Source organism: Sphingomonas nostoxanthinifaciens (assembly GCF_019930585.1).
Taxonomy (GTDB): Bacteria; Pseudomonadota; Alphaproteobacteria; order Sphingomonadales; family Sphingomonadaceae; genus Sphingomonas_I; species Sphingomonas_I nostoxanthinifaciens.
This window is the reverse complement of sequence record NZ_CP082839.1, coordinates 1808235-1864556: the sequence shown is the minus strand read 5'-3', so window position 1 is coordinate 1864556 and position 56322 is coordinate 1808235. Positions and strand designations below refer to the sequence as shown.

Here is a 56322-nt window from a genome sequence, read left to right as displayed (position 1 = left end):
CGCAGAGCGCCGCGCTCACCGCGATGGTGTCGCAGGGACGCGCCTCGCTCGGTGCAGCCGGCGACGATGCGGTCAAGGCGCTGTCGGCGCGGCTCGACGAATTGGTATCGCGCGTGGAGGGGATCGGCGCCGGGCTGCGTGGGCAGGAATTGCAGGCACGCGGGCTGCTCGGCCAGCTCGAACAGGCGGTCGAGGCGGTCGAGGCCCGCTTCGCCAGCCTCGGCGACAAGGGCGCCGAACATACCGCCGATCTCGCCGAGGCGATCGTCGCGCTCGCCGAACATAGCGACGCGATCGGCCGTACTTTGGGCAATAGCAGCCAGAGCGCCGAGACTTTGCTTGGCCGCGTCACCAACCTCCGCCAGCAGAGCGAGGCGAGCGTCGCCACCTTGGCCGACGCCATTCCGGCGGCGCTGGCGCGGGTCAAGATCCACGCCGAGCAAAGCCTCAACGCCATCGCCGCCGCGCATGAGCGGACCGACGGGCTGGAGGCGACCGCGAGCGCCGTCGCGGCACGGCTCGCCGACAGCACCACTTTGCTCGAACGACAGCGGATCGCGTTGCAGGATGCGGGCACGGTCGGCGAGGAGCGGCTGGCGGCGCTGCATGCCCAGGCCGAGGCGCTCGATACGTTGCTTCATCAGGCCGCCGACGAAGCCCGCAGCCTGAGCGAGGGCGCAACCGGCCAGCTGGTCGACGCGCTGCTCCGCGTTCGCGACACCGCGACGCAGGCGTCCGAACATGCCCGCGACGCGCTCTCGGCAGCGATCCCGCGCGTGGCGCAGCGGCTCGGCGAATCCGCCGCGCGCGCGCTCACCACGGCGATGAGCGACGTCGGCCGCGACGAGGTAGCAGCAGTCGCTGCCGCCTCCGAACAGGCGGTCGAGGCCGCACGCTCGGCGGCCGAGCGGCTCAGCCGCCAGCTCGTCACGATCGCCGAGACGGCGACTGCGATCGAGGCGCGGATCGAGGAAAATCGCACCGAAACCGAGGCGCACGACGATGCCAGCTTCGCGCGCAGCGTCAGCCTGCTGATCGAGGCGCTCAACTCCGCCTCGATCGACGTCGCCCGCCTGTTCGCGACCGAGACGAGCGACGAGGATTGGAAGACCTATCTGCGCGGCGATCGCGGCGTCTTCACCCGCCGCACGCTGCGGCTGGTCGAGCGCGCCGAGGCGCAGACGATCGCGACCCGCTATAATGACGAGCCCGACTTCCGCGAGCTCACCAACCGTTACCTTCACGATTTCGAGGCGCTGCTCCGCCGTGTGATGGCCACGCGCGACGGCAATGCCATCGCTACGACGATGCTGTCATCCGACGCGGGCAAGCTCTACGTCGTGCTGGCGCAGGCAATCGAGCGGCTGCGGCGCTAGTCGCAGCCGTTCAAGCGGGCCCGGTCAGGCGACCAGGGCTTCCGGAGCGGTGCTCACCGCGCGGATATCGCGCGCGAGTTCGTCGACGCGCGCCAGCTGGGCATCCCACGCGAACATGAAGCGGGCGCCGCCGCCGATGAAGGTATAGAAGCGCCAGCCGCGCGCACGCAGCCCCTCCAGCACCGGCTGCGGCGCATCGAGGAATACCGCATTGGCCCCGACCGGAAAGATCAGCTCGATTCCGGGCAGGCCACGCACCTGATCGGCGAGGCGCGCGGCGCAGGCATTGCCATGCTCGGCATTGCGCAGCCACGCGCCGCTTTCCATCAGGCCGACCCACGGCGCCGACAGGAAGCGCATCTTCGACGCGAGCTGCCCCGCCTGCTTGCAGCGATAGCCGAAATCCTCCGCCAGTGCGCGATCGAAGAAGATCACCGCATCGCCCACCGCCATGCCGTTCTTGGTGCCGCCGAAGCACAATACGTCGACGCCCGCCTGCCAGCTGATCTCCGCCGGGGTGCAGCCGAGGGTCGCGCAGGCGTGGGCGAAGCGCGCCCCATCCATATGCAATTTCAGATCGAGCTCGCGGCAAACGGCGGCGATCGCCCTCACCTCCTCGATCGAATAGACGAGGCCGGTCTCGGTCGGCTGGGTGATGGTGACGACGCGCGGCTTGGGGAAATGGATGTCCGATCGGCTCGTCGCGAGCGCGCGGATCGCCTCGGGCGTCAGCTTGGCATCGTCCGACTGCACGGTCAGCAGCTTGGATCCGTTCGAGAAGAATTCGGGCGCGCCGCATTCGTCGGTCACGACGTGCGCCGACGCCGCACAGATCACGCTGTGGTAGGATTGGCAGAGCGCCGCCAGCGCGAGCGAGTTGGCCGCGGTGCCGTTGAAAACGAAGAACACCTCGCAGTCGCTGTCGAACAGCTTCCGGAAGGAATCGGCAGCGCGCTGCGTCCACACATCCTCGCCATAAGCGGTTGCAGAGCCGTCATTGGCGCGCAGCATGGCGTCGAGCGCCTCGGGGCACATGCCCGCATAATTGTCGCTGGCGAATTGTTGGGGCTGGTTCGTCACGGCATGATCCCGTCGTTGGACTCTCGCCCAAGGGTCGGATCGACGTCGATGTGGCGTAAGTCCCGTGGTTGCCGGTCCGGCCACATCCCCCCGCTCGCAGGAGGCACCACCTTGCCAGGAGCAGGTTGGTGTCGGACGTCGGCCCGACTCTTGATGCTGGGCAGGCAATTAGTCGTGGTGCCGAAGAGGGTCAAGAAGCCGCGACGCGCCGGACGCCGGGCGTCGACGATTGCACCGCCCGCAGGCGTTCGGCCACGATCGGCATCCACGGCAACAACATCTTGCGGAACGGACATGGCCGCGGTCGGGCCCAGCAACATCGGGGTGAGGAAAGATTGCCGTGCCAATTCCGACGGTTGCGGTCGTGCTGCACCGCACCCACGCTTGCAGCACGCCAACGACGATGGAGCGCATTTCATGTATGACGACGTCATGCATCCCCACCCCGCACCGCTGAGCTGGCGGGACATCGAGGCCCTGCCGTTCATCATGCTGGGCATGCTGGCGCTCGGCGCGGTCGCCTATGCGCTGACCTATGCCGGCCCGGCGCTGCAGGCCGACACGATCAAGGTCGCGTCGATCGCGGCCTTGCTCGGCCTGCGCCACGCCGTGCTCGGCCGCGTCGCGAGCGCGCCCGAATGATCGTCGGCCGCGAACCGCGCGTCCGCCAGACGCTCCACACGGCCTGGCGCCTGCTCGCCATGCTGTTCGTGTGGGACGTGGCGGTGACGCTCTTCTGTTATTTCTCGCCGTTCGCGGCGCCCGCACTGCCGCTCACCCTGTTCGGCACGGTGCTGGCCGCCTTCCTCGGCTTCCGCACCAACTCGGCCTATCAGCGCTGGTGGGAGGGGCGGACCTTGTGGGGGGCGATGATCAACGCGTCGCGCAGCCTGGCGCGCGCGGTCGGCGCATTCCTGCCTGACGACCATCCCTCCGCGCTGGCGATCCGGCGGATCGTGGTCCTGCGCCAGATCGCCTACGTCCATTCGCTGCGCCACCAGCTCCGCCGGCACGATCCGGCACCCGATATCGAGCGGCTGATCGGCGCCGATGCGGCTGTGGCGCCGCTGGCACGCACCAATCCGGCAAACGGGCTGCTCGACGGCACCGGCAGACTGATCGGCGATGCACGCGCCGACGGGCTGATCGACAGCATTCAGCAGGCGCAGATCGAACGCGTGCTGGTCGATATCGCCAATGCGCAGGGCGGGATGGAGCGGCTGAAGAACACGCCGCTGCCGGCACAATATCGCAGTCTGCCCGCCTTCTTCACGCGGCTCTTCTGCCTGCTGCTGCCGATCGGACTGGTGCAGACGCTGGAATGGGCGACGCCGATCGGATCGTCGGTCGCAGGATTCATGTTCCTCGCCGGCCTGTCGATCGGCGACGATCTGGTCGATCCCTTTTCGGATACGGTGCACGACGTACCGCTGGAGGCGATGTGCCGCACGATCGAGATCGACCTGCTGCAGTCGATCGGGGACGATGCGCCGCCGCCGCTGCGGCCAATCGACGGCGTGCTGTGGTGATCCCGGTGACGCTTAAGCCCCATTTCCCTCGATCAGGCGATCGGGGACGAGGTTCAGCATGTCGGGCATGATCCAGCCGTTGACGTAGTTGGCGTAGAACAGGCCGAACAGCCCGAGCGCCACGATCGTCGTCCAGAATGCCGTGCGGCCGAAGCTGAAATGCGGCGGCGCGCTCTCGGCCTGGCCGGCTATCGGGCGATCCCGATCGTGGCGGCGCGGCTGCAGGCGGAAGGGGAGGACGAGGAAGAAGCTCATCGCCCAGAACAGCATGAAGATCGCGCTGATCGAGGCCGGCCGCATCCTTGGCCTTCCCTGCCCGTCAGATCCGGATCAGCGAGACGTCGACGACCGGCTTCTTGCCGGTCCACGCGACGGCGCGGCGCCGGACGGCAAGGCGCACCGCCTCGCGCAGGGCCTTGTCGTCGCGGCCACGCTTGCCGCCGAGCGCCTCGACCGCGGCATCGCGTGCTTCCTCGATGAAGTCGTCGCGATCCTCCTCGACCGGGATGCCCTGCATCGCGATCGCCGGCTCGCCGCGCAGCCGGCCGCGCTCGTCGAGCGCCACCGCGACCGTGATGACGCCGTAAGCGGAAATCCGCCGGCGCTCATTGATGGTCGAGCCGTCGGCCGGCAGGATCACGTCGCCGTCGAGGATCAGCCGCCCGCTCTGCTCTTCGCCCAGCTTGACCGGGCCGTTGGGAGCCAGGCGGATGAGATCGCCATTGGTCTGCACGATCCCGCGCGGTACGCCCTGCGCCAGCGCGAAGCGCGCCTGCTCGGCCATGTGGCGCATCTCGCCATGGACCGGCAGGATGATCTCGGGGCGAATCCACTTGTACATCGCCGCCAGCTCGGGGCGACCGGGATGGCCGGAGACGTGGACGTGCGCCTGGCGATCGGTGATCATGATGACGCCTTTGGTCGCCAGCGCATTCTGGATGCGACCGATCGCCATCTCGTTGCCGGGAATCTGCTTGGACGAGAAGACGACCGTGTCGCCCTCCGAGAGCTTGATCTGGTGGCTGTCGAACGCGATGCGGGCGAGCGCGGCGCGGCTCTCGCCCTGCCCGCCGGTGGCGACGATCATCACGTCGCGCGGGGGCAGCCGCATCGCCGCGTCGAAATCGATGACGCTCGGGAAATCGGTCAGGTAGCCGACGCTCTTGGCGACGCGGATGATGCGGTCGAGCGAGCGGCCCGCGACGCACAATTGGCGGCCGGTGTCGCGCGCGACCTCGCCCAAGGTCTGCAGCCGTGCGGCATTGGAGGCGAAGGTGGTGACGACGACGCGGCCCTTGGCGGCGCGGATGACCTGATCCAACCCCTCGCGCACGTCCGCTTCGGAGCCCGAGGCGGCATCGTTGAACACGTTGGTGGAATCGCAGACGAGCGCCAGCACGCCCTTGTCGCCGATCGCGGTCAGATCCTCGCTCGTCGCAGGCACGCCGAGCAGCGGCTGCTCGTCCAGCTTCCAGTCACCGGTGTGGAAGATGCGACCGTAAGGCGTATCGATCAGCAGGCCGTTGCCCTCGGGAATCGAATGGGCGAGTGGCACATAGGTGAAGCCGAACGGCCCGACCTTGAATGATGCCTCGCGCTCGACCACGATCAACTCGACCTGATCGGTGATCCCCTCTTCCTCCAGCTTGCCCTTGATAAGGCCGGCGGTGAACGGCGTCGCGTAGAGCGGCACGCCCAGATCGCCCGCGAGATACGGGATGGCGCCGATATGATCCTCGTGCCCGTGGGTCAGCACGATGCCGACCAGATCCTTGGCGTGACGCTCGATGAAGTCGAGATCCGGCAATACGAGGTCGATGCCCGGATAGCCCGGATCGCCGAACGTCATGCCCAGGTCCACCATCACCCATTTGCCCTGGGTGCCGTAGAGGTTGACGTTCATTCCGATCTCCCCCGACCCACCAAGGGCCAGGAAAAGCAGTTCGTTGCCGGGTGTGGTCATCGGGTCTCGATCTTGGGGCGGCTCGCCCGGAAGGATGCAGCGGCAATCGAGCCGCCAGTAGCATCCGCATGTAGAGGCTGACGCGTGTGTCGCAAGTGCGAAGGCGGTTGCCACGGGTGGCGATCGTCTCCACGCACGGCGCGCAGCGTTCCCGAACGGAGCCACAATGCCACGCCGCCGGTGCGCGCCAGCGCCGCCCGATCGAGCTTGAGCCAGCGGGGCGTGCAGGCGCGTGGCAGCCGCCGGTCGCTGACGACGATATCCGCCCAGCCGCACGCACGCGTGAGCGCGACCCAGTCGACCGCATAGGCGCTGCGGCTGGCGAGCAGGTGCCAACGCCTGCCACCGCCGGGCACGATCGCGGCGCACATGTCGTCGTTGCAGCGCGCGCCCGGCAGCGCGTCGAGATCGAGCGCCTCCGCCTGCACCCCCGACGCTTCGGATAGCTGACCCCGCACATAATCGCCGGCGCGCGGCCGCAGCAGGTGGAGCGCGCCGTCGGGCGTGCGGACCGCGAGGTGCCGGCCATCGCCGGTCACCAACAGATCGGGCGCGGGCGTCGCGATGGCCCAGGCCGCCCCCAGTATGATTGGTAGCGCCCCCAGCCGCCGCACATGCGTGCGCCACAATGCGAGCCAGAGGCCGCCCGCCGCCATCAGCGCGAAGGCACCGTTCGGCATGCCCGGCAGCGCCGCGACCGCCCCCGGCAGCGCCGCGACCGTCCGCGCGATCCACAGCAGCAGATGGAGCGCCTGTCCCGCGAGCCACCAGAATGGTGATCCGAGCCCGATCATATCGAACAGCAAAGCCGCCGCCTCGGCCGGCATGATGACGAAGGTCGAAAGCGGAATCGCGACGATGTTGGCGAGCGCACCATAGAAGCCGGCACGATGGAAGTGCCACGCCGCGATCGGCGCGAGCGCCGCCTCGACCAGCAATCCGGTCACCAGCAGCACCACGAACTCGCGCAGCAGGCGACGCGGCCAGCTTTCCTCGCGCTTCAGCGCGGCGGCGCGGATCGCGGGATGCTCGTGGAAGGCGACGATCGCGGTGACCGCGGCGAAACTCAGCTGGAAGCTGGGGCCGACCAAAGCCTCCGGCCGGATCAGCAGCACGACCAATGCGCCAGTCGCGACCAGCCGCAGCGTCAGCGCCTCGCGCCCCAGCGCGATGCCGCCCAGCACCAGCAGCGCCGCGACGCACGATCGCACCGTCGGCACCTGCGCGCCCGAGAGCAAAGTGTAGCCGATCCCAGCAGCGGCGCCCGCGGCCGCTGCGATCAGCGGCAATGGCGCGCGCAATGCCAGCCACGGCCACAGCGCCAGCGATCGCAAGGTGAGCAGCATCGTCGCCGCGATCACCGCCGTCACGTGCAGACCGCTGATCGAAAGCAGATGCGCGAGCCCCGAGCGGCGGAATGCCTCATTATCCTCGTCCGCGATCGCGCCGACGTCGCCCGTCACGAACGCCGCCGCGACGCCGCCCGTGCTGCCGCGCAATTGCTGCTGGATATGATCGGTGAGCCGCAGCCGCTGCCGATCGAGCCAGCGCATCGGGCCGCCCTCGGCCCGCGCGGGTGCGGTCACGGTGACCGGCCCGAGCGTCTTGCCGGTGGCGCCAAGCCGCTGGAACCACGCGACCCGCGCGAAATCATAGGCGCCGGGCAGGATCGGACCGGCCGGCGGCTCCAGCCGCACGCGCGCGGCGATGCGTGCGCCGGGCGCGAGGCCATTGGGCGTACCGTCCTGATCGACGTTGATCCGCACGCGCGGCGGCAGGCCCGGCATGGCGTCCGGATCGACCACCAGCCGCACCTTGCCGCGCGCCGGCAGCGGATCGACCTCGACGATACGCCCTGAAATCGTCGTGACCATCGGGCGGTCGAGGCGCGGCGAAGCAACCTCGGTACTGCGCGCCCAGGCGAGCAGGCAGCCGAGCGACGCTGCGATCAGGAAGATCGCGATGGCGCGGCCCAGCCGCCCCCCTCGTCCAACAGCCCATGCGAGCAGCGCGGTCGCCGCCGCCACGCCCACGAACCACAGCCACGACCGCTCGTCGGGCAGGCCGAACCATGCGGTGATGCCCGCGCCCAGCCCGACCGGCAGCCACAGGCCGAGCTGGTCGCGCTCCGCCTCCAGCCAGCGCTCGATCGTGGCGCCCACGCGCCAACCGCCGGCGGCCGGCTTGCGGCCCCGGACCTTTGTGCTAGGGGCGCGCATCACCGTTACGGCCATCAGGTCTCAGCTTGGGAGAGAGGCGCCGTGGGCGCAAGCACCACCACGGGCAGCACTGCCCCCCGCGAGGTCGTCACCCGCTTCGCGCCCTCGCCGACCGGTTTTCTTCACATCGGCGGCGCGCGCACCGCGTTGTTCAACTGGCTCTACGCGCGCCACCATGGCGGCCGCTATCTGCTGCGGATCGAGGATACCGATCGCGCGCGCTCGACCCAGCCGGCGATCGAGGCGATCATCGACGGGCTGAAGTGGCTGGAGTTGGATTGGGACGGCGAGGTCGTCTTCCAGTTTGCCCGCGCCGCGCGCCATGCCGAGGTCGCACAACAGATGGTGGCCAGCGGCCACGCTTATCGCTGCTATGCGACGGCGGCGGAACTGGAGGCGATGCGCGCCGAGCAGAAGGCCAAGGGCCTGCCGCTCCGCTATGATGGCCGCTGGCGTGACCGCGTGCCCGGCCCGGAGCAGGAGGGGGAGCCCTTCGTCGTCCGCCTGCGCGCCGAGCGCGAGGGCGCGACGACCATCGTCGATCAGGTGCAGGGATCGGTCACCGTCCAGAATGTCGAATTGGACGACATGGTGCTGCTGCGCTCGGACGGCACGCCCACCTACATGCTCGCGGTCGTGGTGGACGATCACGACATGGGCGTCACCCACGTCATCCGCGGCGACGATCATCTCAACAACGCCTTCCGCCAGCTCGGCATCATCCGCGCGATGGGCTGGCCCGAGCCGACCTACGCGCACATCCCGCTGATCCACGGCGCCGATGGAGCGAAACTGTCGAAGCGCCACGGCGCGCTCGGCGTCGATGCCTATCGCGACGAGCTTGGCTTCCTGCCTGAGGCGGTCGACAATTATCTGCTGCGGCTCGGCTGGGGCCATGGCGATGCCGAGATCATCGGCCGCGAGCAGGCGATCGAGTGGTTCGATCTCGCCGATGTCGGCCGCTCGCCGTCGCGCTTCGACATCAAGAAGCTCGAGAATTTGAATGGTCACTATCTGCGCGAGGCGGACGATGCCCGACTGGCCGGCCTGATCGGCGCACGGCTCGGCGTTTCGGACGACTCGAACGCCGTCGATCTGCTGCGCCGCGCCATGCCGGTCGCGAAAGTAAGAGCCAAGACAATCAATGAGTTAGCCGATGGCTTGGGCTTCCTGTTTCGCACCCGCCCGATCGACATGGACGAGGGCGCGGCGAAGCTGCTAGACGATTCCGCGCGCCAGCTTCTGGCGCGTGCCCGGGACGTGCTGGACGACATCGGCGAGTGGAGCGCGGAGGCGCTCGAGGCCGCCGTCCGTCAGGTGGCGGAGGAGCATTCGATCGGCCTGGGCAAGGTCGCGCAGCCACTGCGCGCCGCGCTCACCGGACGGACGACCTCGCCGGGCATCTTCGATGTGCTGGCTCTTCTCGGCCGCGAGGAGAGTTTGGCGCGTTTGTCCGATCAGCTCGCCTGAGCGGACGCGTACGAGATTATTGAAGGAGAACGGCGCATGGCCGGTAACAGCACGATCAGCATCGACGGCAAGGACTTCCCCTATCCGACGCTGTCCGGCACCACCGGCCCCGACGTCATCGACATCCGCAAGTTCTACGGCCAGACCGGTCTCTTCACCTACGATCCCGGCTTCACCTCGACCGCGAGCTGCGAAAGCGGCCTGACCTATATCGACGGCGATGCCGGCGTGCTGCTGCACCGTGGCTATCCGATCGACCAGTTGGCCGAGAAGTCGAGCTTCATGGAGGTCGCCTACCTCCTGCTCAACGGCGAGCTGCCGGTGAAGGACGAGCTCGACGCGTTCGTCACCACGATCACGCGTCATACGATGGTGCACGAACAGCTCGCGACCTTCTATCGCGGCTTCCGCCGCGATGCGCACCCGATGGCGATCCTGTGCGGCGTCGTCGGCGCGCTGTCGGCCTTCTATCCGGACTCGACCAATGTCGGCGATCCGCAGGAACGCACCATCTCGATGCATCGGCTGATCGCGAAGATGCCGACGATCGCGGCGATGGCGTACAAATATTCGGTCGGCCAGCCGTTCGTCTATCCGAAGAACGATCTGTCCTACACCGCCAACTTCCTGCGCATGACCTTCTCGGTTCCGGCCGAGGAGTATGAGCCCGATCCGATCATTGTCGATGCGATGGACAAGATCTTCATCCTCCACGCCGACCACGAGCAGAATGCGTCGACCTCGACCGTCCGCCTCGCCGGATCGTCGGGTGCGAACCCGTTCGCATGCGTGGCCGCCGGCATCGCCACCCTGTGGGGCCCGGCGCATGGCGGCGCCAACGAAGCGGCGCTCAACATGCTGCGCGAGATCGGCACGCCCGACCGCATCCCCGAGTACATCGCGCGCGCCAAGAACAAGGACGATCCGTTCCGGCTGATGGGCTTCGGCCACCGCGTCTACAAGAATTTCGATCCGCGCGCGAAGGTGCTGTCGAAGGCGGCGAGCGAAGTGCTCGACAAGCTCAACATCAGCGATCCGGTGCTGGATACCGCGCGCGAGCTGGAGCAGATCGCGCTCAAGGACCAGTATTTCGTCGATCGCAAGCTGTACCCGAACGTCGATTTCTATTCGGGCGTGATCCTGTCGGCGATCGGTTTCCCGACGACGATGTTCACGGTGCTGTTCGCACTCGCCCGCACGGTCGGCTGGGTGGCGCAGTGGAACGAGATGATCTCGGATCCCGAGCAGAAGATCGGCCGCCCGCGCCAGCTCTACACCGGGCCGACCCAGCGCGATTACATCCCCGTCGAAACGCGCTGAGCGATACGTGCGTCACCCCGGAGCGATCCGGGGTGGCGTTCAGCTGATCTGGTCGAACAACGTCGATTGCGACGCCTGGTTGATGAAGCTCTGGTTGCTCGCGCGGAATGAATCCGTCCAGCCGCGCGCCTGACGCTCCTCGGGGCTCATCGAATCATATTCGCTGACGAGCTGCTGGCTGTAGGTCGCCAGTCCGGTCAGCGTGACGCCGCTGCTGCCGATCGCGCCGGTCAGGCTGGTACGCATATCCTGCTGCAGCGCCTGCTTGGCGGCATGCACTTCGGTCGACGAGAACGTCTTGTCCTGGTTGAGCGCGATCGCAGCGAGTGCACGTCCGCTCAGGCCGGTGAGGTTGGGCGTGGCCGTGCTCGTGTCGGTCGTGCCGGCGGCGGCATATTGCGCGTCGAGCGTCGCGCGCGTGTCCTTGCCGAGCTGGGTGAAATCCTTGGCATTGTCGGCCGCTTCCTGTGCCGCGCTGGAGATCGAGACGTCGCTACTGCTCGTCGTGGTGGTGGCCGGTGTAGCGGACGCGGTCGAGGCGCTCTCGGCCGCAAGCAGTTTCTGGATGGCGGCGGAGGTCGTCGCGCTGCTGCCACTATAGCTGAGCGACTGGCTGGTGGTGGCGGTGGACGAGTTCAGCAGCGAGAAGAGCGACATCGACGCACCCGGTTGCGACCGGACGCACCTGCGCGCCCGATCGCATTCTCGCGGATTGTGGTTAACGATTGGCTAAGATGAGGGAACGAGCCTATTCCCGTTCGTCATCCCAGCGAAGGCTGGGATCCCGCGGTGGAGCGGTCCGCTTATCCAACGGAGATCCCAGCCTTCGCTGGGATGACGGTATCGTATGCGGCGGCCCTACTGCCCGTTGGCCAGCGTGATGATCGTCGCCAGATCGACCTGCAGCTCGCGCAGCGTGCCCGCCTTCTCGACCTGGACCCATTCGTCGAGCGCGTGATTGCCGCCGGTCGGGAAACCCGATCCCAACGTCACCGCGGGGATGCCGAGGCTCATCGGGATGTTCGAGTCGCTCGATCCGGCGCCGTAGCGCGGCGTCACGCCGACAACGTTCTGCGCAGCCGTCGCCACGCGCACGATGTTGCTGTCCTCAGGTGTCTGTCCGACGGGGCGCTCGCCGATCTGCTGCAGCGTATAGGTGATCGATCCACGGCTGGTGGACCGCGCCTTGTTCTCCATGTCGACCGCCGGCTGCAGGATCGACTTGAGATACGCATCCTCCTTGTCGAGCTCGGCCTTGCTTTCGGAGCGCATGTCGATCGTCATCGCGACGTCGTGCGGGACCGAATTGACCGAGGTGCCGCCCTCGACGATGCCGACGTTGAAGGTCGTCTTGGGCGTCGCCGGCACCTGCATCTTGCTGAAGGCGGTGATCGCATTGGCCATGGCATAGGCCGGATTGACGATGCCGAAATTGCCATAGCTGTGGCCGCCGGGGCCGTGGAAGATCACCTTGTAGCGCTTCGAGCCGACGCCGCCGGTCGTCACGCTCTCGCGGCTCGGCTCGATCGAGATGAACTGCTTGATGCGGTCCTTATATTTCGACTTCTGGAAGAAATAGCGCGTGCCGCGCAGGTCGCCCGGCCCCTCCTCGCCCACGTTGCCGGCGAACACTATGTCCTGCTTGGTCTTGAAGCCGGCGCGATCGAGCGCGCGCACCAGCGCCAGCAGCACGGCCAGCCCGGTCGTGTCGTCGCCAATGCCGGGCGCGCGCAGCTTGTCGCCCTCATGCTTGACGTGCGTGTCGGTGCCCTCGGGGAACACCGTATCGAGGTGCGCCTGCACCAGCAGCAGCGGCGCGCCGCCGCCCGTGCCCTTGCGGATGCCGCTGGCATTGCCCTCGGCATCGATCTCGACGTCGGTCAGGCCGGCCTCCGTCAGCATCGCGGCATAGGCCTTGGCGCGCGTGGCTTCCTTGAACGGCGGCGCGGGAATCTCGGTCAGCGTGACGAGATCCTTGACGATGCGATCCCAATCGCTGTCGAGGCTGGTCTTGGCTTTGGCGAAAGCTGGGCTGGCCATCAGCGCCTTCATCTTCGCCACCATCGGCGCGGGCGCGGTCTGCGCGGACACGGGCTGAACGAGCATCGGCAGGGCAAAACCGGCGACCAGCGCCAACCGCTTCGACATCAAGAGCTATCCTTCGGGCCAGGGATGAAACGTATACGAAACAAGCCGGGCTGAGTGATGTTGTCAATGGCGAAGGATCAGCGCACCCGCCACCAGCGGCGGAACGCGAAGGCGAGGCCGCCGAGCGCGCCGAGGCCGAGCAGCCCCGCGCCGACCAGTCCGCCGCCGACCCACAGGGCCGAGCTGATGAGGATCAGCATGAAATCCCCGATCGCGGCGGTGGCGTGGACCATCAATCGGGCCGTTCGAATTCGGCGACGACCCGGCCGCCCCCCGGCAGCAGCGTGCCGCCGGCATGATCGCGGCACGCCTGTTCGGCATCGTCGACCGTGTTGAAACGCTCGATCGTGCGCCAGCCCCACCAATGGCCCGATTGCGCGACGTAGCAGTCGCGCGTCGGCCGCCCCTGCGCGATCGCCTTGAGGAGCGACAGCCGCTCGTGGATCACCCGATAGCGCCGCGCCATGCCCCTACTCCGCTGCCAGCAGGCGCTCGGCACCGCCGAGATCGACCGAGACGAGCCGACTCACGCCGCGCTCGATCATGGTGACGCCGAACAGGCGGTGCATTCGGCTCATCGTCACGGCATTGTGGGTGACCGTCAGATAGCGCGTGTCGGTCTCGCGCGTCATCGCGGCAAGCAGGTCGCAGAAGCGTTCGATATTGGCATCGTCCAACGGCGCATCGACCTCGTCCAGCACGCAGATGGGCGCCGGGTTTGTCAGGAACAAGGCGAAGATCAATGCGACTGCAGTCAGCGCCTGCTCGCCGCCCGACAGCAAGGTAAGGCTGCCGAGCCGCTTGCCCGGCGGCTGCGCCATGATCTCCAGCCCCGCCTCAAGCGGATCGTCCGAATCGATCAGCGCGAGGTGGGCCTCGCCGCCGGCGAAGAGCGTGGTGAACAGGCGGCGGAAATGGCCGTCGACCGCCTCGAACGCGGCGAGCAGCCGCTGGCGCCCTTCGCGGTTGAGGCTGCCGATCGATCCGCGCAGGCGGTTGACCGCCTCGCCCAGCTCGTCGCGTTCGGCCGCCGTTATACCCCGCGCCGCCTCGACCTCGGCCAGTTCGCTTTCGGCGACGAGGTTGACGGGGCCGAGCCGGTCGCGATCGGCGGTCAGCCGGTCGTGGCGCGTGCTTTCGTCCGCCGCCGGCTGGAGCGTGGCGGGATCGAAGCCCAGCCGCTCGGCGAGCACGGGCGCCGGACAGGCGAAGCGCTCGCCCGAGACCTGGCTCAGCTCGATGCGGCGTGCCTCGGCATGATCGGCGCGGGCAAGCGCCCCGGCCCGCGCCTCGCGCGCCTGCGCCAGCGCCTCGCCCGCCTGCGCAGTCGCTGCCTCGATCCGGCGCAGTTCGGCATCGGCGGTGGCTTCGGTCGTCCGCGCGGCTTGCGCGCTCGCCTCGGCGGCCTGTGCCTCGGCGGCGAGCGCGTCGATCGCCCCGTCGAGCTCGGCGGGGCGCGTGGCCAACGCGTCGCGTTCGGCGATCACCGCTTCCTCGCGGCGCGCCATCTCGGCGATGCGGCGCGCGGCGTCACCGGCGCGCGAGCGCCAGCCCTTGGCCTCGGCACGCACCGCCTGCAGCCGGCGGCCGTCCGCGTCGATCGACTGGCCGAGCGCCATCGCACGGCCGCGCGCCTCCGCCAGCCGGGCACGCGCCGCATCTGCGCGCGCATTCGCCTCGGCCACCGCGATGCGAGTGGCGGCACCGTCGGGCAGCGCGGCAACGGCGGCGGCGGCCCCATCCTCGGCGGCGCGCGCCTCGGCCAGTTCGCGATCCGCCGTCTCGCGGCGACCATCGAGCGCGGTGACGGCAGCGGTGCGCCGGTCGATCGCGGCCGCGGCGCTATCCTCGTCGCGCCGCGCGTTGCGCAGCGCCTGCTCGGCGCGAGCGATATCGCCGCGCGCCTGATCGATCGCGCCGCGCGCAGCAGCCTGCGCCGCCGCGGCCGCATTCTGCGCATCGGCGGCCGCATTCGCCGCTTCGCGCGCCGGTGGAAGCTGCGCGCGCAATTCGGTGTGGCGGTTCGCGCGGATCAGCCGTTCGGCGGCGGCAGCACCGACGTTGCTGGCGAAATAGCCGTCCCAGCGCCGCATGCGGCCATCGCGCGTGACGAGCCGCTGGCCCACCGCCAACGCAACGCCATCGTCCTGCTCGACGACGCCGACCTGCGCCAGCCGACGGGCGAGAACGTCGCTGCCGGCGACCTGCGCCGCGAGCGATGCGACGCCGGCCGGAAGCGGCGGATCGGCCGGATCCGTGGCCGCACCGCTCCAGCCGCGCGCGCCGTCGCTCGCCGCGGGCGCATCGAGATCGTCGCCCAGCGCCGCTGCCAGCGCGCGTTCAAAACCGGGGGCGACGGTGAGCGCGGGCAGGATGCCGCGCCCCGGCGCATTGGCGAGCGCAGCGGCGAGCGCCCGCTCCTCGCTTTCCAGCGCGGCGAGCGCAGCGCGCGCGGCGGCACCGGCGCTCTCGGCCGCATCGCGTGCGGCGGCGGCGGCATCGCGGCGCGCCTCCGCTGCGGCGAGCGTCTCGGACAGGCCGGCGAGTTGCACCTCCGCCGCGCTGCGTGCAGCGCGCGCCTGCTCCGCCTTCGCGACGAGCGGAGCCTCGTCTCCAAGCGCCGCCAGCTCGCGGTCGAGCCTTGACCGCTCGGCATCGGCCCGCGCCAGCCGCTGGCGCGCTGCAGCGAGCGCGCTTTCGGCAATGCGCGCGTCGGCCTGCTCGGCGGCTGCCCGCGCCAGCGCCTGCGCAGCGGCGACCTCCGCGTCGCGGGCACCACGCTCCGCCTCGACCACGTCGGCATCGAGCGCAGCGCGCTGTCCCTCGCCCGTCATCACGGCGGCGGTGAGCGTTTTGTCCTCGTCGCCCAGCCGTTCGAGCGCGGCGGCGGCGTCGATCGCGAGCTGGTCCTCGCGTCCGCGATCGCGCGCGAGCGTGTCGGCCTGTCCGCGAAGCTCGGCCAGCCGCCGTTCGACCGCCGCACGCTCGCCCCGGAGCGTCTCGAGCCGGTGGCGCAAATTGGCGTTCGCCTCGCGCGCCGCCTCGGCCGCGACGCGCGCCTCGGCGAGCCGGGTCGTCGCCTGGCCGAGATGCGCCGCCGCCGCGCGCTGTGCCTCGGCCGCGTCGGACACCGCTTTCTCGGCGGCGTTCGCCTCGGCGCGCGCACGCTCGGCCGCCGCCGCCGCCTCGCGCCAGCGCGCGAACAGAGTGCGCGCCTCGGCCAGCCGGATCTCGGTCGAGAGCGTGCGATAGCGCTCCGCGGCGCGCGCCTGCCGCCGCAGCACGCCGGTGCGTGCATCCATTTCCGTCATCAGCTCGTCGAGCTTCTGGAGGTTGGCCTCGGTGCCGCGCAGCTTGATCTCGGCCTCGCGCCGACGGACGTGGAGCCCGGCGATGCCTGCAGCCTCCTCCAGCATCTGGCGCCGCTCGACCGGCTTGGCGGCGATCACCGCGGCGATGCGCCCCTGGCTGACGAGCGCGGGCGAATGCGCACCGGTGGCGGCGTCGGCGAACAGCAAGGCAACGTCGCGCTGGCGCACGTCGCGACCGTTGATGCGATAGGCGGAGCCGGCGCCGCGCTCGATCCGGCGCACCACCTCCTGCTCGCCCGCCTCGGTCTCGGCGAGCAGTGACACCTCGGCGAAGGCGCGCGCGGGCCGGCTGGCGGTGCCGGCGAAAATCACGTCCTCCATGCCGCCGCCGCGCAGCGACTTGGCGCTGCCCTCGCCCATCACCCACCGGATCGCCTCCAGCAGGTTGGACTTGCCGCAACCGTTGGGGCCGACGATCCCGGTCAGACCGGGCTCGATCAGCAGTTCGGCGGGCTCGACGAAGCTTTTGAACCCGGCGAGGCGGAGCTTGCGGATACGCATGAGCGGGCCCCCCGGCCGCCTATGCCCTACGGATCAGCCCGCCGTCTGGGCGAGCTTGGCGTCGAGCTGCGGCCAGGTGGCGACATTCTCCTGCCGCTCGCCATTGATGACGAACGTGGGCGTCGAGTTCACATTGTCCTGATTGGCGTAGCGATCCTGCGTCGCGGTGAGCGCGTCGATCGCCTTCTGGTCGGACAGGCACGCTTCGGCCTGCGCCCGCGGCAGGCCGCGCGCGGCGAGCCAGCCGAACAGGCCGCTCTTGTCCGCCATCAACTTGAACTGCGCGACCGGCGGCAACGCCTGCATCTGCTGCTGCTCGGCGGGCGTCATCGCCACGATCTTGCCAAGCCACTCGTCCTGCGCGGCGTAGAGCTGTTGCGACAGCGCGAAAAATGGCTCAGCGCCGCGGCAGTTCATCAGCAAAGTCACCGGCGCATCCGGCCCGTGGATCAGAAACGAGCGGAACTCCCAGCTCACCTTGCCGGTCGAGATGTACTTTTGCTGCAGCGGCTCGGCACCCTCGGTCTCGAACAGCTTGCAGTGCGGGCAGGTGAAGGAGGCATATTCGACGATCTTCACCGGCGCGTCGGGATTGCCCATGCGCATGCCGCCCTCGGGCGTCGCGCTGACGATGTCGGTCCAGCTTTTGCCGGCCGGCGCCGGCACGGCCGCGATCGGCCCGTGCGGCGCGCCCGTCGCCGCGGAGGTGGCATCGCCCGCTTTCTTCGAGCAGCCGGCCAGTGCCAGCGCGGCGGCGAATGCGATCACGATCGGGCGACGGGTCATACGGTCATCCATGCTTGCGGGTTTACTTGCGGAGCGCCGCGGCAAGGCGCTTGTCGAGATCGGGCCACGTCGCCACCCCATCGGCGGCGACGCCGTTGATCAGGAAAGCCGGCGTGCCGGGGAAATTGGGCCGATGCCACGCCTCGTTCGCCATCGCCGAGAGCGTGTCGCGCTCATGCGGGTCGGTCAGGCAGGCCTGCGCCTTGGCCGGGGCGACGCCGTGCGCGGCGAACAAGGCGTCGAGCCCGGCACCGCTGGCCGCCAGCGGCAGCAGCTTCTCCGGCGCCATCTCGTCCTTGGGCGCCGACGTGGTCGACCATTGGCTGGCGCGCTCGGCCCATTGCGGCTGCTGGGCGTAGACGATCGGCATCACGACGAAGAACTGCTCGGGCCCGTTGCATCGCGCCAGCAGCGAGGCGGCGAAGTCGAACGGATCGCGCAGGGCGTGGCGCACCTCGTAGCTGACCAAGCCGGTGCGGACATATTTGGCGGTGAGCGGTGCGATCGCCTCACCCTCGAACTTCGCGCAATGCGGGCAGGTCAGCGAGAGATATTCAACCAACTTCACCTTCGCGTCGGGATTGCCCTCGACGAAGCTACCGTTGGGCGTGCGGCTGGCGACCTTCGACCAGTCGCGCGTCGCGACATGCGCAGGGGCGGCAATGGCGGACGGCACGGCAAGGAGCAGCAGCGCAAGCGCAAGACGGCGCATCAACGGACCTTCCCCATTACAGGAATTTCGGTGCTGGCGGCCAGCGCGTTCGCCAGCGCGCCGAGGCATTCGCGCAGCTCGGGATCGGCGACATCGCGCAGCGAATCGCCCAGCGCCGCCGGCAGCGGGCGGAGCGACGGCGGCGCGCGGCGCGGTGCGGGCGGCGACATCGTACCTTGGCGGATCACCACCTTGGCCACCGCCGGATAGCCGAAGAAGCGATTGACCCGCTCGACGATCGCCGGGCCGACATGCTGCATCATCGGCCCGTGTGCGGCGGCGACCGCGAGTGACAGCGTGCCCCCGCTCTTCTTGCCCGCCGGGAAGCGGATCGATTCGGGCGCGGACACGTCGGCATAGCGTTCGCCGACGATCTCGGCCCAACGGCTCACCACCGCCGACTGGACGAAACCGAAGCGACGGAAGGCCGCGCCCCCCACCTGCGGCAGCATATCCGCGATCGCGCGAGGGCCGCGACCGCGCGGTGGCTCGGGAGCCCGACTCTTTCGTTCCGTCATCCGCTTGCCCATGCCATAGGGCGGGCATGTCCGTCGATAGCGGCGCAGGCGCCGCCGCAATCCTGCTCGCCTGGTATGATCGGCACGCCCGCACTTTGCCGTGGCGCGCGGCGCCGGGCAGCACCGCCGATCCCTATGCCGTGTGGCTTTCGGAGATCATGTTGCAACAGACGACGGTGGCGGCAGTGACGCCGTATTTCCAAGCTTTCCTGCGGCGCTGGCCGACGATCGACGCGCTGGCCGCGGCCGACGATGCCGATGTGATGGCCGCGTGGGCGGGGCTCGGCTATTATGCACGCGCTCGCAATCTGCTCGCCTGCGCCCGAGCGGTAGCGGCGGCGGGCGGCGCCTTCCCCGACGAGGAGACCGGCCTGCGCGCGCTGCCCGGCATCGGCGCCTATACGGCGGCGGCAGTGGCGGCGATCGCGTTCGGGCGGCGCGCGGTGGTGATCGACGGCAATGTCGAGCGGGTCGTGTCGCGACTGTTCGCGGTCGAGACGCCGCTGCCCGCCGCCCGCCCTGAAATTGCACGCCTCGCCGACCGCATCACGCCGACCGCCCGGACCGGCGACTTCGCGCAGGCGATGATGGATCTGGGCGCCACGATCTGTACGCCCCGCTCGCCCGCCTGCGGTGTCTGCCCGCTGATCGGCGAGTGCGCCGCGCGCGCCGGCGGCGCGCCCGAAACCTATCCGCGCAAGGCGGCGAAGACGGCTCGGCCGGTGCGGCAGGGGACGATGTTCTGGCTCGAGCGGAACGACCGAGTATTGCTGGTGCGACGGCCGTCGAGCGGCCTGCTCGGCGGCATGCGCGCGCTGCCGACCGGCCCGTGGCTCGCCGAGCCGCCCGGCCTTGCCGACGCACCCGCCGCCGCCGACTGGCGGGAGGTCGGCGGGGGCCGCCACGTCTTCACCCATTTCGCGCTCGATTATCGCGTGGTCGCCGCGCACGGTGCCGATGCCGACGGCGAATGGTGGCCGATCGACGCGATCGAGGATGCCGGCCTGCCCACCCTGTTCGCGCGCGCCGCCGCGATCGGCCGCGCGGCGATGGTGGCGGCATGAGCGGCGCGCCCGGCTTCACCGGATCGCCGTTGGTGCGGCTGGAGGCGCCGCGTCACGATGCGGCGACGCTGGCATGCCACGTCGCCGATCCGCGCGCATTGCTGCTCGACCTGGCCGAAGATCATGCGCCGATCGTAGCCTGCGGCATGCTCGGCTGGCAGCCATTGCCGTCGCTGCCGCCCGAAGAGCTGGTGATGCTGGGGCTGGTCGACGGCGTGCCGCGCTTCGCGCATGTCGCGCCGGGCTCGGAGCCCGCACGGCGCACGCCGCCGCTGATGACATTGCTCGCCACCCTGCCCGATGGCGAGGCCGCGACCTATGCCGCCGCGCGCAGCCTGATCGACTGGCATGCGCGCCATCGTTTCTGCGCCTTCTGCGGCCACGCCTCGCATCTGTCGCGCGCGGGCTGGGGACGGCTCTGCCCGAATTGCGGGACCGAACATTTCCCGCGCACCGATCCGGTCGTCATCATGCTCGCCCAGCATAGCGTCGGCGCGGCGGCGCGCGTGCTGGTGGGCCGCCAGCCGAGCTTCCCGCCCGGCCGGTATTCGGCGCTGGCCGGCTTCGTCGAGGTCGGCGAGTCGATCGAGGAAGCGGTCGCCCGCGAATTGGGCGAGGAAGCGGGCGTGGTCGCGCGCGACGTGCGCTATCTCGCCAGCCAGCCGTGGCCGTTCCCGTCGCAGTTGATGATCGCCTGCGTGGCGATGGTCGACGACGACGCGCTCGCGATCGACCGGCAGGAACTGGAGGATGCCCGCTGGGTCGGGCGCGATGCGGTGGCCGCCGCGCTGGCCGGGGCCGACGACGCGCCGTTCCTGCCGCCGCCGCCCTATGCGATCGCCCACACATTGTTCCGGCGCTGGCTGAACGAGGGCGAGTAGAGCGCCCGCTATTCTGGACTCCCTGCTCGACAAAGCGCAGTATCGCGAGAGCAACGGAGGGAGGATCCAATGCCGCAATTCGTCATCGAGCGCGACATGCCGGGCGTGGGCAAGCTCGGGGCCGACGATCTTAAGGGAGCGTCGCAGACCTCATGCAGCGTGCTGCGCCAGCTCGGCCCGGAAATACAGTGGGTTCACAGCTACGTGACCGACGACAAGATCTATTGCATCTATCGCGCGCCGAGCGAAGACTTGCTGCGCGAACATGCCACCACCGCCGGCTTTCCCGCCAACAGCATCGCCGAGGTCCGCGCGACGATCGATCCGACCACGGCCGAATAACCGGCCGCGGCCGCGCGCTCAGCCGACGAAGGCGCGCTCGATCACATAGTCGCCGGGGTGGGCGTTAGAGCCTTCGGTGAAGCCCTTCGCCTCGAGATGCTCGGCGGTTTCCTTGATCATCGCCATGCTGCCGCACAGCATCACGCGATCATGCTCGGGATCGAAGCGCGGCGGCTCGGCGGCCGAGCCGGCGAACAGGCGCCCGTCCTCGATCAGCACGGTGATCCGATCGGTGGTGTGGAACGGCTCGCGTGTGACGGTCGGCACGTAATTGAGCTGCGCGGCGGCCATGTCGGCGACGAGCGGATCGTCGGCCAGCTTGCTCTCGAGCAGGTCGCGATAGGCCAGATCGCTCACCTTGCGCACCGAATGGACCACGACGACCTGATCGAACAGGTCGTACACGTCGGGATCGCGGATGATCGACATCCACGGCGCGAGGCCGGTGCCGGTGCCGAGCAGGAACAGCCGCCGCCCCGGCTTGAGCGCATCCGTCACGAGCGTGCCGGTCGGCTTGCGGCCGAGATAGATGTCGTCGCCTTCCTTGATCTGCTGCAGCTTCGACGTCAGCGGGCCGTCGGGCACCTTGATCGACAGGAATTCAAGTTCTTCGGCATAGGCCGGGGACGCGACCGAATAAGCGCGCAGCAGCGGCTTGCCGTTGTCGCCCTGCAGCCCGATCATCACGAACTCGCCAGAGCGGAAGCGGAAGCTCGCCGGCCGCGAGATGGTGAAGCTGAACAGATGCTCGTCCCAATGATGGACCGACAAGACCTTCTCGACCGACAGGCTCGCGGACGGTTCGAGCGAGGCGAGGACGGCGTGGGCGGCAGTCATGGCTTGGGGACGGGCTTTCGGCTGTGATGGGAAGAGCGAGCACTTAGGCAGCAAGGCCAGCACGTGCAACCATCGCTCGCTTGAGCGGCGGCTAGATTAGCTTGGGCGCACGAAACGCCCGCCGCACCGCCCTCAGATCTCGACCTGGCTGCCGAGCTCGACCACGCGATTGTGCGGCAGGCGGAAGAATTCCATCGCGCTTTCGGCGTTGCGCAGCATCCACGCGAACAGTTTCTCGCGCCAGATCGCCATGCCCGGCCGCGACGATGCGATCAGCGTCTGGCGGGCGAGGAAGAAGCTGGTGTCCATCATCTTGAACTGCGGCCCGCACTCGGTGGTGCGCGCCAGCGCGGCAGGCACGTCGGCATCCTCCATGAAGCCGTAATGCAGGATGAAGCGGTAGAAACCCTGCCCCAGATCCTCGGATTCGACCCGCTTGACGTTGCGGACGTATGGGACGTCCTCGATCTTCACCGTCAGGAGCACCACCCGCTCGTGCAGCACCTTGTTGTGTTTGAGGTTGTGGAGCAGCGCGTGCGGCACGCCGCCGGTGGTCGAGGTCATGAACACCGCGGTGCCGGGCACGCGCGTCGCCGAATTGACGGCGGAGCGCACGAACACCTGCACCGGCATCGCCGCCTCCTGCATCCGCGCGATCATCAGCTGGCGTCCGCGCGCCCAGGTGGTGAGCAACGTGAAGGCGATGATGCCGATCAGCAGCGGGAACCAGCCGCCATCAGGGATCTTGGTGAGGTTCGAGGCGAAATAGGCGCCGTCGACCAGCATGAACAATGCGCCGATGCTGGCGGTGGCCCAGATCGGCCATTTCCACACGCTGCGCGTCAGCACCACCAGCATGCACGACGTGATGAACATCGTGCCGGTCACCGCGATGCCGTATGCGGCCGCGAGGTTGGTCGAGTTGCGGAAGCCCAGCACCAGCAGGATCACCAACACCATCAGCAACCAGTTGATGAGTGGGACGTAGATCTGCCCGGCCGCCGACGCGCTGGTATGCTCGATGCGCAGGCGCGGCATCAGGCCGAGCTGCACGCCCTGCTGCACCACCGAATAAGCGCCGGTGATGACCGCCTGGCTGGCGATGACCGTGGCGCAGGTCGCGAGGATGACGAGCGGCAGGCGCAGCCGCTCGGGCGCCATCAGGAAAAAAGGATCGTTGGCCGCGCCCGGATGGCCGAGCAGGAAGGCCGACTGACCGAGATAGTTGAGCATCAGCGCCGGAAACACGATCCACACCCAGGCGAGGCTGATTGGCCGCCGCCCGAAATGGCCCATGTCGGCATAGAGCGCCTCCGCCCCGGTCACCGCTAGCACGACCGAGCCCAGCGCCAGGAAGGCCAGCCGGAAGTCGTCGGCGAAGAAGCGCGCGGCCCACAGCGGGTTGAGCGCCAGCAGGATGTCGGGATGATCGAAGATATGCCACGCACCCAGAGCGGCGACGCATACAAAATAGAGGGCCATCAGCGGGCCGAATAGCTTGCCGACCGCATCGGTGCCGCGCGACTGGAACAGGAACAGGCCGATCAGGATCACGATCGCGATCGGCAGCACGAGCGGGGCGAAGCCCGGCTCGACCGAGGTCAGGCCCTCGACCGCCGACAGCACCGAGATGGCGGGCGTGATGATGCAGTCGCCGAAGAACAAAGCGGTCGCCAGCACCGCCAGCATCACGAGCGGCCCGGTCCAGCGCTTGCTGCCGCTCATCCGCGTGATGAGCGCGAGCAGAGCGAGGCTCCCGCCCTCGCCCTTATTGTCCGCGCGCATGATGAGGACGACATATTTGATCGAGACGACCAGGACGAGCGTCCAGAAGATCAGGCTGAGCACGCCGAACAGATGCAGCCGGTCCACCGCGAGCGGATGGTGACCGACGAACACCTCCTTCAGCGAATAAAGCGGGCTCGTGCCGATATCGCCGAACACCACGCCGATGGCACCGACCGCCAGCCGGGTGGTCGTGTTCTTGCCGTGGCCGTGCGCTTCGGCACCCGGAGCGGGTTCGAGCGGGTCGGCACTCTCATTGACGACAAGGCCGCTGGTGGCCATCGAAACGCTGTTCCTGATGCTGCTGAGGGTAGGAGGCTGCTCTATTCTCGCCCGGCCTCCACGTCCGGCGGCAGCGGCGCGCGATTAGCACGCGCTGAACACGCCCGCAACACGCCACCCACGCAATGCCCTTTGGAACACAAAGTGAACGAGGGGCGTTGGGCCGGGAAAGGAGCGTTACGATGTCCGACAACCCCAAGACCCATCCCGCATCCAATGCCGAAAAGGATCCGGACGACTGGACCACCGGCGGCGAACCGATGACGGGTGCGCAAGCCTCCTACCTCAAGACGCTGAGCGAAGAGGCACACGAGCCGTTCCCCGACGAGCTTACCAAAGCAGAGGCCTCGAAGCGGATCGACGCGCTTCAGGAGGAGACTGGACGCGGCCGCTGAAGCGCGGCACGCGGGCCGGATGACCGCCCATGCCCGCCTGCGCGCCGCAACCGCCGACGACCATGTCCGTACCGATACCGCATTCGGGGCATTCGATCTGGCGGATGCGGGATCCTATGCGGCATTCCTGCGCGCGCACGCCCGGGCACTCCCACCGATCGAGGCGTTGCTGACGCCAGGCGAGCCGGGCTGGACGTTCCGCCCGCGCACGCCCGATCTGCGGGCGGATCTCGCCGCGCTGGACGAAGCATGGCCCGCTCCCCTTTCGGTCGCGATTCCGACCGAGGCGGCGGGCCGGTTGGGCATGCTCTATGTCATCGAAGGCTCCCGGCTGGGCGGCGGCATGCTGGCAGCACGCGTCGCGGACGGACTGCCGCGCGCCTATCTTTCGGCCGTGCACGAGCGTGGCGCGTGGCGCGCTTTCTGCCAGGCACTCGATGCAGCCTATACCGGCGAAGCGTGGTTCGCGTCGTTGCTCGCCGGCGCACGCGCGGCCTTCAGCCTTTATGCGGCGGCCGCCCGCGTGGAACCGGCCGGAGCTTGAACACTGGCGACTTCGCGCGAAGTCAGCGTGCCTCTACCGGCGCAGTGATGATCACGCGCATGCCGGGCAGATTGTCGGCCCGCTCGACCGTGCCCCCCAGCGTTTGCACCATCGCCGCGATCATGCGCGTGCCGAAGCCCGTGCGCAGCTGCGGCGGCGCTTGCCCCGAATCCGCGACCTCCAGCCTGAACGTGCCACGATGCTGTTCCAGCAGGATCTCGATCGGGCCGCTGCCGCCGCCATAGGCATATTTGTTGGCGTTGATGACGAGTTCGGTCAGGATCAGCCCGACATTGACCGCGCGATCTGCCTGAATCAGCATCGGTGCGAGGTCGAGCGAGATTTGGTCCTGCCATTCCGGCCCCATGCTCGTCAGCATGTCGCGGACCAGATCCTCGAGATAGCGGCCGAGATCCGTCGTATCGACCTGCTCGGCCTGATAGAGCCGCCGGTGGACGAGCGCGACCGCCGACAGCCGCCGCTGCGCCTCGGCCAGATGCACCTGCAGACGCTCGTCGGGCTCGGCACGCTCCTGCAGCGCAAGGAACGCCTGGACGAGCTGCAGGCTGTTCTGCACGCGATGATTGACCTCGCGCAGCAGATGCTCCTTCTCCACGATCAGCGCGTCTTTCTCCGCGATCGTGGCGCTCAGTTCACGGTTGAGTTCGCGCAACCGGCGCGATTGGCGCAGTTCGTAGAGCGTACGCCTTAACCGCACGGCCGCATCCAGCTCGCCACGGGTCCAGCGCCGCGCGCGGCCGTGCACCATCTCCTTCCACGCCTCGAACGAGCTGCGCGGTGTCAGCTGGCCGCCTTCCCCGGGCGCATCCTTGTGCGGATTGCCGGCCCAGTTGACGGTCTCCAGTTGCTCGGCGCGAAACCACAGGAGCAAGGCCGGTGGTTCGGCCGCGATCGCCATCGCCAGCAGGCCGCTCGCCGCCTCGCGATACTCCTCGGCTGCCGGAAAATCGCGCGCCAGGTGAAAGGTTGCGAAGGGCTCGACCGTGGCACGTGGCGCGATCCCCGCAGCCAGCGCCGGCAACAGATGCTCGGGCGGACAGGTGCCGGTCTGCGTGCGCCGGTTGCCCTGAACGATGGCGAAGCCATCGGCGTCGAACATGCGCCGCAAATCCTCCGCCGTCTCCTCGATCGCGCGATCGACCGAGATGTCGTCCGCAAAGCGCCCGATCACCGCGTCCTCGCACGCCCGCAGCCGGATGCGCTCGCGATAGGTCTCGCCATCCTCCTTGGCGCGAATCTGGCGGGCAAGACTGCCGGCGAGCGCCGCGCAAGCCACGCGTTGCTCATGCGCGATGCGCAGCGGCGAATGATTGTGGCACGCGACGAGGCCCCACAATGCGCCGTTGCGCACGATCGACACCGATGCCGATGCCGCCACGCCCATGTTGCGCAGATATTGGAGGTGGATGGGCGAAACACTGCGCAACGCCGCATCGCTGAAGTCGAGCATGCCGAGCCCCATGCCCTCCGGGCGCAACGGAGCAGGCTCGTAGGTCACGTCCGGAATGACTCGCACGCGATTGCGCACATAAAGCGCGCGCGCCTGTCGCGGAATGTCGCTCGCCGGAAAATGGTGGTGAAGGAACGACGCCAAGGTCCGATCGCGATCCTCGGCGATCACCATGCCGGCGCCGTCGTCGAGGAAGCGGTAGATCATCACGCGATCGAAGCCGGTCATCTCGCGAAACGCGACCGCCGCGCGCTCGCACAGCGACTGCAGGTCCGTCGCCCGCTCGAACGCCGCGCTGATCGCATCCAGGCGGCCCAGCAACGTCGCCGCCGTCATCGCGGTTTCTGGCTTCGGCTCGAGTTCGACCAGCAGATGCGCTTCGGAACGATGGATGATCGCGTCGAACGCCTCGCGCCGCCCCGGCACTGCCGCCAGCGGCATGACGGTGCCGATCGCGCCATCGAGCTGCATGCGGACGCGGCCGAGATCCTGCGCCACCAGTTCCGACAAAGGCCGGCCGAGCCAAACTGGCGTCAACCGCCCTTCGATATCGCCCGCGCCGGCGACGACGCGGCCGTTGCCGGCATCGGCCACCAGCAACAGACCATGCGGCTGGATCGAGCCCGGAATATGGATCGGCTCGCGATCGCAGACCGTGAGATCGACAGAATCGGCGCCCGTCTGCGGCATACCCGCCCGGTCGATCGTCTCATGCCGTGATGCCACTGGCGTCTCCACGCAATCCGCGGGCTCGTCGCGGCTCACATAGGTTACTTAGGCTACGCCCGAAGGGGTGCAAGCCCGCTGGCGGAATACACGAGAGATCAATCTCGCGGCGCCGCGCCCGCATGCCGCCAACGAGCGAAACTCACCACCTGGTCTGCCACAATCTCGATCTGCCGGGCGATCTTGTCGTCCAGGCACATATTCTCATCGTCGAACAAAGGCTGCGATGCGTTCAGCGCGACGCCATATGGCGTCGGCCAAGCGCGCAACGCATGCGCGATCGAGCGGAGCGTCACCAAGGTCGTGCCGCACGCCAGCCAGCCATAAGCGGTGACGATCGTGCCGAAGGCGCAGCCATCGAGATAGGGGCGCCCGTCGCGCGCCAGATCCTCCAGCAGATCGAGCGCATTCTTGATCGGCCCCGAAATGCTGCCGTGATAGCCCGGCGAGACGACGATGATGCCGTCGCACGCGCGCGCCGCCGCAACCAGCCGGGCTTCGTCGTCGGATCGCTGGGTTTCTCCCGGCACGTACAGCGGCAGCCGGGCGAGTGTCGGTCCATCGATCAGTTCGATCCGTGCGCCAAGCGCCTCGCACGCCGCCAGCGCCGCCCGCGCCGCGCGCTCGCTGGTCGAGTTCGGCCGGGCCGTTCCGCCGAGACCGAGGATCAGGGGAGAATAAGGGTCGGCCATGCACCGCGCCTACCCACGGCGATTGACGCATGCAACCCGGCCAGCCGTGTATTGTTTATGCAATACACTGTGATTATATCCGCGTCAGGAAACGAGCATGTACAGCGAAAGCGATATCGAGGCGGCGGTCGCCACCGGCGCGATCAGCCCCGCCGCGGCGGCCGCGTTGCGCGCGAGCGTGGCGCGCGATCGTGGGGCTCCGTCGGTCGACGAGGAGAGTTTCCGGCTCGTCACCGGCTTCAACGACATCTTCGTGACGATCGCCGCCTTGCTGCTGCTGATCGCGGTCGGTTGGATCGGTGCGACCCTCCTCCCCTTGCCCGACGAGCCCGGCCGCTTCGGGCTGCACATGGGTGGCAGCGTGGCGCTCGGCGGTGCGTGCGTGGCGGCGGCAAGCTGGGGCCTGGCCGAATATTTCACGCGGGTGCGGCGGATGGCGCTGCCCAGCATCGTCCTGCTCGGCGGCTTCGTCTGGGGCGTGGCGGTCGCCTTGTTCGGCATGCTGACGGTACTGATCGGCCATGATGCCGGGCCGCGCGTCGTCGCCGTTGCCGCCGCACTGTCGGCCTTTGCGACCGCCTTGGCCGCTTTCCTGCATTGGCGTCGCTTCCATGTTCCGATCACCGTGGCCGCGCTGACGATCGCCTTGGCCGTAACGGTGATGGCGTTGATGCTGGCGGTCGTGCCGGGGATCAGCAACGCCTTGCTGTGGATCATGCTCGCGGCCGGCCTCGGCGTGTTCGGCTATGCGATGCACTGGGACATGTCGGATCGGACGCGCACCACGCGCCGCTCGGACGTCGCCTTCTGGCTGCACCTCGCCGCGGCGCCAATGATCGTGCATCCGGTCTTCTGGCTGCTCGGCGGCGTCGACAGTCAGCCGGGCGTGGTCACGGCGCTGGCGGTGCTGCTGCTCTACCTGATCTTCGGGCTGGTCGCGCTGGCGGTCGATCGGCGCGCTCTGCTCGTATCGAGCCTCGCTTATGTCCTCACCGCGCTCGGTGGGCTGTTCCACCAGTTCGGCGCGATCAGCCTCAACATGGCGTTCACCGCGCTGGTGATCGGATCGGCGCTGCTGATGCTGTCGGCCTTCTGGCACGGCGCGCGGCGGCTGGTGGTGATGCAGCTGCCCGAGGGTCTGCGGGCGCAGCTGCCGGCGCTCGACCGGGTCGTCAGTCCTCGACCAGCTTGAGCAACTTGCGCTCGATCGGCGCGAGCAGCGGGCCGAGTTCATGTCCGCGCTTCAGCACCACACCGCTCTCGCCCACCAAAGCCCATTGCCCCTGCCGCTGGCGCAGCGCCGGCCTTTTCTCGATCCGATATTCGGGCCGCTCGGCGCTGCGCCGGAAGCAGGCGAACGACGCGATATCGCGCCCGAACTGCATCGCATAATCGCGCCAATGGCCGGCCGCGACCATGCGGCCGTAGAGGTCGAGGATGTGCATCAGTTCGGCCCGGTCGAACGCGACCTGCGCGGGCGGTTTTCCGGGAAAAGGGGTGACGACGCCCATCAGGCGGATGCGCGATCCCGATCGTCGCGCGCGGCCTGGCGCTCCTCGATCAACGTCGCCAGCCGCGTGCGCAGCGTCTCCACCTCGCACTTCAGCAGTTCGAGCTGCTGCGTCTGCGGATCGAACCGCTCCGAGCAGGGCGTGCCGTAAGGGATGAAGCTGTTATAGCTGCCCGCGTCGATCAAAGTGGGCCGCGCGGGAATGCCGACCATCGTTGCGCCGGTCGGCACGTCGCGCGTCACCACCGCATTCGCGCCGATCCGCGCGCCGGGACCAACCGTGATCGGCCCGAGCACCTGCGCGCCCGAGCCGACGATCACACCATCCTCCAGCGTCGGGTGGCGCTTGCCGGCGATGCCGTCGGCCGGGTTGGTGCCGCCCAGCGTGACGTTCTGATAGATGGTGACATCGTCGCCGATCACCGCGGTCTCGCCGATCACGGTGAAGCCATGATCGATGAAGAAGTTGGCGCCGATCGTCGCACCCGGGTGGATGTCGATCGCCGTCAGCATGCGCGAGATGTGGTTGACCAGGCGCGCAAGGAAATACAGCTCGCCGTTGAACAGCCAGTGCGCGACGCGATGCAGCGCCAGCGCCAGCACGCCCGGATAGAGCAATATCTCCCAGCGCGTACGCGGCGCGGGATCGCGCGCCTTGATCGAGTCGAGATAGGCGATCAGTTCGCGCTTCATGGACGATTTACTCCCTGAATCGCCGATTTAGGGAGCGCAGGCGCGGAAGGGAAGGGTCTCGCGTTGCAGCACGCGCGAAGGCGCTTCTCTCCCCCGATGCAAAGGCGGTCAGGCGGGAACAGCGGCGTCCGCGAGCCGTGCCCGCACCGCCGCGACCGCGTCGGGTGCCTTGTCGCCGTCGGGGCCGCCGCCCTGCGCCATGTCGGGTCGGCCGCCGCCGCCCTGCCCGCCCAGCGCGGCGACGCCCGCTCGGACCAGATCGACCGCCGAGAGGCCACCGACCAGATCGTCGGTGACGCCGACCGCGACCGTCGCGCGGCCTTCATTGACCGCGACCAACACGGCCACGCCCGATCCCAGCCGCGCCTTGGCCTCGTCGACCAGCCCGCGCAGCCCTTTCGGATCGAGCCCGTCGATCACCTGGCCGATGAAGGCGTGGCCGCCGACCTGCTCCGGGCCGGCCGCCTCGGCCTTGCCCGCGCCGCCGCTAAGCGCGAGCGCCTTCTTCGCCTCGGCGAGTTCGCGTTCGAGCCGACGCCGCTCCTCGACCAGAGCGGCGACGCGTGCCGGCACCTCCTCGGGCGAGGCCTTCAGGCTGACGGCGGCTTCGCGCAGCCGATCCTCGCGGTGGGTGAGCCACAGCCGCGCCGCCTCGCCGGTCAACGCCTCGATCCGGCGTACGCCCGCCGAGACCGCGCTCTCGGCCACGATCTTGAACAGGCCGATGTCGCCGAGCGCGTTGACGTGGGTGCCGCCGCACAGTTCGACCGACCAGGCGGCGTCCTCGTCGGCGCGGCCCATCGAAAGGACGCGCACCTCGTCGCCATATTTCTCGCCGAACAGCGCCATCGCGCCGGCGGCGATCGCGTCGTCGGGCGTCATCAGGCGCGTGGTGACCGCGTCATTCTCGCGCACGTGGCGGTTCACCTCGGCCTCGACCACCGCGATATCCTCGGGCGTGAGCGGCTTGGGGTGCGAGAAGTCGAAGCGCAGCCGCTCGGGCGCGACGAAGCTGCCCTTCTGCGTGACATGGTTGCCGAGCCGGTGGCGCAGCGCCGCGTGCAGCAAATGGGTCGCCGAATGGTTGGCGCGCAGCTGGCTGCGGCGCGCGACATCGACCGACAGGTGGATCGCGTCGCCGACGCGGATCGTGCCGCCGCGCACCACCGCCTTGTGCGCATGCAGCCGCCCGAGCGGCTTCGACGTGTCGCCGATATCGGCGACGAAGCCGTTGTCGTTGCTGGCAATGCCGGCGTCGCCCATCTGGCCGCCGCTCTCGCCGTAAAAGGGCGTCTGGTTGGTGAGGATCGTCACCTCCTCGCCCTCGCTCGCCTGCTCGACGCGCGCACCGTCCCTGACCAAGGCCAGCACCTGCGCGTCGCCCTCATGGCCCGAATAGCCGATGAATTCGGTGCCACCGTGCGCCTCGGCCAGATCGTACCAGAGATCGTCCGACGCCTTGTCGCCCGACCCCTTCCATGCGGCGCGGGCGGCGGCCTTCTGCTCGGCCATAGCAGCGTCGAAGCCGGCACGATCAACCATCAGGCCCTGCGTCCGCAGCGCATCCTCGGTCAGATCGTAGGGGAAGCCGAACGTGTCGTAGAGCTTGAAGGCGACCTGCCCCGGCAGCGTGGCGCCCTCGCCCATGCCGGTCGTCGCCTCGTCGAGCAGGCGCAGGCCGTTCGACAGCGTCTGACGGAAGCGGGTTTCCTCCAGCCGCAGCGTCTCCTCGATCAACGGCTGCGCGCGCACCAGTTCGGGGAAGGCCGCGCCCATCTCGGCGACGAGCGCGGGGACGAGGCGATGCATCAAAGGCTCGGCGGCGCCGAGCAGGTGGGCGTGGCGCATCGCGCGGCGCATGATGCGGCGGAGAACGTAGCCGCGGCCTTCATTGGCCGGCAGCACGCCGTCGGCGACGAGGAAACCCGAAGCGCGGAGGTGATCGGCGATCACGCGGTGCGACGCCTGGTTGGCGCCGTCGGTGGCGCTCTTGGTCAGCGCGCCCGAGGCGGCGATCAGTGCCTTGAACGTGTCCGTGTCGTAATTGTCGTGCACGCCCTGGAGCAGGGCAGCGACGCGCTCCAGCCCCATGCCGGTGTCGATCGACGGCCGCGGCAGATTGCCGACGATCTCGTTCGCCTCCTGCTCGAACTGCATGAAGACGAGGTTCCAGATCTCGACGAAACGGTCGCCATCCTCCTCGGGCGAACCCGGCGGGCCGCCATAGATATGGTCGCCATGATCGTAGAAGATTTCCGAGCAGGGCCCGCACGGGCCGCTGTCGCCCATCGCCCAGAAATTATCCTTGGTCGCGATGCGGATGATCCGATGGTCGGGCAGGCCGGCGATCTTCTTCCACAGGTCGAACGCCTCGTCGTCGGTGTGGTAGACGGTGACGGTCAGCCGGTCCGGATTGATCCCCCATTCCCTGGTGATCAGGTTCCAGGCGAGCCCGATCGCACGTTCCTTGAAATAATCGCCAAACGAGAAATTGCCGAGCATCTCGAAGAAGGTGTGGTGGCGCGCGGTGTAGCCGACATTGTCGAGATCGTTATGCTTGCCGCCGGCGCGCACGCACTTCTGGCTCGACGTGGCGGTGCTGTACGGCCGCGTCTCGAGCCCGGTGAAGACGTTCTTGAACGGCACCATGCCGGCGTTGACGAACATCAGGGTCGGATCGTTGTGCGGCACCAACGGCGCCGACGGCACGATGCGATGGCCCTCCCGCCCGAAATAGTCGAGGAATGAACGGCGGATGTCGTTGGTCGAGATCATGCAGGCGATGTAAGCGAGCCGACGCACGCGCTCAAGCGGCGTGGCGCGTCGCCGGTCACGCCCGTGCGGTCCAGATCCAGGCGGCGGCGGGCAAGGCGACACGGCCGTCGGCGTGATAGGGCTCCAGCGCCGCACGCAGCCGGTCGACCATGCCGCCGCGCGCGGCCGGATCGGCCGCGGCGAGGATCGATGCGACCGGGCCGATCAGGCTGAAGGTGCGCACAGCATCCGCGATCGGATCGTCGCCCTCGCCCGCCAGATAGTCATAGTCGACGATGGTCGTGTCCGCGTCGCACCAGCCTGCCGCTTCGAGGATGGAGAGGGTGAAGGCGCGATCGGCGAAGGCGAAGGGGCTCGGCGCATAGCCGGTCGGCGGCGTCGGTGCCTTGCCGGTCAGGCATTCGACGAGTTCCGCCACCCAAGGATTGAGCGGCGTCGGGCGGAAGCAGGAGAAGACCAAAGCCGCGCCCGGCCGCGCCGCCGCCCGCAGTGCGGCGAAGGCGGCGACCGGATCGTCGAAGAACATGACCCCGTGGCGCGAGACGATCAGGTCGAACGGATCGAGCGCGGGCGGTGCGGCGGCGTTGCCCGCGACGAAGCGCGCATTGGCGAGGCCGTCCGCCTCGGCGCGCGCGGTCGCGACCGCCGCCAGCCGCTGCGAGATGTCGAGCCCGGTGATGGTGAGACCGGGCCAGCGACGGGCGAGCGCGAGGCTGGTCGAACCCGCGCCGCAACCGACGTCGAGCGCGGTGCTGCTATCTTGCGAAACCTGTGCGTCGATCGCGGCGTCCAGCGCCGGGGCGAGCCCGGCGAAGGTGCGGTCGGTCCGCCGCCATTCGTCGGCCCAGACGTCGCCGACCCGAGTCGCCCATTCCGCCCCGCTGGTCATGCCGCCTTATCGCGTGGGCAGGAGCCCGCGTCGAGCGTGGCAATGCCTGGAACGCGAGAGCGATGTCCAAGCGAAGTTGAGGAAGTTGAGGATGTTGAGGGTTGCGGCCGCTTTCCCAGCGGCAAAGGCGCATCCCCGACAACACCCCCTTTTCCGTCATCCCGGCGCAGGCCGGGATCCACCCAACTCCGCGCACCGGCTGGGGCTCACTGGATCCCGGCCTGCGCCGGGATGACGGGGAGAAATCAACGAGAGACGAGGATGCGCCCGGTCTTAAGCGTCGTCGTCTTCGCTCGGGCCGGCCATCAGCGCTTCGCTCACCTCGGCGGCGTTGCCGCGGATCGCCTTTTCCAGCCGCGCGCAGACCTCGGGGTTCTCGCGCAGATAGGTCTTGGAATTCTCGCGCCCCTGGCCGATGCGGATGCTGTCATAGCTGAACCAGGCGCCGGACTTCTCGACCAACCCCGCCTTGACGCCGAGATCGAGGATCTCGCCGACCTTCGAGATGCCTTCGCCATACATGATGTCGAACTCGACCTGCTTGAACGGCGGTGCGACCTTGTTCTTGACCACCTTCACGCGGGTCGCGTTGCCGACGATATCGTCGCGATCCTTGATCTGGCCGGTGCGGCGGATGTCGAGGCGGACCGATGCGTAGAATTTGAGCGCGTTGCCGCCGGTGGTCGTCTCCGGATTGCCGTACATCACGCCGATCTTCATGCGGATCTGGTTGATGAAGATGACGAGCGTGCGCGAGCGGCTGATCGAGCCGGTGATCTTGCGCAGCGCCTGGCTCATCAGGCGCGCCTGCAGGCCGACATGGCTGTCGCCCATCTCGCCCTCGATCTCCGCACGCGGCACCAGCGCCGCGACCGAGTCGATCACCAGCACGTCGATCGCGTTCGAGCGGACGAGCGTGTCGGTGATCTCGAGCGCCTGCTCGCCCGTGTCGGGCTGGCTGACGATGAGTTCGTCAATATCGACGCCCAGCTTCTTGGCGTAGACCGGATCGAGCGCATGCTCGGCATCGACGAACGCCGCCGTGCCGCCATTGCGCTGCGCCTCGGCGATGGCGTGGAGCGCCAGCGTGGTCTTGCCCGAGCTTTCCGGCCCGTAAATCTCGACGATACGGCCGCGCGGCAGCCCGCCGATGCCGAGCGCGATGTCGAGGCCGAGCGACCCCGTCGAGATCGCCTCGATCTCGAGCTTGTCGCGCGAGCCGAGCTTCATCGCCGAGCCCTTGCCGAACGCGCGATCGATCTGCGCGAGCGCGGCGTCGAGCGCCTTCTGCCTGTCCATCTCGGCCTTTTCCTTATCTGAACCGATCAGCTTCAACTGTGCCGCCATGATGTCGCTCCGCCCGTTGATCGTCCAGCGCCGAGATAGCGCCAGCGATCATGTACACGAGATGTTCCACAGGAACAAGAGCAGAACTTTAACGCGCGGCAAGCGTCTCCAGCGCCTGCTTGATGCCGTCCAGCGTGAACGGCTTGGGCAGTTGCGGCGCGTCGGCATGCGCGGCGGGCGGCGGCACGACATGCCCGCCAGTCGCCAGCACGAACGGCACGTCCCGCGCGCTCAACGCATCCGCGACGCGCCAGCACGGGCCATCGCGCAGGTTGACGTCGAGGATCGCCGCGTCGGCGACACCCTCGTCCAGCCGCGCCAACGCGTCGGTCGTGTTGTCGGCAGTACCGGCGACGACGTGGCCGAGAAGGTCCAGATAATCCTCGATCATCATCGCGATGAGCGGTTCGTCCTCGATCACGAGGATGCGCAGGGGTGCGGTCATGCGCGGCCCATAAGGAGGGCGACCCGCTTAGCCTAGCCGATTCTTCCTGAGCGGCGCGATTCGGTCATCCCGCCTGCGCCAGCAGCACGTCGCGCGCGGCCTGCGCAAGCTGGTGGACCGAAAAGGGCTTGGGCAGGAAGGCCACGCGATCGATATCGATCGACTTGCGCAATTGCTCCTCGGCATAGCCGGACATGAACAGGATGGGCAGATCGGGAAACTTGGCGCGCGCCGCCCGAACCAATGTAGGGCCGTCCATCGTCGGCATCACCACGTCCGATATGAGCAGATCGGGCGCGTCGCCATTCTCCAGCAGTTCGAGAGCCTCTTCGCCGTTGGTGGCGGTCAGCACGGTATAGCCCTGGCGGGTCAGCGCACGTTCCGCGACGGCGCGCACCATCGCCTCATCCTCGACCAGCAGGATCGTGCCGGTGCCCCAGGTCTCGCTGGGCGCCTCGACCCGCGCCTGCGCCGCCGGCGTGGGAAGCTCGGCGGCGGCATGATGGATCGGCAGGTAGATGACGAAGGTCGTGCCCCGACCCAATTCGCTCTCCGCGAAGATCCAGCCATCGGTCTGCTTGACGATGCCGTAGACGGTCGACAGGCCGAGCCCCGTGCCCTTCCCCACTTCCTTGGTGGTGAAGAACGGTTCGAAGATCTTGCCGATGATGTCGGGCGGGATGCCCGTTCCGGTGTCGGAAACGCGCAGCGCGGTATAATCCGCCACCGGCAGGATCTCGCTCCGCATCCGCCGCACCTCGGCCGCGGTGACCGGCAGCGTCTGCAGCGTGAGCGTGCCGCCATTCGGCATCGCGTCGCGCCCGTTCACGGCAAGGTTGACGATCACCTGCTCGAGCTGGCCGGGATCGGCGCGGACGAGGCCCAGGTTGCGGCCATGCTTAACCTCCAGCTTTACCGTCTCGCCGAGCAGGCGGCGTAGCAGGTTCGACACTTCGGAGATGACGTCGGGCAACTGCAGGATCTGCGGCCGCAGCGTCTGCTGACGCGAGAAAGCGAGCAATTGCCGCGTCAGCGAGGCGGCGCGGTTGGAGTTATGCTTGATCTGCTGGATGTCGTCATAGTCGATGTCGCCGGGCGTATGGCGCATCAGCATCAGGTCGCAATGACCCATGATCGCGGTAAGGATGTTGTTGAAATCGTGCGCGACGCCGCCGGCGAGCTGGCCGACCGCCTGCATCTTGGTGGCCTGCGCGATCTGGCGCTTGAGCTTCGATTCCTCGCTGTCGTCCTTCAGGCTCAGCAGCACGGCCGCGTCGCCCAGCCCCTTGGCGTTGGCGATGGTGAGCGCCACCGGTTCCTCGGGAAGATGCTTCAACTGGATCGCAAGATCGCCCGGCAAAGCGCGTCCGGCGGCGAAGCGGCGCACCGCATCGGACACGATCGGCTTGTCCTCCTCCAGCACCAGATCGCTGGGATAGACCGCCACCTCGCCCGGCCCAATCCGCGCGGCGCGGCGGAAGGCGTCGTTCATGAACAGGAAGCGCCCGTCGCGCTCCAGCAAAGCGAGCCCCAGCGGCAGCATCGCCAGCAGGCCGTGAAGATGGACGGTGGCGGCGCCGCGCGCTGCGGCGACGCTGATCGCCTCCGGATCTTCGTCAAGCAGCAGGAACACGGCCGGCCCGTGCGCGGCATCGTCGCCGACCGGCACGGGAATGACGCGCAGCTGCGGCACGTCATCGCCGTCGCGCGCGATCCGGACCGCGCCATCCTCGCTGGTGCGCAGCAGATCGGCGAGATTCTGCCCTGCGACCTTCTCCTTCCGCTCGCCCAGCGCGCGATAGGCGAAGACGTCGTTGGCGGCGACGATCGTGCCGTCGGGATCGGCCAGCACCAGCATCACGCCGGCATCGCCGAGCCGCTCGCCCGATCGACCGTCGAGCAATGCGCGCGCGACGCCGTAGGGGTTGCGCGCGCCCGCGCGGCGGAAGCGCCACGCAAGATGATCGTCACGCCGGCCGGCACGCCGCAGGATGGCGATTGCCGGCCCGTCATCCAGCAAAAGATTATGCACCTCGACCCGCCCCTCGCGCATCGCGGCGCGCGCGGCCTCGGTCAGTCGCGCCATGTCCTCGACCGAGAAAGGCAGATTCGACGGGTGGAGCGCGCTGCCGAACAGCGCCCGATAGGCGGGATTGGCGCCCAGCAGCACTCCGGCGCGATCGGTGATCGCCAACGGATCGAGGCCGTCGCTCATCACGTCGCGCAGCAGCGACCAGTCGGTGACCTCGACCCGCTCCGTCTTGTCGGGTCGACCCGCGGCGGCGCCGGCAGCGAAGGCGCCGGCCAGCAGCAGCGCGACGATCGCGCCGGCCAGCGGCGCACCGCCGAGCAGGATCCAGCATGCGAAGACGGTGACGACCGCAAGCGCGGCGACGCCGATCATCAATAGCCCACCGGACGGCCGATGGCGGTGCAGCGCGAGCGGCGCCGATGCCGATCCGGAGCCGCCCATCGCCATGCTTATCCGCGCTCGCGCATCAGGCGCTGCTGGTCGCGCTTCCAGTCGCGCTCCTGCTGGGTGGCGCGCTTGTCGTGCAGCTTCTTGCCCTTGGCCAGCGCCAGCTCGACCTTCGCCCGCCCGCGCCCATTGAAATAGACCGCCAGCGGGATGAGCGTCATGCCCTCGCGGCCGATGCCGGTCGCGATCTTGGCGATCTCGCGTTCGTGCAGCAGCAGGCGGCGTGGACGCTTGGGTTCGTGGTTGAAGCGGTTGCCGTGGCTGAATTCGGGGATGTTGGCGTTGATGAGGCTGACCTCGCCATCCTTCACCTCGGCATAGGATTCGGCGATCGAGCCCTCGCCAAAGCGCAGCGATTTCACCTCGGTGCCGGTCAGCGCAATGCCGGCCTCGTAAAAGGTCTCAAGGAAATAGTCGAAGCGCGCGCGCCGGTTCTCGGCGACGATCTTCTTCTTCTCGAACTCAAGTGGACGGGGACGGGCCATGAACTCTCGCGGATAACGATCGTCGCGCGCGACGGAAAGAGGGCGTGAACGATCGGCTGCGCGGGATCGCCTCACGCCCCGCATTCGCGGCGGCGATCCGCCGGCCGCTCAGCCCCTCACATCGTCCGCCTCAGACCAGACCGGCCCACGCGAGCGCCTCGTCGACCGCCTTGCGGCTGGCGGCGGACGGCGGGGTCATCGGCAGGCGCAACTCGGTCGGAAAATCGGGCCGCACCCGCGCCAGCGCATATTTGACCGGCCCAGGCGACGCATCGCTGAACAGCGCGGCGTGGAGCGGATAGAGCCGGTCCTGCAGCGCCAGCGCCGCGTCCCAGCGCCCCTCGCGACAAGCCGCCTGGAAGTCGGCGCACAGCCGCGGAGCGACATTGGCGGTGACCGAGATGCAGCCGACGCCGCCCATCGCCATGAAGCCGAGCGCCATGTCGTCATTGCCCGACAGCTGGCAGAAATCGGTGCCGCAGGCGAGTCGCTGCGCGGTGACGCGCTCGACCTTGCCGCTCGCATCCTTGACGCCGACGATGGTGGGCAGCCGCGCGAGCGTCGCCAGCGTCTCGACGGCGATGTCGGTCACCGTCCGGCCAGGGACGTTGTAGACGATGATCGGCAGGTCGCACCGCTCGGCCAGATAGGTGAAGTGCGCGATCAGCCCGTCCTGGTTGGGGCGGTTGTAATAAGGCAGCACCACCAGCGCCGCATCGGCCCCCGCCGCCTGCGCCGAGCGCATGTGCGCGAGCGCCACCACCGTGTCGTTCGATCCGCAGCCGGCGATGACCGGCACGCGACCCGCTGCCGCCTCGATGCACAAGGCGACCACCCGATCATGCTCGGCAATCGACATGGTCGCGCTTTCGCCGGTGGTGCCGCACGGCACGAGCGCCGACGAGCCCTCCGCCACCTGCCAATCGACCAGCGCGCGGAACGCCGTCTCGTCGATCGCGCCGTCGCGCATGGGGGTGACCAGTGCCGGGATCGAGCCCTTGAACATCTCCGCTCCCTTCACTTCCCAGGTTCCGTCGTCATATAGGCACCATGGCCCAGACCGAGCATGATCGCCCCGCCAAGCCAGGCGCGCCTGATAGGGAAAGGTCGCGCCGTCTGTCCAGCATCGCCCGCCGGCTGACCCCTCCCGCCTTGCTCGCGCTGTCGGTCGCGGCGGCGGCGGCAACCCTTACCTTCCACCCGATACGCCGCGCTGCGCCCGAAGAGTCGGTGGCGGCGACCGCGCCGACGCCGGCGCCGGGGCTGCCCGGCCGCACTGACCCGCTGTGGCGCGCGATCGACCAGTGGACGCGGCTGCGCCAGAGCGACCGCCTGCCGTTCGACGATTATGCGAGCTTCCTGACCGCGCATCCCGGCTGGCCGGGCGAATCGGGGCTGCGTCGCGCCGCCGAGCGCCAGATCATGCCGGATCAGGCCGATCCGACGCGGGTTGCCGCTTATTTCACCGCGATGCCGCCGACCACCGCGGCCGGCCGCGTGCGCTATGCCGAAGCGCTGGCGGCGCTCGGCCGCACGCCCGAGGCGCGCGATGCGGCGGCGGCGGCGTGGACCGGCGGCGCGCTCTCGCCCGACGACGAGGGGCGGCTGACCGCGCGCTTCGCCGGCCAGTTCACGCCGGCCGAGCAGGACCAACGGATGGAACGGCTGCTGTGGGATCGCGCCACGCTCTCGGCGCAGCGCCAGCTCAACCTCGTCACGCCCGGTCGCCGGCCGCTCTACGCCGCGCGGCTCGCCTTCCAGCTCAAGGCAGCCGATGCGGCGGCGCAATCGGCGGCGCTCGGCCCCACTGCGGAGCGCGACGCCGGTTTCGTCGTCGATCGCGCCGCGTGGCTGCGTGACACCGGCGCGTGGGGCACGGCGCGCACCTGGCTCGCGCAGCCGCGCACGCTCGATGCTCCGCCGTTCGACGCGCAGAAATATCTGGAGGCCCTGCTCGGCTTCGCGCGGGCGGCGGCGAACGATCATCAGGACGCGACCGTCTACGGCATCGCGCTGCAGGCCGACGCCGCCTTCGCCGCCGGCACCGACATCAGCGGGCGGCCGCTGGCAGAGCGCGATCCCTATACCAGTCTCGTCTGGCTGGGTGGCTGGACCGCGCTGAAGGGGCTCGAGCATCCCAAAGACGCCGAGGCGATGTTCGTACGCTATGCGCGCGGCTCGGCCACGCCGGGCACGCAGGCCAAGGGCAATTATTGGGCCGGGCGCGCGGCGCAGGCAGCAGGCGACGCGGCGGGTGCCGACATCCATCTTGCCGCTGCGGCCGCCAACGTCGATCAATTCTACGGCCAGCTCGCGACCGAGCGGCTCGGCCGCACCATATCCGTGCCGCCCGATCCCGCCGCGCCCGCCATCGCGCCGGCGACGCGCGCCACTTTCTATGACGGCGAACTGGTCCACGCCGCGCGCCTGCTCGGCCAGCAGCGCATGTGGCCCGAGCAGACCACCTTCGTCCGCCAGATCGCGCTGGGCGCCAAGAGCGATCAGGATCATGTTCTCGTCGGCGAACTGTCCCGTTCGATGGGGCGCCCCGATCTCGGCGTGATCGTCTCGCGCCAGGCGCGCGCCAGCGGCTCGCGCGACCCGATCCGCATCGGCTTTCCGCAGGTGACCGTGCCGCCGGCAATGCAGAGCCAGTGGACGATGGTCCACGCCATCGCCCGCCAGGAAAGCCAGTTCGATCGCGAGGCGATGAGCCCGGTGGGCGCGCGCGGCCTGCTCCAGCTCATGCCGGCGACCGCCAAGGAGCAAGCGGGCAAGCTCGGCCTGCCGTGGGAGCCGAGCCGGCTGACCGAGGATATCGGCTACAACGTCATGATCGGATCGGCCTTCTTCGACCGGATGCTGACTTATTATGACGGCAATTACGTGCTGGCGGTGGCGAGCTACAATGCCGGGCCGGGCAACGTGAACCGCTTCATCCGCAACAATGGCGACCCGCGCACGCCGCAGGTCGACGTGGTCGACTGGATCGAGAAGATCCCGCTCGCCGAGACGCGCGGCTATGTGCAGAAGGTGCTGGAGAATGCGGTCGTCTACGACCTGTTCAACCCCGCCCGCGCACGCACGCCGGAGAAAGACCGCCTGTCTTATTATCTCGGCAAGAAAAGCGCGGGCTGAATCTTGGCCGACGAACAGCCGATCACCCCGGCGGGATTCGCGGCGATGCGCACGCGCTACGAGGCCCTGTTCTCGTCCGAGCGGCCCAAACTGGTCGAGGTGATCTCGTGGGCGGCCGGCAATGGCGACCGATCGGAGAATGGCGACTATATCTATGGCCGCAAACGGCTGCGCGAGATCGATCGCGAGCTGTCGCACCTCGCGCGACGCATGAAGGCGGTGAAGGTGATCGATCCCGCCAGCCAGCAGGATCGCACCCGGGCGTGGTTCGGCGCGACGGTGACGATCGTGGATGAGGACGATCGTGCGCGCGTGCTGACGTTGGTTGGCGAGGACGAGGCCGATGCCACCGCCGGCCGGATCAGCTGGCGCTCGCCGCTCGCCCGAGCGCTGCGCGGCGCTGTGGTAGGCGACCTGCGTCGCGTCGAGTTGCCCGCCGGCACGAAAGACTATGAAATCACCGAGATCGCCTATCCCGAAGGCGAACTGTTCGGCTAACAGTCATCTTGTATGCAATATCGCGGGCAGGATGCGAATCGTGTCTACCGAATCACGACGTGGAGGATGCCGAATGAAGAAGTCGCTGGGATTTGCCTGCCTCGCCATCGCTGCGCCGGCATTGGCCGCGCCCCTGCCGAAGCCGGCCTCCTTCGCGATCTGCGGCGCGTGCCACAAGGTCGAGGCGGGCGCGCCGTCGGGCGTCGGGCCGAACCTGTGGCAGGTCGGCGGTCGCACGTCGGGTACGCTCGATGGCTATGATTACTCGCCGGCGATGAAGGCCGCGAAGATCAAGTGGACCAAGGCGGAGCTGGTGAGCTTCATCTCTGGCCCGCAGGCGCGCGTGCCCGGCACGAAGATGGCGTTCGGCGGCATCAAGAACCCCGCCGATGCGTCGGCCGTCGCCGATTATCTGCTGTCGCTGAAGTAAGGCGCATCGCCGCGCTCCGGTGGGGCGCGGCCTTTGCGCGGTCATGATGCGCGGTTAAGGCGGGGCATGACCCTCGCCCAGCTGATCGCCGCCAAGGCCCCGCCCATCGTCGCCATCCTGCGCGGCATCCGCCCCGAAGAGACCGAGGCGACCGTCGAGGCGCTGATCGCGGCGGGCATCCGCTTCATCGAGATTCCGCTCAACTCGCCCGATCCGCTGACCAGCATCGCCACCATGGCGCGCGTCGCCGGCGATCGGGCCTTGTGCGGCGCGGGCACGGTGCTGCTGCCCGATCAGGTCGATCAGGTCGCCAAGGCAGGTGGCCGGCTGATCGTGACGCCCAACACCAACCCGCATGTGATCGAACGCGCCGTGTCGCTGGAGCTCGACATCCTGCCCGGCTTCATGACGCCGACCGAGGCGTTCGCTGCACTGGCTGCGGGCGCCACCCGCCTCAAGCTGTTCCCGGCGGCGCAACAGGGCATGCCGTTCCTGAAGGCGGTGCGCGAGGTGCTGCCGAAGGACGTCCGGTTGTGGGCGGTGGGCGGCACCGGCGCGGCCAATTTCGGCGAATGGATCGCGGCAGGCGCCGAGGGCATCGGCGTCGGCGGCGCGCTCTACCGTCCGGGCGACAGCGCCGAGACGGTCGGCACCCGCGCGGCCGAGCTGGTCGCGGCGTGGGAGAAGGTGGCGGGCTGAGCCTTACGCGCCACCCCTCCCTTGTTCCGTCACCCCAGCGGATAATCCGTCACCCCAGCGAAGGCTGGGGTCTCCCGCTTCTGGCGCGCCGCCCGCCGCACGGGATGTCAGCCTGCGCTGGCATGACGGTGGATGTTACCGCCGAACGTCGAGATTGCCCGGATCGAACGCGTCCAGCTCGGCCAGGGTCGTCGCGCTGAAGTCGCCCGGGGTGAAATGCTTGAGCGCGGCGAGATGCAGCGCGCGCTGGACGTCGATCCCGCCGCCCAGCAGCCCGTGCAGCACGCCGGCCGCGAAGGCGTCGCCGGTGCCGAGCCGATCGACGATGCCGTCGAGCGTCACCTCGTCGGTGTGAACCTCGCCCTCCCGCGTGTCGAGCCGCGCCGCCAGATAATGGCGCGCGCTGCTTTCGACGCGACGGCAGGTCGATGCGATCGCCTCGAGCTGCGGATAGGCCTCGAACGCCGCCAGCGCCGCCGCGCGCCGGTCGGCGCGCTCGCCGGAGAAGCTGCGGCCGAGCAACAGCGACACGTCGCGATGATTGCCGATCAGCAGGCTGGCGGTGGACACCAGGGCATGCAGGATCGCGCGCGGATCGCTGTCCCACGCCTCCCACAGATTGGCGCGGTAATTGCCGTCGAGCGAGACGCGCACGCCCAGCGCGCGTGCCGCAGTCGCCGCCTCGATCGCCAGTTCGGCCGAACGCTGCCCGAGCGCGGGCGTGATGCCCGATAGATGCAGCCACTCCGCCCCGGCCAGCAGGCTCGGCCAGTCATAGTCGCCCGCGCCGGAGCGCGCGAACACGCTGTCGGCACGGTCGTACAGCACGGTCGATGCACGCAGGCCGGCGCCCGGCGTCAGGAAATACAGGCCGAGCCGGCCGCGCGCGCGCTGGATGCGGTCTGTCGCAACGCCGGCACGGCGCAACGCTGCGATCGCCGCGTCGCCGAGCGGGTTCTGGGGCAAGGCCGTCACCACCGCCGCCGCATCGCCGAGCTGCGCCAGAGCGACCGCGACATTGGCCTCCGCCCCCCCGAAATTGGCGTCGAGCGTGGGCCAGGCGAGCAAGGGCGTGCCGTTGGGCGGCGACAGCCGCAGCATCAGCTCTCCAAAACACACGATCTTCGGCGCAGTCATGCCGTTCTTTCTCCTTGCCCAACCAGTGCCGCGCGCGCTGCCAGATAAAGCCGGCGAGGGCCAGCTTGACAGCGTGCCGCCTTTGCGCCGATTGGTAGAAGCCGCAGGTTGATAGCGCTATCAACGATACAGCCGGCCGGTCGAGCGAGGGGATACTGCATGGCAAATCTGGATCCGTCGGCCGAGTTGCCGGGCGATTGGCGCGAGGCCACGCTCGTCGGTCGCATCGCCACAGCCGAGGGGCCGAGCCCGATCGTGGTGCGGGGCGGCGTCGTTTTCGACATGAGCGTGGTCGCCCCCACCGTCTCCGAACTGCTCGACCAGGGCCTGTGGCGCGAAGGCGGCCGCGAGATCGGCGCGCTGGAGACGCTCGACCTGCTGAGCCCGGTCGACCTGCAGGTGGTGAAGGCCTCGGGCGTGACCTTCGCGGTCTCGGCGCTGGAGCGCGTGATCGAGGAGCGTGCGCGCGGCGACGCCGATGCCGCCGCCGCGGTGCGCGGCCGGCTGGAGGCCGCGATCGGCGGCAGCATCCGCAGCGTGACGCCGGGCAGCCCGGAGGCCGAGGCGCTGAAGCAGGCGCTGATCGGCGACGGCATGTGGTCGCAATATCTCGAGGTCGCGATCGGCCCGGACGCCGAGATCTTCACCAAGTCGCCGGTGCTCTCCACCGTCGGCTGGGGCGCGCCGGTGGGCATCCGCTCCGACAGTTCGTGGAACAATCCCGAGCCCGAGGTGGTGCTGATCGTCGACAGCCGCGGCAAGGCGGTCGGCGCGACGTTGGGCAACGACGTCAATCTGCGCGATTTCGAGGGGCGCTCGGCGCTGCTGCTCGGCAAGGCCAAGGACAATAACGCATCCTGCTCGCTCGGGCCGCTGATCCGGCTGTTCGACGACGGCTTCACGATGGACGACGTCCGCGATGCCGAGCTCGATCTGCTGATCGAGGGCACCGACGGTTACCGCCTGACCGGCCACAGCTCGATGCGCGAGATCAGCCGCGATCCGGAGGAGCTGGTGCGGCAGGCTCTGTCCGAGCATCATTATCCCGACGGTTTCGCCTTGTTCCTCGGCACCCTGTTCGCGCCGACCGAGGATCGCGATACGCCCGGCCGCGGCTTTACCCACAAACTGGGCGACCGGGTCAGCATCGCCACGCCGCGCCTCGGCCGGCTGGTCAACGAGGTCGCCACCAGCAAGGACGCGCCGGCCTGGTCGTTCGGCATCGGCAATCTGATGCGCAACCTCGCCGGCCGCGGATTGCTCACGGCAGGCGCGACGGCATGAGCGGAGGCGCGAGCTATCCCAGCCTCGTCGGGCGTGCGGTGCTGATCACCGGCGGCGGCTCGGGCATCGGCGAAGGGCTGGTCGAGGCGTTCGTGGCGCAGGGCGCGCGCGTCGCGTTCGTCGACATTGCGCGCGACGCATCCGAGGCGCTGGTCGCGCGGCTCGGCGAGGGTGCGGCGCACAAGCCGGTCTTCTTCCCCTGCGACCTGACCGACATCGCCGCGCTCAAGCAGACCGTCGCCGACGTCGCGACCGCCTTGGGCGGCAGCATCGAGGTGCTGGTCAACAATGCCGCCAACGACGATCGCCACACGGTCGACGAGGTCACGCCCGAATATTGGGAAGACCGGATGGCGGTCAATCTGCGCCACCTGTTCTTCGCCGCGCAGGCGGTGATCCCGGGGATGAAGGACGCCGGATGCGGCTCGATCATCAACTTCGGCTCGATCAGCTGGCACCTCGCCTTGCCCGAGATCGTGCTTTATCAGACCGCCAAGGCCGGGATCGAAGGCATGACCCGCGCCCTCGCCCGCGATCTCGGCCCGTCCGGGATCCGGGTGAACACGATCGTGCCGGGCAACGTGCAGACGGAGCGGCAGATGAAATGGTACACGCCCGAGGGCGAGGCGGAGATCGTTTCCGCCCAGTGCCTCGCCGGCCGTATCCAGCCATCCGACGTCGCGGCGATGGCGCTGTTCCTCGCCTCCGATGATGCGCGAATGTGCACCGGCCACGATTATTTCGTCGATGCAGGATGGCGCTGACATGACGATCGAGGTCATCGACGTGCTGACGCTTGGCGCCACTCTGGGCGAAGGGCCGATGTGGTCGGCGGCCGAGAATGCGTTGTGGTTCGTCGACATCAAGCAGTTTCGCCTCCACCGCTTCGATCCCGACACGCAGGCACTGCGCACGTGGACCGCGCCCGAACAGCCCGGCTGGATCCTGCCCGCCGATGGCGGCGGGCTCGCGGTGGGCATGCAGAGCGGCATCCACCGTTTCGATCCGAAGACGGGTCAGTTCGATTTCGTCGCCCATCCCGAGGCGCATCTGCCCGGCAACCGCTTCAATGACGCCACGGTCGATCCGACCGGCGCGATCTGGTTCGGCACGATGCACGATGCCGAGGGCGAGGCGAGCGGCCGCTTCTATCGCCATCGCGACGGCGAGACCGTCGATGCCGGCATCACGCCGATCACGATCACCAACGGCCCGGCCGTGTCGCCCGACGGCGCGACGCTCTATCATGTCGACACGCTCGGCAACACAATCCAGGCGAGCGCGATCAACGACGACGGCACGCTCGGCCCCGCGCGCCCGTTCGCGATGATCGAGGATGGCGCCGGCCATCCCGACGGGCCGACGGTCGATGCCGAGGGCCATGTGTGGATCGGGCTGTTCGGCGGCTGGGCGGTGCGCCGCTACGATCCGGCGGGGCAACTGGCGCTGACGGTGCCCTTCCCCGTCGCCAACATCACCAAGATCGCTTTCGGCGGCGACGGCCTGCGCACGGCCTATGCCACCACCGCGCGGCTCGGGCTCGAGCCCGACGCGCTCGCCGCGCAGCCGATGGCGGGCGACCTGTTTGCATTCGAACCCGGCGTCGCCGGCCTGACCCTTCCAGCAGCGAGGATATAATCATGGCCGGCGGGCCGATGCACAGTGGAGAGAGTGTTTCGTTAGGCGCCGGAGAGCGCGTCAATGTCGCCTTCATCGTCCTGATCGTCGCGGTCGCGACCATCGGCGGCTTCATGTTCGGCTATGACAGCGGCGTCATCAACGGCACGCAGGAAGGGCTGGAGAAGGCGTTCGGCCTGTCCAAGTTCGGCACCGGCTTCAACGTCGGCGCGATCCTGATCGGCTGCGCGGTGGGCGCATTCCTCGCCGGCCGCCTCGCCGATCGGCTCGGCCGCCGCAACGTGATGATCATCGCCGCGGGCCTGTTCCTCGTCAGCGCATTGGGCGCGGGCGCGGCCTCGTCGTCGGTCTTCTTCGTCTGCGCGCGGCTGCTGGGCGGGCTCGGCGTCGGCGCGGCGAGCGTGCTGACCCCGGTCTATATCAGCGAAGTGACGCCCGCGGCGATCCGCGGCCGCCTGTCGAGCCTGCAGCAGATCATGATCATCACCGGCCTGACCGGCGCGTTCGTGGCGAATTACGTGCTGGCGCAGTGGGCCGGCAACTCGACCAGCCTGCTCTGGTTCGATCAGCCGGCGTGGCGCTGGATGTTCTGGATGCAGGCGATCCCCGCCGCCGTCTATCTGATCGCCCTGATGTTCATTCCGGAAAGCCCGCGCTTCCTGGTCGCCCGCGGCCGGATCGACGAGGCGACGGCCGTGCTGACCCGCCTGTTCGGCCCCACCACCGCCAAACGGACGGTGGGCGACATCCAGCGCTCGCTTTCGGCCGACCATCGCCCGCGCTTCTCCGACCTGCGCGACCGCACGACCGGCCGCATCCGCCCGATCGTGTGGGCGGGCGTGGTCATCGCGATCTTCCAGCAGTTCGTCGGCATCAACATCGTCTTCTATTACGGCGCGGTGCTGTGGCAGTCGGTCGGCTTCAGCGAGGGCGACTCGCTGAAGATCAACATCCTGTCGGGCGTGCTGTCGATCGGCGCGTGCCTGTTCACCGTCGCCACCGTCGACAAGATCGGGCGCAAGCCGCTGCTGCTGGTCGGATCGGCCGGCATGACGGTCACGCTGGCGACGGTCGCGTTCTGCTTCGCCTCGGCGACGCTCGGCGCCGACGGCGGCCTCCATCTGGCGACCGGCACCGGACGCATCGCGCTGGTGGCGGCGAACCTCTACGTCATCTTCTTCAACGCGACGTGGGGCCCGATCGTGTGGGTGATGCTGGGCGAGATGTTCCCCAACCAGATCCGCGGATCCGGCCTGGCGGTGGCGGGTGCGGCGCAGTGGGCGGCCAACTTCTTCATCTCGGTCAGCTTTCCGCCCGCGGCGGCCAATCTCGGCCTCGCGATCACCTACGGCTTCTACGCCGTCAGCGCGTTCGTCTCGTTCTTCCTGGTGCGAACCTTGATCCACGAAACGCGCGGCCGCGAACTGGAGGAGATGTAGGCATGGCACGCTCCGTTGCACGCAGCGCGGGGCTCGCCCTGCTGGCCGGGACGATGATCGGCGCGGCGCCGGTGCCGACGACGGCGCCCGACGGGCGGCATTATCTGTCGCAGCCGCTGGTTACGTCGATCTTCACCGCCGATCCGTCGGCGCACGTCTTCGGTGGCAAGATCTACGTCTATCCAAGCCACGACGTGCCGACGAACATCCCCGACGACGATCTCGGCAACGAATATGCGATGCACGATTATCGCGTGCTGCGCATGGACCGGATCGGTGGCCCGGTGACGGTCGGACCCGTCGCGCTCGACGTGAAGGACGTGCCGTGGGCGTCGAAGCAGATGTGGGCGCCCGACGCCGCCTATAAGAACGGCACCTACTTCCTGTACTTCCCCGCGCGCGACAAGAGCGTGGACAAGAACAAGCTCGGCGCGTTCCGCATCGGCGTCGCCACGTCGAAGAATCCGATGGGTCCGTTCAAGGCCGAGCCGCTGCCGATCAAGGGCAGCTTCAGCATGGATCCGGCGGTGTTCTCCGACACCGACGGCAAGAGCTACATGACGTTCGGCGGCATCTGGGGCGGCCAGCTTCAGCGCTGGAAGAACGGCAAGTACGATCCGAACGGCTCCGACACCGATCTGCATCAGGACGACAAGCCGGCCCTTGCCCCCAAGATCGCGATGCTCGCGCCCGGCATGACGCAGTTCGCCGAGCCGCCGCGCGACATCGTCATCCTCGACGAGCATGGCAAGCCGGTGCTCGGCGGCGACCACACACGACGCTTCTTCGAAGGGTCGTGGATGTTCAAGCGTAACGGCACTTACTATTTTACCTATTCGACCGGCGACACACATTTCCTGGCCTATGCGACCGGCGCGAGCCCCTATGGGCCGTTCCATTACAAGGGCCATTTCCTGCTGCCGGTGCAGGGCTGGACGACGCATCATTCGATCATCGCGTGGAACGGCAAATGGTGGCTGTTCTATGCCGACACGCAGCTGTCCAACAAGAACCACCTGCGCGACGTGAAGGTGACCGAATTGTTCTTCAATCCGGACGGCTCGATCCGCCCGGTCGATCCGTTCGTGAAGTAAGCTTATGTTCCTCGGCATCGATATCGGCACGTCGGGGGTGAAGGCGGTCGCCATCGCCCCCGACGGCAGCGTCACCGGCCAGGGCACCGCCGCCCTCTCCGTATCGCGCCCCCACCCGCTCTGGTCCGAGCAGGATCCGGATGCGTGGTGGCGCGCGACCGAGGCAGCGGTGCTGGCGATCGATCCGGCGGTGCGGCGCGCGGTGCGCGGCGTCGGCCTCGCCGGGCAGATGCACGGCGCCACCTTGCTCGGCGCCGACGACCGGCCGCTGCGTCCCGCTATCCTGTGGAATGACGGCCGCAGCCACGCCGAGTGCGAGGAGCTGACCGCGGCGACCGACGCCTTCCACACGGTGGCCGGCAATCTCGTCATGCCGGGCTTCACCGCGCCCAAACTGCAATGGGTGCGGCATCACGAGCCCGACATCTTCGCGGCGACGCGCACCGTGTTGCTGCCCAAGGATTTCGTGCGGCTGCGCATGACTGGCGAGAAAGCGTCGGATATGTCCGATGCCGCCGGCACGCTCTGGCTCGACGTGGCGAAGCGCGCGTGGAGCGAGGAATTGCTGGCTGCGACCGGGCTCGATCTGTCGCACATGCCGCGCGTGGTGGAAGGCTCCGCCATCGCGGGCACCTTGCTCGCCGATGTCGCCGCGCGCTGGGGCATGGCGCAGGTACCCGTGGCGGGCGGTGCGGGCGACAATGCCGGCGGCGCGGTCGGCGTCGGCGTAGTGTCCGACGGCGATGCCTTGCTCTCGCTCGGCACGTCGGGCGTGATCTTCGTCGCGACGTCCGATTTCCGGCCCGATCCCGAAAATGCGGTCCACGCATTCTGCCACTGCCTGCCCGATCTGTGGCACCAGATGTCGGTCCACCTGTCGGCGGCATCGTGCATCGACTGGATCGCGCGCATCACCGCCACGCCCAATGCCGCCGAACTTTTCGCGCGTGCCGAGGCGATCGGGCCGGGCGCGGGCGGCGAACTGTTCCTCCCCTATCTGTCGGGCGAGCGCACGCCCTACAACGACGCGCTGGTGCGCGGCGCCTTTCTCAACCTCGACAATGACAGCGACGCCGGCCGGATGGCGCAGGCGGTGCTGGAGGGCGTCGCCTTCGCGCTCGCCGACGGGCTCGACGTGCTGAAGGGCGCGGGCAGCACGATCGAGCGGCTGGCGGTGATCGGCGGCGGCGCGCGCTCGCGTTACTGGGGTCGCATCCTGTCCGCCGCGATGGAGACGCCGCTCGTCTATCTGCGCGGCGGCGAGGTCGGCCCCGCGATGGGCGCCGCGCGCCTCGCCCAGCTGGCGGTCGACGGCGGCGATCCGCGCGACGTGTGCACCGCACCGCCGGTCGAGCGCGTGATCGAGCCCCTCCCCGCCGACGTCGCCATCCTCGCTCCCAAGAAGGCGGCGTTCCGCGCCGCTTATCCCCGCATCACTCCCAAGACGAGTAAGCTCCCATGAACCCCACCGATTATTTCGCCGATATCGCGCCGGTCACCTTCAAGGGTCCGGATACCGACGACGAGCTGGCCTATCGCTTCTACGACAAGGACCGGGTCGTCCTCGGCAAGCGGATGGAGGACCATCTCCGCTTCGCCGTCTGTTTCTGGCACAGCTTCTGCTGGAACGGCTTCGACGTGTTCGGCGCGGGCACGTTCGATCGGCCTTGGCATGCCGGCGCCAACGACAGCGCCGCCGCCACGCTGAAGCGCGCGGTGGCGTTCGACTTCTTCAAGAAGCTCGATCTGCCCTTCTACGCCTTCCACGACGTCGACGTGATGGCGAACGCCACCAACGTCAGCGAATATCAGCGCTTCTTCGCCGAGGCGGTGGACGATCTCGAGAAGCATCAGGCGGCGTCGGGCCGCAAATTGCTGTGGGGCACCGCCAACCTGTTCAGCCACCCGCGCTACATGTCGGGCGGCGCCACCAATCCCGATCCCGAGGTGGTCGCGTTCGGCGCGCTGCAGGTGCGCTCGGCGCTGGAGGCGACGCATCGCCTCGGCGGCTCCAACTATGTGCTGTGGGGCGGCCGCGAGGGCTATGAGACGTTGCTCAACACCGACATCGGGCAAGAGCTGAACCAGTTCGGCCGCTTCCTCAGCCTCGTCGTCGAGCACAAGCACAAGATCGGCTTCAAGGGCACGATCCTGATCGAGCCGAAGCCGTTCGAGCCGACCAAGCATCAGTACGACTTCGACACCGCCACCGTGTACGGCTTCCTCAAGCGCTACGGCCTCGAGAATGAGGTGAAGGTCAACATCGAGGCGAACCACGCGACGCTCGCCAGCCACACGTTCGAGCATGAGATCGCGACCGCGCGCGCGCTCGGCCTGTTCGGCTCGATCGACGCCAATCGCGGCGACCACCAGAATGGCTGGGACACCGATCAATTCCCGAACTCGGTCGAGGAAATGACGCTGGCGGTGATCGAGATCCTGCGGTCGGGCGGCTTCACCGACGGCGGCTTCAACTTCGACGCCAAGGTGCGCCGCCAGAGCATCAACCCGGCGGACATGTTCCACGGCCACGTCGGCGCGGTCGACGTGATCGCGCGCGCGCTGCTGGTGGCGGCGGCGATCATCGAGGACGGCACGTTCGACGCCATCCGCACCGAGCGTTATGCCGGCTGGCAGGGCGAATATGGCCAGGCGATCATGGGCGAAGGCGCATCGCTCGCCTCGATCGCCGATCTGGCGGTGGCGAACGACATCCTGCCGCAGCACAAGTCCGGTCAGCAGGAGCGGCTGGAGAACCTCATCAACCGCTTCGTCGCCAAGGCGCTCTGATCGTGGGCGCCGGTCGCTCCTTTCCGGGACGCGGGCGGCGCACGCTGCTGATCGCGGGCGCGCTGGCGGCGATCGGCGCGGCGCCCCCGCCCGATCGCGCCGCGCACTTTGCGTGGGTCGATTATCGCGGTGCCGATCCGGTCGACGCGGTGCGCCGGCCCGGCGCTGGCGAGTATCGCAACCCGATCATCCAGGGTTTCTATTCCGATCCGAGCGTCGAGCGGGTCGGCAACACCTACTATCTGGTCACCTCGACCTTCAGCTATTTCCCCGGCATCCCGGTGTTCCGCAGCACCGATCTGGTCCACTGGACGCAGATCGGCAACGTGATCGACCGTCCCGGCCAGCTGAACTTCACCGAGCGCAAGATCTCCGAAGGCGTATTCGCGGCGACGATCCGCCACCATGCCGGCCGTTTCTACGTCATCAACACCTGCGTGAATTGCGGCGGCAACTTCATCGTCACCGCCGCCAACCCGGCCGGGCCGTGGTCCAACCCCGTGTGGCTGAAGGAGGTCGACGGCATCGACCCGTCGATCTTCTTCGACGATGACGGCCGCGCCTGGATCGTCAACAACGGCGCCCCGGTCGAGACGCCGCGCTATGACGGGCATCGCGCGATCTGGATCCAGGAATATGATCCGCGCGCGCAGAAGATGATCGGCCCGCGCAAGGTGCTGCTCGACGCGGGCGTCGATCCTTCGACCAACCCGGCGTGGATCGAGGGGCCGCACCTCTACAAGCATGACGGCCATTATTATCTGATGGCGGCCGAGGGCGGCACCAGCGTCAAGCACAGCGAGGTGATCCTCCGCGCCGACCGCGTCACCGGCCCCTATGTGCCGTGGACGGGCAACCCAATCCTGACGCAGCGCGACCTGCCCGCCGACCGCCCCTACCCCGTCACCTCGACCGGCCATGCCGACCTGATCGAGACGCCGTCGGGCGACTGGTGGTCGGTGTTCCTCGGCACGCGGCCTTATGCGGGCGACCTCTACAATACCGGGCGCGAGACCTTCCTGCTGCCGGTCAAATGGACCGACGGCTGGCCGGTGATCCTGCCGCACGGTCAGGCGGTGCCGATGACGGCGCCCGCGCCGAAGCTGCCGCACGGCCCCACCGCCCCGCCGACGAGCGGCCCGCTCCACATCCGCACCGACTTTGCGGGCGCATCGCTGCCGCCCGAATGGATGATGATGCGCAACCCGGCGACGCGCTGGTATCGCACCGGCGGCGGGCTGACGCTGCAGCCGCGCCCAGAACGGCTCGGCGACATGGCCAACCCCTCGTTCGTCGGCCGACGCCAGCAGCATATCAAAGCACATGTCGAGACCGCGCTCAGCTTCGCCCCCGCGCGCGACGGCGACAAAGCCGGGCTGGCGGCGGTGCAGAATGACGATTTCTATTATTTCGTCGGCCTCGCCCGCGATCATGGGAAGACCGAGCTGCACGTCGAACGCCGCGCAGGGCCCGGCGACGACAAGGACGGCGTGGTGATTGCGCGCGTGCCCTTCACGGGCAGTCCGGGCGCGCCATTGTATCTGGGGATCGACGCGAACGGCGGCGCGTACAGCTTCCGCTACGCGACGACGCCGGGCCAGTGGCACGTCCTGCTCAGGGACGCCGACGGCACGATCCTGTCGACCAACAAGGCCGGCGGCTTCGTCGGCACCCTGATCGGACCCTACGCAGTGTCGCGGCCGGGATCTTAGGTACGCGCTTTTGAGCCGTGTGCCGGTCGCTCGAGGTTAGCGTCCGTTACTGGTGGGAAGTAGCCAGTCAAGCGCCTCCCACTCCCGGTGCGATTGGAAACTCAGTGCCAAGGAGGTATGCCTTGAAAAGGCCCTCCACATGTTTCGCCGTCAGCGCGTTCTCTGGAGCGGGCGCGACCAACGCCGTCTTGAGCCTGTTCCAAGGTGAGCCAGCATTGCGGCTCTCTTTGACCATGCGATCACTGTATTCTGTCTCGCCAAGCGAAAAGCCGTTCAATGTCCAGATTGGGCCTTTGCGAAAGGATACAGACCAAAAAGCGCCCGCGCCCCTGCGGCTCGCCTTGATGTAGTGCTTCGGCTGTCTCTCAAGCGCAACGAAAGCACCGTCGCGAAGGTCGTCGATCTGACTGAGTCCTGCGATCAGGCTTTCCTCACTCGCGATCAAAAGTGCCGGTCGATCTCCGACGATGAGCATCGCAGGCACAATCTGCTCCGCATGTTCGGTAACGCTCATAAGTTGAGCTTCGACAATCTCGGGAATGTCCGCAAGTGGGGCGTTAGCAACCGCTCAAACGGTGAGGCTCGAAAGCAAAATAACGGTCACCTTGGGGGCCGTGATTAGTAGGGCAAGCGCCGCAGCGGCCACCCCTTCCTCCTCTACAACGTCCTCGTTCCCGGCTGCCGTCGACCTTATGATCTCAACCACACAGAGCCATACTAGGGAGCTCGCCACGCAGGGAGCCGCTACGATCAAAGGAAGTTTCGTCATGGCGGCCAATTGCCAGAACGTAGGCATCGATATGCCGAGGGAGACCAGGTACGAACAAGCGGTGACGCGTTTGTTCCGACAGGATCGGAACATGCTGAGCCGCGCGTCCGGGTGCAGAAGCACTTTTGAAGCAATCCGCATGAAAGGATATGCGAAGGCGAAGGCGATTATCCAGCCCGTCAACGCCCCGAGCCCGTGGTAGTCGAATTTGGCGTAAGGAGTGCCACCGTAGGGATCGAACCTTCCCAGCGTTGTGCCATATGACCAAGGGCGCCAGAAGTAAGCCGCCACCACGGCGGCAAAAGCGAAGCCGTTAAGGATGCGTCGCGTATTTGGATTACTCACACTGATCGTGTGCCAACCTTTAGCGAAACAGACAATCTATCGATGCGAGCAGACGCGGCGGGTTCGACGGCATGCGCCGCTAGTTAGGCCTGCGGTTGGTGGTTAGTTGCCGTTGGCGAGGGGCGGCCTGTGTTGTAATTAGTCCGGTATGCCGCTCTATCCCAAAGCATGGCTGTTCGTTGCTTGGAGCGTGCTTGTTTTGGCGGCCTCACCGTTATGGCTATTCTGGCCGTTAACCCGTTGGGGTTTCGTAGGGGCATTCCCCGGAATGGTGTTTTGGCTCGCTCATGGGGTGGCTTCCATGTGGCTCTTCCGCTGCCCCGAATGCGGGACCTCCCCGTTCACCACGAGAGTGGGATTCATGCACATCCACCATCCGTGGCCACGCCAGTTCTGTTCGAAATGCCGCCGCGATCTGACCTCGCCTTGAAGGCTGCAACTGGGGCGGTTGCTGCCCTCCTACTTCGAATGGATCATGCGTAAGACGGCCCCGTTCCGCTGACACAAGACAATCGTTGCATTACCGCCAATCGAGCCTTGCTTAGGCACTCCCTCTACCGTCCATACCTCGTCGTGCAGGGTAGCGCGCAACGGCAGTTGGCGATCAATGACATCGCGGCCGTAGACAGGGAGAAGGTACGCGAGAGCAACCGCGCTCGCAATCTGCGCATTGCTTATGATGCCGTGTCGGGGCTGAACCAGATCAATCGACTT

General features: G+C 68.3%; 52 protein-coding genes and 1 riboswitch (2 of these 53 running past the window's edge). Of the genes, 24 read left to right on the top strand and 28 right to left on the bottom strand.

Translation table 11 applies throughout. The features are described 5' to 3' along the window. Positions 1 to 1376 carry the 3' portion of a coiled-coil domain-containing protein gene (locus K8P63_RS08920; RefSeq protein ID WP_223799448.1) on the top strand. It extends 904 nt beyond the left edge of the window, so 1376 of the gene's 2280 nt are visible here — the last part of the coding sequence; its start codon lies beyond the left edge, outside the window; its stop codon occupies positions 1374 to 1376. Positions 1377 to 1400: 24 nt separating this feature from the next. Here K8P63_RS08920 and K8P63_RS08915 read toward each other — a convergent pair whose 3' ends face one another. Next, a complete protein-coding gene (locus K8P63_RS08915) occupies positions 1401 to 2456 on the bottom strand; it encodes a threonine aldolase family protein (protein ID WP_223799447.1) in 1056 nt (351 codons plus the stop codon). Positions 2457 to 2510: 54 nt separating this feature from the next. Further along, positions 2511 to 2618: riboswitch (SAM-I-IV-variant riboswitch) on the bottom strand. A 255-nt stretch (positions 2619 to 2873) separates the two neighbouring features. Here K8P63_RS08915 and K8P63_RS08910 point away from each other — a divergent pair. Then, positions 2874 to 3098: a hypothetical protein gene (locus K8P63_RS08910; RefSeq protein WP_223799446.1), complete on the top strand. Its 225-nt coding sequence runs from the start codon at positions 2874 to 2876 to the stop codon at positions 3096 to 3098. Next, a complete protein-coding gene (locus K8P63_RS08905; protein WP_223799445.1) occupies positions 3095 to 3985 on the top strand; it encodes a bestrophin family protein in 891 nt (296 codons plus the stop codon). Before K8P63_RS08910 ends, K8P63_RS08905 begins: the two co-directional genes overlap by 4 nt. Before the next feature lie 12 nt (positions 3986 to 3997). Here the strand turns inward: K8P63_RS08905 and K8P63_RS08900 are convergent, their stop codons facing one another. The 3 genes from K8P63_RS08900 to K8P63_RS08890 are packed head-to-tail and all read right to left on the bottom strand — an operon-like array spanning position 3998 to position 8110. Beyond that, positions 3998 to 4285, bottom strand: coding sequence for a DUF1467 family protein (locus K8P63_RS08900; protein WP_223799444.1), 288 nt, complete (start codon positions 4283 to 4285; stop codon positions 3998 to 4000). Between the two features lie 19 nt (positions 4286 to 4304). Next, positions 4305 to 5948 (bottom strand): ribonuclease J, encoded by a 1644-nt coding sequence (locus K8P63_RS08895; protein ID WP_223799443.1) that lies wholly within the window; start codon positions 5946 to 5948, stop codon positions 4305 to 4307. Further along, positions 5945 to 8110, bottom strand: coding sequence for a ComEC/Rec2 family competence protein (locus K8P63_RS08890; RefSeq protein WP_223799442.1), 2166 nt, complete (start codon positions 8108 to 8110; stop codon positions 5945 to 5947). The genes K8P63_RS08895 and K8P63_RS08890 overlap by 4 nt, the downstream gene beginning before the upstream one ends. 99 nt (positions 8111 to 8209) lie before the next feature. Here K8P63_RS08890 and gltX point away from each other — a divergent pair, with 99 nt between their 5' ends. Next, positions 8210 to 9637 carry a glutamate--tRNA ligase gene (gene gltX, locus K8P63_RS08885; protein WP_223799441.1) on the top strand — a complete coding sequence of 476 codons (1428 nt, stop codon included), beginning with the start codon at positions 8210 to 8212 and terminating at the stop codon, positions 9635 to 9637. 36 nt (positions 9638 to 9673) lie between these two features. Next, complete coding sequence (locus K8P63_RS08880) at positions 9674 to 10957, top strand: citrate synthase (RefSeq protein ID WP_223799440.1); 1284 nt, start codon at positions 9674 to 9676, stop codon at positions 10955 to 10957. Between the two features lie 39 nt (positions 10958 to 10996). Here K8P63_RS08880 and K8P63_RS08875 read toward each other — a convergent pair whose 3' ends face one another. The 8 genes from K8P63_RS08875 to K8P63_RS08840 form a co-directional block, all read right to left on the bottom strand. Continuing rightward, positions 10997 to 11614, bottom strand: coding sequence for a hypothetical protein (locus K8P63_RS08875; protein WP_223799439.1), 618 nt, complete (start codon positions 11612 to 11614; stop codon positions 10997 to 10999). A 201-nt stretch (positions 11615 to 11815) separates the two neighbouring features. After that, the gene (locus K8P63_RS08870) at positions 11816 to 13105 is read right to left on the bottom strand and encodes a M20/M25/M40 family metallo-hydrolase (protein ID WP_223799438.1); all 1290 of its coding nucleotides are present in this window, start codon (positions 13103 to 13105) and stop codon (positions 11816 to 11818) included. Between the two features lie 77 nt (positions 13106 to 13182). Beyond that, the gene (locus tag K8P63_RS08865) at positions 13183 to 13338 is read right to left on the bottom strand and encodes a hypothetical protein (protein WP_223799437.1); all 156 of its coding nucleotides are present in this window, start codon (positions 13336 to 13338) and stop codon (positions 13183 to 13185) included. Beyond that, a complete protein-coding gene (locus tag K8P63_RS08860) occupies positions 13338 to 13571 on the bottom strand; it encodes a hypothetical protein (protein WP_223799436.1) in 234 nt (77 codons plus the stop codon). The genes K8P63_RS08865 and K8P63_RS08860 overlap by 1 nt, the downstream gene beginning before the upstream one ends. Before the next feature lie 4 nt (positions 13572 to 13575). Beyond that, a complete protein-coding gene (locus K8P63_RS08855) occupies positions 13576 to 16977 on the bottom strand; it encodes a chromosome segregation SMC family protein (protein ID WP_223799435.1) in 3402 nt (1133 codons plus the stop codon). A 33-nt stretch (positions 16978 to 17010) separates the two neighbouring features. After that, positions 17011 to 17763: a thioredoxin domain-containing protein gene (locus K8P63_RS08850; RefSeq protein ID WP_223799434.1), complete on the bottom strand. Its 753-nt coding sequence runs from the start codon at positions 17761 to 17763 to the stop codon at positions 17011 to 17013. 22 nt (positions 17764 to 17785) lie between these two features. Continuing rightward, the gene (locus tag K8P63_RS08845) at positions 17786 to 18475 is read right to left on the bottom strand and encodes a thioredoxin domain-containing protein (RefSeq protein ID WP_223799433.1); all 690 of its coding nucleotides are present in this window, start codon (positions 18473 to 18475) and stop codon (positions 17786 to 17788) included. Then, complete coding sequence (locus tag K8P63_RS08840) at positions 18475 to 19005, bottom strand: DUF721 domain-containing protein (RefSeq protein ID WP_223799432.1); 531 nt, start codon at positions 19003 to 19005, stop codon at positions 18475 to 18477. The genes K8P63_RS08845 and K8P63_RS08840 overlap by 1 nt, the downstream gene beginning before the upstream one ends. Before the next feature lie 14 nt (positions 19006 to 19019). On the opposite strand from K8P63_RS08840, the gene mutY reads away from it, so the two are divergent. The 3 genes from mutY to K8P63_RS08825 all read left to right on the top strand — a co-directional run bounded on the left by mutY (position 19020) and on the right by K8P63_RS08825 (position 21280). Continuing rightward, positions 19020 to 20057 (top strand): A/G-specific adenine glycosylase, encoded by a 1038-nt coding sequence (gene mutY, locus K8P63_RS08835; RefSeq protein WP_223799431.1) that lies wholly within the window; start codon positions 19020 to 19022, stop codon positions 20055 to 20057. Continuing rightward, positions 20054 to 20938, top strand: coding sequence for an NAD(+) diphosphatase (gene nudC / locus K8P63_RS08830; RefSeq protein ID WP_223799430.1), 885 nt, complete (start codon positions 20054 to 20056; stop codon positions 20936 to 20938). Before mutY ends, nudC begins: the two co-directional genes overlap by 4 nt. Positions 20939 to 21007: 69 nt before the next feature. Continuing rightward, complete coding sequence (locus K8P63_RS08825; RefSeq protein ID WP_223799429.1) at positions 21008 to 21280, top strand: DUF4242 domain-containing protein; 273 nt, start codon at positions 21008 to 21010, stop codon at positions 21278 to 21280. 18 nt (positions 21281 to 21298) lie between these two features. Here K8P63_RS08825 and K8P63_RS08820 read toward each other — a convergent pair whose 3' ends face one another. Next, the gene (locus K8P63_RS08820) at positions 21299 to 22117 is read right to left on the bottom strand and encodes a ferredoxin--NADP reductase (RefSeq protein WP_223799428.1); all 819 of its coding nucleotides are present in this window, start codon (positions 22115 to 22117) and stop codon (positions 21299 to 21301) included. Positions 22118 to 22249: 132 nt separating this feature from the next. After that, on the bottom strand, positions 22250 to 24184 hold the full coding sequence (locus K8P63_RS08815) for a potassium transporter Kup (RefSeq protein WP_223799427.1): 1935 nt from the start codon (positions 24182 to 24184) through the stop codon (positions 22250 to 22252). 182 nt (positions 24185 to 24366) lie between these two features. Here K8P63_RS08815 and K8P63_RS08810 point away from each other — a divergent pair, with 182 nt between their 5' ends. Continuing rightward, positions 24367 to 24579 (top strand): DUF3072 domain-containing protein, encoded by a 213-nt coding sequence (locus K8P63_RS08810; protein ID WP_223799426.1) that lies wholly within the window; start codon positions 24367 to 24369, stop codon positions 24577 to 24579. 19 nt (positions 24580 to 24598) lie between these two features. Continuing rightward, entirely contained in the window at positions 24599 to 25123 is a 525-nt protein-coding gene (locus K8P63_RS08805) for a biliverdin-producing heme oxygenase (protein WP_223799425.1), read from the top strand. 22 nt (positions 25124 to 25145) lie between these two features. Here K8P63_RS08805 and K8P63_RS08800 read toward each other — a convergent pair whose 3' ends face one another. Then, positions 25146 to 27320: a histidine kinase dimerization/phosphoacceptor domain -containing protein gene (locus K8P63_RS08800; protein WP_223799424.1), complete on the bottom strand. Its 2175-nt coding sequence runs from the start codon at positions 27318 to 27320 to the stop codon at positions 25146 to 25148. A gap of 98 nt (positions 27321 to 27418) precedes the next feature. After that, the gene (locus K8P63_RS08795; protein WP_223799423.1) at positions 27419 to 28012 is read right to left on the bottom strand and encodes an NADPH-dependent FMN reductase; all 594 of its coding nucleotides are present in this window, start codon (positions 28010 to 28012) and stop codon (positions 27419 to 27421) included. A gap of 97 nt (positions 28013 to 28109) precedes the next feature. Between K8P63_RS08795 and K8P63_RS08790 the strand changes: the two genes are divergently transcribed. Further along, positions 28110 to 29204: a hypothetical protein gene (locus K8P63_RS08790; protein WP_223799422.1), complete on the top strand. Its 1095-nt coding sequence runs from the start codon at positions 28110 to 28112 to the stop codon at positions 29202 to 29204. On the opposite strand, the gene K8P63_RS08785 is transcribed toward K8P63_RS08790, so the two are convergent. The 9 genes from K8P63_RS08785 to dapA all read right to left on the bottom strand — a co-directional run bounded on the left by K8P63_RS08785 (position 29185) and on the right by dapA (position 39641). After that, positions 29185 to 29523: a DUF2794 domain-containing protein gene (locus K8P63_RS08785; RefSeq protein WP_223799421.1), complete on the bottom strand. Its 339-nt coding sequence runs from the start codon at positions 29521 to 29523 to the stop codon at positions 29185 to 29187. The genes K8P63_RS08790 and K8P63_RS08785 overlap by 20 nt on opposite strands. Beyond that, entirely contained in the window at positions 29523 to 30215 is a 693-nt protein-coding gene (gene epsC, locus K8P63_RS08780; RefSeq protein ID WP_223799420.1) for a serine O-acetyltransferase EpsC, read from the bottom strand. Before epsC ends, K8P63_RS08785 begins: the two co-directional genes overlap by 1 nt. Positions 30216 to 30323: 108 nt before the next feature. Beyond that, entirely contained in the window at positions 30324 to 32990 is a 2667-nt protein-coding gene (gene alaS, locus K8P63_RS08775) for an alanine--tRNA ligase (protein ID WP_223799791.1), read from the bottom strand. A gap of 55 nt (positions 32991 to 33045) precedes the next feature. Continuing rightward, the gene (locus K8P63_RS08770; protein ID WP_223799419.1) at positions 33046 to 33879 is read right to left on the bottom strand and encodes a class I SAM-dependent methyltransferase; all 834 of its coding nucleotides are present in this window, start codon (positions 33877 to 33879) and stop codon (positions 33046 to 33048) included. A 273-nt stretch (positions 33880 to 34152) separates the two neighbouring features. Beyond that, positions 34153 to 35226, bottom strand: a complete 1074-nt coding sequence (recA, locus tag K8P63_RS08765) for a recombinase RecA (protein ID WP_223799418.1) — start codon at positions 35224 to 35226, stop codon at positions 34153 to 34155. An 88-nt stretch (positions 35227 to 35314) separates the two neighbouring features. Next, positions 35315 to 35671 (bottom strand): response regulator, encoded by a 357-nt coding sequence (locus tag K8P63_RS08760; protein ID WP_223799417.1) that lies wholly within the window; start codon positions 35669 to 35671, stop codon positions 35315 to 35317. Positions 35672 to 35735: 64 nt separating this feature from the next. Beyond that, a complete protein-coding gene (locus K8P63_RS08755; RefSeq protein ID WP_398288870.1) occupies positions 35736 to 38144 on the bottom strand; it encodes a response regulator in 2409 nt (802 codons plus the stop codon). A gap of 8 nt (positions 38145 to 38152) precedes the next feature. Continuing rightward, positions 38153 to 38635 carry an SsrA-binding protein SmpB gene (gene smpB, locus K8P63_RS08750; RefSeq protein WP_223799415.1) on the bottom strand — a complete coding sequence of 161 codons (483 nt, stop codon included), beginning with the start codon at positions 38633 to 38635 and terminating at the stop codon, positions 38153 to 38155. A gap of 130 nt (positions 38636 to 38765) precedes the next feature. Beyond that, positions 38766 to 39641 carry a 4-hydroxy-tetrahydrodipicolinate synthase gene (dapA, locus tag K8P63_RS08745; protein WP_223799414.1) on the bottom strand — a complete coding sequence of 292 codons (876 nt, stop codon included), beginning with the start codon at positions 39639 to 39641 and terminating at the stop codon, positions 38766 to 38768. Between the two features lie 44 nt (positions 39642 to 39685). On the opposite strand from dapA, the gene K8P63_RS08740 reads away from it, so the two are divergent. The 4 genes from K8P63_RS08740 to K8P63_RS08725 all read left to right on the top strand — a co-directional run bounded on the left by K8P63_RS08740 (position 39686) and on the right by K8P63_RS08725 (position 43400). Next, positions 39686 to 41773: a lytic transglycosylase domain-containing protein gene (locus K8P63_RS08740; RefSeq protein WP_223799413.1), complete on the top strand. Its 2088-nt coding sequence runs from the start codon at positions 39686 to 39688 to the stop codon at positions 41771 to 41773. 45 nt (positions 41774 to 41818) lie between these two features. Continuing rightward, entirely contained in the window at positions 41819 to 42271 is a 453-nt protein-coding gene (locus K8P63_RS08735) for a GreA/GreB family elongation factor (RefSeq protein WP_263282722.1), read from the top strand. Positions 42272 to 42344: 73 nt separating this feature from the next. Beyond that, positions 42345 to 42701 (top strand): c-type cytochrome, encoded by a 357-nt coding sequence (locus K8P63_RS08730; RefSeq protein WP_223799411.1) that lies wholly within the window; start codon positions 42345 to 42347, stop codon positions 42699 to 42701. Positions 42702 to 42767: 66 nt separating this feature from the next. Then, on the top strand, positions 42768 to 43400 hold the full coding sequence (locus tag K8P63_RS08725; protein ID WP_223799410.1) for a 2-dehydro-3-deoxy-6-phosphogalactonate aldolase: 633 nt from the start codon (positions 42768 to 42770) through the stop codon (positions 43398 to 43400). A gap of 135 nt (positions 43401 to 43535) precedes the next feature. Here K8P63_RS08725 and K8P63_RS08720 read toward each other — a convergent pair whose 3' ends face one another. Further along, positions 43536 to 44537, bottom strand: a complete 1002-nt coding sequence (locus K8P63_RS08720) for a sugar kinase (RefSeq protein WP_223799409.1) — start codon at positions 44535 to 44537, stop codon at positions 43536 to 43538. A gap of 159 nt (positions 44538 to 44696) precedes the next feature. Here K8P63_RS08720 and K8P63_RS08715 point away from each other — a divergent pair, with 159 nt between their 5' ends. Genes K8P63_RS08715 through K8P63_RS08680 form a run of 8 tightly spaced genes read left to right on the top strand, consistent with a single transcriptional unit; the run spans position 44697 to position 54494 of the window. Continuing rightward, positions 44697 to 45821 (top strand): fumarylacetoacetate hydrolase family protein, encoded by a 1125-nt coding sequence (locus K8P63_RS08715; protein ID WP_223799408.1) that lies wholly within the window; start codon positions 44697 to 44699, stop codon positions 45819 to 45821. Next, entirely contained in the window at positions 45818 to 46585 is a 768-nt protein-coding gene (locus K8P63_RS08710; protein ID WP_223799407.1) for an SDR family NAD(P)-dependent oxidoreductase, read from the top strand. The genes K8P63_RS08715 and K8P63_RS08710 overlap by 4 nt, the downstream gene beginning before the upstream one ends. Position 46586: 1 nt before the next feature. Beyond that, positions 46587 to 47459, top strand: a complete 873-nt coding sequence (locus K8P63_RS08705) for an SMP-30/gluconolactonase/LRE family protein (protein WP_223799406.1) — start codon at positions 46587 to 46589, stop codon at positions 47457 to 47459. Positions 47460 to 47461: 2 nt separating this feature from the next. Continuing rightward, positions 47462 to 48898, top strand: coding sequence for a sugar porter family MFS transporter (locus tag K8P63_RS08700; RefSeq protein WP_223799405.1), 1437 nt, complete (start codon positions 47462 to 47464; stop codon positions 48896 to 48898). A 53-nt stretch (positions 48899 to 48951) separates the two neighbouring features. Then, positions 48952 to 49992 (top strand): glycoside hydrolase family 43 protein, encoded by a 1041-nt coding sequence (locus K8P63_RS08695; protein ID WP_223799790.1) that lies wholly within the window; start codon positions 48952 to 48954, stop codon positions 49990 to 49992. Positions 49993 to 49996: 4 nt separating this feature from the next. Beyond that, positions 49997 to 51454, top strand: coding sequence for a xylulokinase (gene xylB, locus K8P63_RS08690; protein ID WP_223799404.1), 1458 nt, complete (start codon positions 49997 to 49999; stop codon positions 51452 to 51454). After that, positions 51451 to 52782: a xylose isomerase gene (gene xylA / locus K8P63_RS08685; RefSeq protein WP_223799403.1), complete on the top strand. Its 1332-nt coding sequence runs from the start codon at positions 51451 to 51453 to the stop codon at positions 52780 to 52782. Before xylB ends, xylA begins: the two co-directional genes overlap by 4 nt. A gap of 2 nt (positions 52783 to 52784) precedes the next feature. Next, entirely contained in the window at positions 52785 to 54494 is a 1710-nt protein-coding gene (locus K8P63_RS08680; RefSeq protein WP_223799402.1) for a glycoside hydrolase family 43 protein, read from the top strand. 67 nt (positions 54495 to 54561) lie between these two features. On the opposite strand, the gene K8P63_RS08675 is transcribed toward K8P63_RS08680, so the two are convergent. Both K8P63_RS08675 and K8P63_RS21005 read right to left on the bottom strand, forming a co-directional pair. After that, entirely contained in the window at positions 54562 to 55008 is a 447-nt protein-coding gene (locus tag K8P63_RS08675) for a hypothetical protein (protein WP_223799401.1), read from the bottom strand. 1059 nt (positions 55009 to 56067) lie between these two features. Next, complete coding sequence (locus K8P63_RS21005; protein WP_398288867.1) at positions 56068 to 56217, bottom strand: NTF2 fold immunity protein; 150 nt, start codon at positions 56215 to 56217, stop codon at positions 56068 to 56070. On the opposite strand from K8P63_RS21005, the gene K8P63_RS08665 reads away from it, so the two are divergent. Next, positions 56206 to 56322: the 5' portion of a hypothetical protein gene (locus tag K8P63_RS08665; protein ID WP_223799937.1), read on the top strand. The gene runs 66 nt beyond the window's last position; only the first 117 of its 183 coding nucleotides appear in the window; it begins with the start codon at positions 56206 to 56208; its stop codon lies beyond the right edge, outside the window. The two genes, K8P63_RS21005 and K8P63_RS08665, sit on opposite strands and share 12 nt — an antisense overlap.

Coding starts and splice junctions, on each gene's coding strand:
- K8P63_RS08910 (WP_223799446.1), top strand. CDS start 2,874: ATGTATGACGACGTCATGCATCCCCACCCCGCACCGCTGAGCTGGCGG.
- K8P63_RS08905 (WP_223799445.1), top strand. CDS start 3,095: ATGATCGTCGGCCGCGAACCGCGCGTCCGCCAGACGCTCCACACGGCC.
- K8P63_RS08900 (WP_223799444.1), bottom strand. CDS start 4,285: ATGCGGCCGGCCTCGATCAGCGCGATCTTCATGCTGTTCTGGGCGATG.
- K8P63_RS08895 (WP_223799443.1), bottom strand. CDS start 5,948: ATGACCACACCCGGCAACGAACTGCTTTTCCTGGCCCTTGGTGGGTCG.
- K8P63_RS08880 (WP_223799440.1), top strand. CDS start 9,674: ATGGCCGGTAACAGCACGATCAGCATCGACGGCAAGGACTTCCCCTAT.
- K8P63_RS08875 (WP_223799439.1), bottom strand. CDS start 11,614: ATGTCGCTCTTCTCGCTGCTGAACTCGTCCACCGCCACCACCAGCCAG.
- K8P63_RS08870 (WP_223799438.1), bottom strand. CDS start 13,105: ATGTCGAAGCGGTTGGCGCTGGTCGCCGGTTTTGCCCTGCCGATGCTC.
- K8P63_RS08865 (WP_223799437.1), bottom strand. CDS start 13,338: ATGGTCCACGCCACCGCCGCGATCGGGGATTTCATGCTGATCCTCATC.
- K8P63_RS08860 (WP_223799436.1), bottom strand. CDS start 13,571: ATGGCGCGGCGCTATCGGGTGATCCACGAGCGGCTGTCGCTCCTCAAG.
- K8P63_RS08855 (WP_223799435.1), bottom strand. CDS start 16,977: ATGCGTATCCGCAAGCTCCGCCTCGCCGGGTTCAAAAGCTTCGTCGAG.
- K8P63_RS08850 (WP_223799434.1), bottom strand. CDS start 17,763: ATGACCCGTCGCCCGATCGTGATCGCATTCGCCGCCGCGCTGGCACTG.
- K8P63_RS08845 (WP_223799433.1), bottom strand. CDS start 18,475: ATGCGCCGTCTTGCGCTTGCGCTGCTGCTCCTTGCCGTGCCGTCCGCC.
- K8P63_RS08840 (WP_223799432.1), bottom strand. CDS start 19,005: ATGGGCAAGCGGATGACGGAACGAAAGAGTCGGGCTCCCGAGCCACCG.
- mutY (WP_223799431.1), top strand. CDS start 19,020: ATGTCCGTCGATAGCGGCGCAGGCGCCGCCGCAATCCTGCTCGCCTGG.
- nudC (WP_223799430.1), top strand. CDS start 20,054: ATGAGCGGCGCGCCCGGCTTCACCGGATCGCCGTTGGTGCGGCTGGAG.
- K8P63_RS08825 (WP_223799429.1), top strand. CDS start 21,008: ATGCCGCAATTCGTCATCGAGCGCGACATGCCGGGCGTGGGCAAGCTC.
- K8P63_RS08820 (WP_223799428.1), bottom strand. CDS start 22,117: ATGACTGCCGCCCACGCCGTCCTCGCCTCGCTCGAACCGTCCGCGAGC.
- K8P63_RS08815 (WP_223799427.1), bottom strand. CDS start 24,184: ATGGCCACCAGCGGCCTTGTCGTCAATGAGAGTGCCGACCCGCTCGAA.
- K8P63_RS08810 (WP_223799426.1), top strand. CDS start 24,367: ATGTCCGACAACCCCAAGACCCATCCCGCATCCAATGCCGAAAAGGAT.
- K8P63_RS08805 (WP_223799425.1), top strand. CDS start 24,599: ATGACCGCCCATGCCCGCCTGCGCGCCGCAACCGCCGACGACCATGTC.
- K8P63_RS08795 (WP_223799423.1), bottom strand. CDS start 28,012: ATGGCCGACCCTTATTCTCCCCTGATCCTCGGTCTCGGCGGAACGGCC.
- K8P63_RS08790 (WP_223799422.1), top strand. CDS start 28,110: ATGTACAGCGAAAGCGATATCGAGGCGGCGGTCGCCACCGGCGCGATC.
- K8P63_RS08785 (WP_223799421.1), bottom strand. CDS start 29,523: ATGGGCGTCGTCACCCCTTTTCCCGGAAAACCGCCCGCGCAGGTCGCG.
- epsC (WP_223799420.1), bottom strand. CDS start 30,215: ATGAAGCGCGAACTGATCGCCTATCTCGACTCGATCAAGGCGCGCGAT.
- alaS (WP_223799791.1), bottom strand. CDS start 32,990: ATGATCTCGACCAACGACATCCGCCGTTCATTCCTCGACTATTTCGGG.
- K8P63_RS08770 (WP_223799419.1), bottom strand. CDS start 33,879: ATGACCAGCGGGGCGGAATGGGCGACTCGGGTCGGCGACGTCTGGGCC.
- recA (WP_223799418.1), bottom strand. CDS start 35,226: ATGGCGGCACAGTTGAAGCTGATCGGTTCAGATAAGGAAAAGGCCGAG.
- K8P63_RS08760 (WP_223799417.1), bottom strand. CDS start 35,671: ATGACCGCACCCCTGCGCATCCTCGTGATCGAGGACGAACCGCTCATC.
- K8P63_RS08755 (WP_398288870.1), bottom strand. CDS start 38,144: ATGGGCGGCTCCGGATCGGCATCGGCGCCGCTCGCGCTGCACCGCCAT.
- smpB (WP_223799415.1), bottom strand. CDS start 38,635: ATGGCCCGTCCCCGTCCACTTGAGTTCGAGAAGAAGAAGATCGTCGCC.
- dapA (WP_223799414.1), bottom strand. CDS start 39,641: ATGTTCAAGGGCTCGATCCCGGCACTGGTCACCCCCATGCGCGACGGC.
- K8P63_RS08740 (WP_223799413.1), top strand. CDS start 39,686: ATGGCCCAGACCGAGCATGATCGCCCCGCCAAGCCAGGCGCGCCTGAT.
- K8P63_RS08735 (WP_263282722.1), top strand. CDS start 41,819: ATGCGCACGCGCTACGAGGCCCTGTTCTCGTCCGAGCGGCCCAAACTG.
- K8P63_RS08730 (WP_223799411.1), top strand. CDS start 42,345: ATGAAGAAGTCGCTGGGATTTGCCTGCCTCGCCATCGCTGCGCCGGCA.
- K8P63_RS08725 (WP_223799410.1), top strand. CDS start 42,768: ATGACCCTCGCCCAGCTGATCGCCGCCAAGGCCCCGCCCATCGTCGCC.
- K8P63_RS08720 (WP_223799409.1), bottom strand. CDS start 44,537: ATGACTGCGCCGAAGATCGTGTGTTTTGGAGAGCTGATGCTGCGGCTG.
- K8P63_RS08715 (WP_223799408.1), top strand. CDS start 44,697: ATGGCAAATCTGGATCCGTCGGCCGAGTTGCCGGGCGATTGGCGCGAG.
- K8P63_RS08710 (WP_223799407.1), top strand. CDS start 45,818: ATGAGCGGAGGCGCGAGCTATCCCAGCCTCGTCGGGCGTGCGGTGCTG.
- K8P63_RS08705 (WP_223799406.1), top strand. CDS start 46,587: ATGACGATCGAGGTCATCGACGTGCTGACGCTTGGCGCCACTCTGGGC.
- K8P63_RS08700 (WP_223799405.1), top strand. CDS start 47,462: ATGGCCGGCGGGCCGATGCACAGTGGAGAGAGTGTTTCGTTAGGCGCC.
- K8P63_RS08695 (WP_223799790.1), top strand. CDS start 48,952: ATGATCGGCGCGGCGCCGGTGCCGACGACGGCGCCCGACGGGCGGCAT.
- xylB (WP_223799404.1), top strand. CDS start 49,997: ATGTTCCTCGGCATCGATATCGGCACGTCGGGGGTGAAGGCGGTCGCC.
- xylA (WP_223799403.1), top strand. CDS start 51,451: ATGAACCCCACCGATTATTTCGCCGATATCGCGCCGGTCACCTTCAAG.
- K8P63_RS08675 (WP_223799401.1), bottom strand. CDS start 55,008: ATGAGCGTTACCGAACATGCGGAGCAGATTGTGCCTGCGATGCTCATC.